Here is a 54,181-nt window from a genome sequence, read left to right on the forward strand (position 1 = left end):
TGGGACGATAGTCGTAGCCGCCGACATCCCAATGCACGCGGCCAGTGATGGCGACGCAGTTCGCTCCATCGGCGGTGCAGATGGTTGGCCGGTTGTTCGGCATCGTTACGACAACGCCGGATGCCGGTGCAGGGCCCTTGAGCGGGATCGCAGCACTAGCGTTGGCGACGACAGCCTTGGCCTCCGACCGCGCTTCGGCCTTTGCCTCTGCCCTTGCTTCGACTTTGGCCTTCGCCGTGGCGGCCGTGTTCGCGGCAGTCTGGCTCTGGAGCTTATCGAGCTTCTGCTCCAGCATCTTCAATTGCTGCTTCAGGAGCGCGATCTCCTGCTCGTTGTTGCCTGCCGACTCGGCATGAGCTTGCGATATCATGAGGGCACCGGCGATGCCCAGTGCCGTTGCAAATGCTTTCCTGAGCATTTCACATCCCCTGCTTTCCATGAGACGTCCACCCTCATTCAACAGCCCGAGCGCCAGGATCACATAAACTACGTCGGTCGCTCGGAGCCGTCGTCAATTCCTCCGACGCACACACCTGCAATAACGTTGCGCCGAGTGAGCTCAATGCCGTCGAAGAATTGTCGCACTACTTGACTATAAACTAGACCTTGTGGCCAAGAGCGCTAGACGCGATGCCGATCCTGTCGTGCGCCCCCGTGCTGATCGATGCGACCTTCGCAGGAATTCTCTGTCACATCAAGTATCTGTCGTCATGATTAAAGCGGCTACCGGCGCGATTGCCGACCCACTATAACGAAGGATGCAGAGCAGTTCGAAGAGGCTTGAACCCTCCGTTCAGCGCTCTCGCTCTTGCAGTCTGACATGTTCACTCTTGTGGGTTTGATAATCCCCGTGCTTGTCACGGCCCAGTTTTTCACCGCGAACGGGTTCCTTTACTGTCGCGCGCCTGAATGAATGCCCCTTCTCGAGGTGTTGGGCGATGCGCTCCTTTGCGGCTGCAATGATGCTCTCACGTGCGCGCTCGTCCTTTGGGAACGCGCGTGCTAGCAGCTTCTCGATGATGGCGACTTGCGACCGTGCCGCGACCAGATCGGGATCCCGGGCGGCCGTAGGTCGGTCGGTTACGCGAAATTTCTCCGCGGTCACACGCCAGCGGTTTCGCGGCACCTGCCGCCTTTCCGTTCGCGCACCTCCGGCTGCATCGATGACCTTGATAGTTTTGAGGACGCGCTCGACGCCCTCCCGGCGCAGTTGGATTTGGTCGCCGGGCCCTGCCTTGCTGTCGGCGATCGCCTTTTCCAGACCCACGCCCCACACTTTATGCCGCTGGCCGTTGTCGAGCTCGATGGCCACGTAGGCCGTTGTCTCGGCGTTGCTCCGATTGCCGTAGGGTGCCTGGCCGAAGTCGATCAAACGCCCCGAAATGCCTTTGTCGTAGTCGAGCCTTGCCGTGGGCGCGTCCTTGTCAACATTTGAACGAGTCTCGACCTCACGCGTGCGAGGGTATGTTCGATTCCGGACTTCTCTTCGGTCGGCCAGCGCCTGCCGATCGAGATCGGTCGGCTGATACCCCTGAACTTCGATTCCGCGCGCACCAGCCTCAAGCCAGGCCTCGCGTCGGAATTCCGCGGAGCCGCGGACGTGAAGTGCCTCCCATTTGCGATGTTGTGCCACGCTGACCATGTCCCGGATTACTTCCGCTGCGGCCAGCCGGGTGACCAGTCGATCTTCCGTGATTTTGAAGGCCAGATACTCGCCACGTTCGTCGGCATAGAAGCGCGTTTCCCCGCTATGCCGGTCTCCTCCGGTCTCATTTGAAATGACGTAATATTTGCGACTGATACGCTCGGGGAGCGCATTGTCATCAACTATCGCGGCGGACGACCTCGCAGCCGACTTTGACTTCGCTTGCGCCTGGTCGCCCGGTTCGTTTCTCCCCGGATCGCGCCCGGCGCGACGTTGCCGCTCCAGGCTGAATTCCTCGCCAGCGTCATGCTTGTCGTTCATGCTGCTCACCCTTCTGCCTGCGGCCGACCCGCCGCGGCGGCGGAATGACCTGAGCGTCGATGTAGTTCAGGGTCCAGGCCTTTAACTCGTCTTCGGAGAGCCCTTCGAGGTCCACGTCCACGTCCCCGAAATCGAAACTGGCACCGGCAGGAATGGTGGAGGGGTCGGCCACCTCCTCGTCGGTCGTCGGTCGCGACCGAAATACCATGCGGAGCTCAGCGACTTCGGACCGAAGCTCTTTGATCTCTGCCTCAATCAGCGCATTCGAACGGCCTTTGGCCATCTCCGAAACAGGCGGCGGGAGCAGACGTCGCAGGAAAGCCTTGTCTTCGTAATACACGATCTTGTCGGCGATGACGGGCGGCAGCCCCGAGGCTAGGATGAAGGCTTTGGACCTAGGCAAGAGTTTCAGTTCCTGCGGCAGCATCAGGGCGCGGCGATGCTCGGAGACGGTCTCGCTGGTCGCGCGCCTCGCCAGCCCTTTTGGTCCGCTCCGGCTGCGCGCCTTCACCGTGTCGTAGCCAATGCGCTCTGACAGCTCATTGGCGACATCCTGTTCCTTCGGCGCAAAAACGACCTCGATGGCGTGGTTGGTCATGAAGTTACGGGCGGCGTCCACGCCGTAAATTGCGCGAAGCTGAGCCGGACTTTGGACCACCGTGAGAAGGCGGATGCCGTATCCCGCGATGAAGGCGACCGATTTCGCAAGCACATTGACATTGCCGAGCGCCGGAAACTCATCGAGCAGGAGCAGCACCTTGCGATTGAGTGTGGAATTCTGCTCCGGCAGTTCGCGGGTATTGAGATCGACCACCTGCTGGAAAAACAGGTTGAGAAGCGGCCCCATACGGTCGAGATTGTCTGGCGTGACCCCGAGATAGATCGACATCGGCCGTTGCCGCAGCAGACGCAAATCGAAATCGTTGGTCGATGTCGCTGCATCGATGCGCGGGTTGAGCCAGAGACCCAGCCTTGCGGTAACGGTCTTGCGCACCGAGTTCATGGTGTTTTCGGAAGCGGCTAGAAAGTCATTTAACGCCGTTATGCAAAGCCGCGACAGTGGTGAAGAACCTGACTTGCGCGCGGCGATGAGTTTCTCGAAATGCGCCTTGAGGTCAGGGGCCGCGGACAATTGGTGCAGGATCTCGCCAATCGTGAAGGGCAGGCCAGGCGTTTCCGCGACATAGCCGCCAATCGCCACAAAAGCCGACCGTGCCGCCTCAAACCAGAACGGGTCGCCACGGCTTTCCGCCGGAAACAGCATCACGGCGATGCGCTGCAGATCGTCATAGAGATCGGCGGGATCGCTGCGCACATAACCTAGCGGATTATAGCGTGCCGTGCGGCCACTCTCCTCGAGAGGATCGAACAGATGAACTTCCTGCCCATGCGCTGCACGAAATCCCGCTGAGCGGTCCCAGTTCTCCTTTTTCACATCCAGCACGACAAGTGAATCCGGCCAATTGAGCAAGTTGGGAATGACATAGCCGACACCTTTGCCAGCGCGAGTTGGGGCGTAGACCAGGACATGCTCCGATCCGCCAAAGCAGAGCAGTTTGCCGTCCTTGCGGCCGAGCAGCACGCCCTCCTTCGATCGCAGGCCGGCTGCCTTGATCTCGCGCTCCGAGGCGAAACGGGCGCTGCCGTGAAGCGGCAGAGGACGCTGCCGGAGGATAGCGCCGAGCAGGCCAAAGACGACGATCACCCCCGCTAGGGTTGAGAGTGTCAGCCAGCGGTCAAAGCGTGGGTCAGTGCCGTATCGGAGCCAGCCCGTGGCGATCTCGGACCAATGGACGCCTCCGTCGTGATGCCTGAGCCCGAGCAGCAGCACGTTCGAGGCGACCAACAGAAACAGCCCGATGGCGCCGAGCGCAAGCGCAGCACCGAGCGCTAACCTAGTGGGCGTGGTCGCGTTTGCGAACGGGGTCATAATAGATTTCCGAGATGCGGTAGCGGCCATCGCGCTTCTGCATCTGGACGACGACGTCGACGAGAAGCAGCAGCAGCGAGCGGATATCGTCGCGATGAAGGTCGCGGCCCTCTGCGCTTTCCTTCACCAACAGGGTCAGTTGCTCGAAGGCCAGCCGGGCGCTGTCGGCGTGGACCGTTGTGATGGACCCTGGATGTCCGGAGTTCACGTTCCTCAAATAGAAGAACGCCGTCCCATCCCGAAGCTCCTGCAGCAGGATCCGATCTGGCCGCATCCGCAAGCACGACTCGAGCAGTTCGCGCGGTCCAATCTTGGCGACGCCCTGCCCGTCCTTGGCATAGAGCAGCCGCACGCAATTCTGATGAGGGATGACAAGCTCGGCGGTATCCTCAATCGTGATGAGCCGCTCGTGCGGCGGGATCGCCGCGATCAGCGCCTTGGACAGGGTGGTCTTGCCGGAACCGGTTGCGCCAGAAATGAGAATGTTGCGGCGAGCTCTCACGGCCAGCTCGAGGAACTCGCGCCATGCGCCGGCTTCCTTTAGGGCAAGTAGGCGATGCTCGTCAGGGCTGAGCTCATGACCGGGCACACGAATCTCGTCGAACAGTTTTGCCTGCTCGAAGGCGTCAAGCGTCATGGTCAGGGTCGAGGGCTTGCGGATCGTCAGACTTATCGTCCCGGCCGGCACAGCCGGCGGGACCACGATCTGACAGCGCTCCTCGCCGATCAGGGTCGTCGACACCACTGGATGCTCCGGACCGATGTCCTGGCGGGTGTGACCGGCGGCGGCAGTCGCCAGATGCGACAGATAAGCGTGCGTCAACGCCGGCGCGTCATGCCGGGTCCAACCGCCGGGCCCTTCCACGAGGATCTCGCCAGGGCGGTTGACGACGATTTCGGTCAGGCTCTTGTCCACCAGGTATGGCGCCAGCGGTTCGAGATAGCGCTCCAGGACAAGGCGGCCACCATCGCGTTCAATCAATGCCCCCTGGCTCATTTCGTCACCATAGCCGGGGCCACGATGCCACCACGGATGGTGCGGTCGAGAATCTCGGTCCGGGTCTCGATTCGCCGAAGTTGGTAGACCGACGAGAAATCCACGTCGCGTGCGACAAAGATATTGACGAGTTCTCCCTGATTCTTGTTCAGCGTCGGCGGGATGTTGATCGACTGCTCGACAGCGATAGCGGCGGCCGTATTCGTGGCCCCCGCGGTGTTGTTGATTTGGATGGAGCCGTCCTGCATCTGCTGACGGCCGATCGATGAGGCATCGCTGACGATCGAGAGCAGGAGCGCCGAGCCAAACCGCTCAAAGAAGTGGGTGTCAATGTCACCGTCGAAGCCGGCGCGGCCCAGCGCATCGGTGGCAGGCGAGGACAGGGCTGCAAGCACGCCGGTCGGCGTCTTGGCGCGGGTCCACAGAACGAACAGGCGCTTTGAACCGCGGCGCACATTGCCGCGATACTCGCCAACCACTTGCGTGCCTTTTTCCATCAAGACCACGTTGCCGGAATCAGACATCACGTCGCGTATGACGACGCAGGAGACGAAGCCGGCCACGTCCGAGGACATTGCGGTCTCCAGCACGCACGGGATCGAGGTGCCCTGGGTGACCAGCAGATTGCGGTTGGGAAGCCGCGCGGCGCGCACGCCCTCGATCGGCGTAGGTTTCAGCTTGTCGGCAAGGTCGTTGCGCGGCTCGCCCCGTCCAAACCCATAGGGATCGGCGATGACACTTCCGGTCACGCTATCGCGGGCGGGACGCCCGGAAGAAATCGGCCTGTTATACGCCAGCACTGGGGCGCGCCGGGCGCTCTCCAGCAGCTGGTCGGAGGCGGGCGCCGGCGCCGCTGGCGCAGCTGCGACCGGCGTGGCTGCAATCGAAGCCGTGATGATTGGCGCAGACGGCGGTTCCGGTGCGGGCTCGAACGCCGCCGCCGGCCGGATCATCAGCTTGCGAGCGGATTCGCTCACCGGCTTATCGCTCTTCCAGGTGCTCCAGATGATCAGAAAGGCAAAAGCGGTCAGCGCCAGCGCGCCGAAGCCGCGCTTGAGCATCGCCGTTCGACCATTGTCCCCTCCTCCCACGGGGGTAATGCCGCGGTCGCCGGCAATCGTCTCGTCATCATGCTCGGTCATGTCGCGCCCGCCTATCGTGACTTCAGGGTTGGAGGTGATTTCTTCGCCCGCCGCTCAATCGAGGGGCTGGTGGTTTTGGTGCCCGGATTGATCCCGACCGCGTCGAACGCCTCGTTGAAAATGCAGAGCACGTTGCCTCCTTTGCGCAGACGAAACTCCCGCGCCGTGGCATGAACGACGACGAGTTCGCCGCGGACGTCCTTCGGGACCAGGCTTTCCGAACCGTCGGAGTTGATCAGGTAGATTGCCGGGATTTCGCGGTTGCCCGCGAAGCGGAAGGTGGTCTCTTTGCCGTCGTCGAACACGGCTTCCGGTTCGAGATCGATCGAGCCCTGCGCCGAAAAGCGCCAGTTGCGCGCCCCATAGGCATGGTGCAAGTCGAAGGTCTGCTCGATCAGCGCCCCTTCCCGCTCGGCGCCGTGCGCGGCGGCTTCCATGCGACGGCGCTCCATCTCGTCACCTGGATAGGCGAAGCGGACAACAAAATAGCTGTCCGCCAGCGTGGTCTCGGCGATCGACAATTCGAACTGATAGGAACGCTTGCGGCCGTCAGGACGGGTGGTCACAACCTGCAGATTGGTCGGCGGATGCTTTTCCCGCGGCTTGAGGAATAGGATCGAACCTGCCGGTGCGACTTCCCATGCCACCGAGTCGCCGATCGCGACATGCGCGACCTCCTCGTCATCAGCAAACAAAATCTGGGTTGAAGCCCGGATGACGCCGTTGACCCGCACCACGTTGGCCGGATCGTAAGTGACCGTGCGCACGCGAGCGTCGTGTTGACCAGGTGCCGGCTGCTGCAGCGCCAGCACCGGCCCCGCGAATCCCAGCGAAAAGATCATCAAAAGGACGGAACGTTTCATGGCACAACCTCCGGATCGGCGCGATATTCCGAAACCAGGAAGCCGAGGGGATTGATGAGACGGTCGGCGGAGGACATGGGCGCACTGGCATAGGAGAACGTCAGGGTCGAGACCCAATGGGTGATGCGGGTTTCCTCGCCCTTGCGGCTCTCCTTCATGAACCGTACGGAGGCGACATTGTCGGCCAGGAGCGAGATCGCCTTGATGCGTACGGTGGCGACCCCGAAGCGGCCTTGAACGACCTGCGGGCTTTCGGGATTGGAGCCGCGGTACCACGCCGCGAAACGGGCTTGCTCGCCCGCCCCGGACAGCAAGGAAATGGTTCGGAAGTTAGCTTCAGCCTCCGGATAGCTGTACCCTTCGCGCGCACGCACGTAGCGGCCGATAAAATACTTGGTGACGGCTTCATCGTAGCGCGCCGGCGTCGATTTGAGCGCGGAGACCGTGTCAACGATGCCGGTGGCATTATCTACCCGGATGACGAACGGCTCGACTGTTTTGAGTGGCGCAAGTGCTGCCACCGCACCGACCGAGGCGGCCGCCAATACACAGGCACCCGTGGCGATCACCCATGCCGTTCGGCGCGAACGATAAGCCGACAGCAACAGATCCTGTTCCCACCGGCGCGCGTTGTCGAAATAGGTCTTCAGATCATCCTGCCGGACCATCTCACGCCTCCTTGCCGCAGGCGCGGTAAGAGGTTGCAATGTCCAACCGAGAGCTCGAATTGGCGGTATGGCTGGATGGCGCTGACGGCCCAATCTCGCCCTTGCGGATGATGGGTGCTGGCGGCGACGGTGGATTTGGTGGCTCGGGCGCGGCCAATGGCGTGCCGTTCTCCCAATCCCAAAGTGAACGATTGAGCGGTCGACGCGTCAGACCATCACAGGACGGCGGCCCCTTTGACCAGTTCGCGCACCCCCCAAGCTGCCATGCGATAACGCAAATGATGAATAGTCGACGCCACATCGTTCTGATGCCCCTGTCCTTCTTGTCGCCTGATGCGGTGATCTTTGCTTACGCTGTAGAGCCCTGGGATCGGACCCGCCGCATACTGCCGCCCTGCCGGCTGCCTCTGACTGCGGCGAGACCGCGGCTCGCCGACCAGCGGGCGCCGGCGTAGGCGCCGCCCGCTGCCGCCGTGGCATTGGTAATCAAGGGGCTTGTGACCAGCCGGCTCGCGAGCGATGCCCCTCCCCCGGCAAGACCGCCTGCGATGATCGGCAGTTGCAGCGCGATGTATCCGGACAGGCCGAGCACCGCGCTGATCGCAACTGCGGCCACCACCATCTCGCCGGCTGTGCCCGCATTGGCTGCGAACCTGTCGATGAAGCCGCTGACGGTGCTTAACATCAGTCCGACCAGCGCGACCACCAGCACCAGCAGGATTACGAAATTCGCGACCTGCCGAAGCCAGGCTTCCGTAAACGGCCGCGTCGCCTCAAATAGCCCCAGCGCAATGAAGATCGGTCCGAGCGCGATGACGACGCCAAGACCAACTTTCGCGTAAAGCAGGATGGCAAACTGCAAGAAGGAGCCGACCGCGACGAAGACCAGGAGAATGGCGGCAATCAGCGCCGGCGCGATGTTGGTCAGGCCGGCCTGTTTGTAGATTCTATTGGCGATATCGATTCCTTTGGACAAAAGCTGGTCGAATGGAACTCCGGAACTGGTGTTCAGTCCTGATCCCGCCAAGGCGTTGCCGATTTCCTTGGGCAAGGAGTCGAAGAACAGCCCGGTGACGTATTGCTGGAACGCGCTTGAGTTGGTCGCGAGCAGAACCACAACCACGATCCGCATCGCCCGCCAGGCGAATTCCATGATCGGTTCGGAAATGGCGCCGCGCATCACAGCAAAACCATAGAGGACCACATAGAGCATCACGGCCACGCGCAACGGGCCATCGATATACGACGCGAGATTCGAAACCGACGTAGATACGAATGCCGTAATCGGTTGCTCGAATTCCTTCAGGAAACTGTCAAAGACGTTTATGGCCATCGCGGCGGTCCTTACTTCAGGGCGTCTTCCATCTCTTGGATGGTAATTTTGTTTCGAGCCTCATTGGCATTGATGCAGTTCGGGGTGCTCGCGAACTCTCCCGGATTGTCGCCGCACACATTGAGCGCGATCGCAAGCTCGTCCCGATGGTCGAGATACCAGCCGACCGATTTTGTCTGCTGACTCTTGTCGGCCTCGTTGCAGCCCACAAGAGCTGCGGCTGTTCCGATCAGGATGATGGATGTCTTCAATTTCATTGCAGCGCCGCCTTCATCTCATCAATCAGTTGTTCTTGCTTCTCACGCTCCCGCTGCGCGTCCATGTCCGTGCGGGCCTGCTGGATCATCGCGAGGCCCTGCATCCGGAGCACATCGTTTTGCAGCAGCGCCTGTTCGGCCTGCAGCCGGGCTGACAAATCAAGAGTCTCCTTGACGTCGGTCGCAGTGCTGATGCGGGTTCTGAGTTCTTCAAGGGCGTCGATACGCTGCGAGGCAGTGTCGTACACCGCCTGACCCATGGAGTGCTTGGCGCCGGTCTGCCGCGCGATCCGGTCGAGCTCGCTCTGGTAATACGAATTGCCGCTGTTGCCAGCATAGGCGCGGTTCTGCGACAGGTAGTGGTCGATCGCGTCGGCAAAGTTGCCGCCACCCTGCCCCGCGACGAGACGTTCGATCTCTGAGAAATGTTGGGGCAGCGTTTTCCGGAACTGCGGTGCGTTCAAGAGCGCGCCGATCTCGTTGGCGTTGGTCCGCTTGTTGAAGCTGTCATAGAGCTGCTTAGCCTGGTTTAATTGGTCCTGAGCCACCTTGAGCTGCGACGTCAGGGTATCGACCTGTTTCTTCAGCTCCGTCAGTTGCTCAAATTGCCGCGCGAAGACATTGGGATCGAACACAATCTCCGCTCCTGCAGGTGATCCCATCAGAAGGATCGCCATCGATGCGGAGGCGAGCATCCTCGGTATGCCCTGAACTATCATCGTACGTTCCTCCGCTCCGCGTGAAATACCGGCAGCCACTGGGCCGGATCGTCGCCGACTTCGGTGCGAATGCGGTCGAGCAGTTCGACCGTTTCCGTCCGCCCCGACAGAACGGCGACTGCGTCGTCGAAGCCGCCGAGATCAAGTTCGGCCACCACTGAGTTGTGGCCCTGCTTGACCAGGAACCGCCGGCTTTCGGGCGCGAGCTCCTCCTTGATCAGGCGGAATTCAGTGTCCGTCAGATGGAAGCCGTCGACATAGTCCGATCGTGTCCCCCGCGCGTTCGGGAGGAAGATTTGCGTCGGGCATTGCTCGACAATGGTGTGTGCGATCGGCGAGGCGAGTGCATCCCGGGGCGACTGCGTGCCGAACACCATGACGCCATTCTGCTTGCGGATGGTTTTCAGTTTGTTGTTGGCGAGATCCCGAAATGCCTCGTCGCCGAGTGCCCTCCAGAACTCGTCGATGTCGATGATCAGGCGCCGGCCATCGATCAACCGCTCGACCCGATGGAATAGATACATCATCAGGGGCGTGCGAACGGCCGGATGATCCAGGAGATCAGTCATGTCGAAGCCGATGAACCGGGCCTCTAAGGCGATGGCATCCTGCTCGCCATCCAGCACCCAGCCGAAAGGCGCGCCACGGCACCATCTCTCCAACCGGGCACCAATGCCCTCGCGGTCCTGCTGGCCGAGAAAGGCTCGCAGCGCCCCGAACGAGCGTTCCGCTTGGCGGAGATGACCAAGAGCGCGCAATCCGGAATCGATCTGCTCCTCCTCGGTCACCGTCAGCGGCCGGTTTTCCGGCGTGACGAGTTTCCGGATAAGTGCGCCGAGAAAGGACAGATTCGCTGGCGTCAGCTCCAGCGCCTTGAGCGGCGCGCAGCCGGTCGCTACGCCGTTGTGGAGCGTCAGATAGGTGCCGCCGGCGGCGCGGACGAAAAGTTCCGCGCCACGGTCCTTGTCGAAGAAGACGTAAGTGGCGCCAAGCCGCTCGGCCTGCGAAAGCAGGAAGTTCTGTACGACGGTCTTGCCGGACCCGGACGGGCCGCAGATGAAGGTGTTGCCGAGGTCGCCGTGATGGAACGAGAAGTAGAACGGCGAGCCGGACGCAGTCTTGAGCATCGCAACCGCCGGTCCCCAATGGTTACCGGCAGCCCTCCCGGTGGGATAGGTGTGAAACGGGGAAAACGCCGCAAAGTTGCGGGAGCTGATCGCCCCAGTCCGTGCCCGATATTTGAACAGGCCAGGCAGCTGCGCCCAATAAGCCGCTTCAAGTCCAAGATCTTCGCGCGCGACCACGCTACCGGCATCCGCCAGTGCTCGCCGCGCTACGCTCATCTGTTCCTGTAGCTGGGAAGGCGTCTCCGCGTAAATCAGCAGCGAGAGGTGATGATCGCCGAGCGCGAACCTATTGGATTCGAGATCGTCGAGCGCGTCAGCGAGTTCGTCGATTTGCGAGGCCGCCGGATCCTGAGCCGACACCAGCTGGTTCTGCTTGCGCGTCAGGACCGTCTTGGCGTCAGCCTTGGACAAAAACGCGAAGGATTGCGTGAGGATGATCTCGAATGGCGCGGAAAGCAGCGCGTTCAACAGGCCAGGTCTGGTGGACGCCGGATATTCCTTGATCCCGAACATGCCAGCGAAGCGCGATCCGCCGGCACCCCGGATTTCGATGGCTTCGCGGCCGAAGATGACACGGTTTGAATAGAGCGCGGGGCCGATCGGTCCTTGCGGCAAAGCGACCGGCATCCACTCCCCGCTTGTGATGGCGTGGAGCAGTTCCATAGGTTCTGAAAACACGATCCCGTTGCGCTCGACTAATCCCATGGTCTGGGCACCGTAACGCTCCAGTGCCGCGACCATGTCCCGCCTGGCATCCTCGAGCCGCTTCAAGGCATCGCTGTCGACCTCGAGGGAATGCCCAGCGTTTCGGCCAAGCTGCTTGAAGAACGCCGCGGCCACGTCCGTGGTGGCACGACCGGGATGCCAGACCAGGGTCAGATAGAGATCGTTGCGAAAGAGCGCCTCGTTGCGGAGCCGGTTGCGATATTGCGCGTCGAGCGTGGCTGCAAATGTCGAGCGGAACGCACCGGCCGGGTAGTCCGACGTCCGGCGGCGCACCAGATGGGTCCATAGCGCCAGCCGTGGATCCGCCACGTTACGGAGGGTCAGGTTCAGCTTGGCGTGAAGGTCGTTCATATCCGCAGTCTCGGCGGTTTCGAACGAAGTGCCGTCAAGCCTGATCACCGTGAGCAGCGCTCGTGTCGTGAGACTGATCACCGTATCCGTGACATGCCGGCCGAACGGCAGGTACACGTCAGGCCCGATCTCTCGGGTCTTCAGCGCTGCGTTACGCATAGCCAAGGTCTCTTGTTCGATATCGCCGAACGAGCTTGAGCGGCGTGCAGGACGATCCGCCCCAAAATGACGCGTTGCGCGTGCGCCCTCGCGTCTCGATCCAGGCAAGCAGAATCCGGAACATGTTCGGGTCGTGGCGGCAGATGATGCGGCAAAGACCATGGATCGGAATCGCGATCAGGCCGTAGAGAATGCTGCCAGCCACCAGAAACAGGATGCAGGAGAACATCACATTGAGCGCCATGGCTTCCATGGTGACGCCGGCAATCATGGCCGGACGCGTGCAGGCCAAAAACAAGGTGTCCTCCGTGAGACGCGCGGCCTCGGTCATTAATGACCCCCAGTCAAGGTCGAAACCACCTCGGAGGCGCCGAACGTGATGGCCACACCGAGCACGACATAGGCGGCCTTGCGCAGATCGAGGTAACCGAACATCCAGGCGATGCCGACGATGATGACGGCCAGCGTCGCTAGCAGGCGGGCGACGTTGCCGGTCAGCATGTTGACGATGTTCTGCAGCACGCCTTCGATGTTCGCGGTCTGCGCAAACGCGGGCTCGACCAACGCGATGCTGAGAACGGCGCCCATGCAAAGCAGGGCAGCGGAGTGTTTAAGAAAAGTCATGGCACGGCTCCGAGTGGCACTGCAGCCGGACCCCAGCCCGGACCGCGGTTGAGTTGAGATCAAAAACGGCGATCCTCATCGTTCGTAAACAAAGGCTGACGTGCCTATTCCCGAGCGATAGACGTCCCAGGGCCGGCGCTCGCTGGTAGAGGCTGCGGGTGGATTGCTTGTCGTATCGCCGGTGGGGCGAGCGCGGCCGGTAGAAGCAATCGGCTCGATACGAGGCTCCGAGACTTGACCGGAAGCCTTCGGTGCGAAGCTCGCGACGACCTCGGCGACCGCCTGGTCGCGGTCTGCGCGTTTTAGGCTCGCCGCTTGCAGTCGTGTGTCGAACAATCTGCCAAGGCCGGCAATGTGCTGGCACGCATCGAAGGTGGTACTAGCCGTCAGTCCGGCCTTCCTTGTTTCCTCAGCATCAAGTTGAGCGAGCCCCGTTCGGACCTTCTGACCGGAGGCGATGGCCTCGGTCGCGAGCTGGATGGCTTCGTCACGATCAGTGGCCTGAATCGGAATCGGTTTGCGCCCCTGAATGGTGATGAGCAGCGGTTCGAACGAGCTCGCCTGCCGCACGATTGCCGTCAGCGGCCGGACCATTGCCGTCGGGGCACATCGCTCGGCCAGAGCTGCGAATGCAGCTGGATCCATGGTTGAGAGCCTTCTTGTCAGGAGCTGAGACGTTAGATCTAGGCTGCGATCGCCAGGCTTGATGGCGCGTCAATTGCACACCCCGAAATCTGCCCGGCCGCTCGGATCGTGCCGAGAGCCTCTTCGGTGATCGGCAACAATCCAGCGACGGCATTGGTCGAGCCGATTTGGCGAGGCATGCCAAGGCGATCGAGATGCCATCCTGCTCGGCGCAGGATGCGTTCCATGCGCACGTCAGTAACCGTTGCGATGGCCTGAAGATTGTGCTGCTGCCCCCATTCGATCATGGCTGCAAACAGCAGGAACGTCGCTTTGCGCAGACCATTCTCTACTGTCGCCGCCGCACTTTTGGTGTCAACGCAGAAGCGCGAGCTCTCCCAAATTCTGGCCGCCCTCGGCGCCGCGTTACCATCGAGCAACACCGGGAACGTATCGGCCAGCATGTTGCGTCCGGTGGTGGGCAGCAGGCGAACACAGCCCACAACGTCGTTCTGCTCGAGCGCCATGAGATAAGTTGGCTTGAAGGTGTCGTACTGATCGATCTCCATTCCGTTGCAGACAGAGACGTCCCAGTCGAGCCGTTCCTTGAACACACGCCCTCGCAGGCGGTGCATTCCCATTGCCAGTTCAGAATCCTGCAGCAGCGCCGCACGCGTGCGAACAATGACCTTCATTCTTAACCTCAAACTTACGAATCACAGCTTCGAGATCAAGAAAGCAGTCGCGGTCACGGCGTTGCGCTGTCAGTTCTGACAGGGCGCTATGGGTTCTGTTGGTCCCGAACCGCATTCGCAAGGCGCGGTCATCCGCGCGCACTTTGGAAGCTGTATAAGTTCCGTGATGCGCAGGTCTGACAGCGCAGGGAATGAAATTCCTTAGCCTCCACCACGTGGAGAAAATATTTTGTTGGGTGGCTGCAGTCAGAGGTTGTTCTCCTCCGTCGTATGTTCGCGTTGCTGCTGTAGGTTTGATAGGCGATATCCAATTGTTCGTGCCGCAAAGCTGCCGCAACGTCGCAATAAATGCCTGCACGTGGAGCGCGAATCATCAGGATATGCGCGTTGTGGGAACTAAGAAAAGACTGAAGTGGCGCAATGAAAGACGTCAAAAGAGCATGCGATGAATTCGTCGATTGTCTGCACGCTGCTCATACGGAAGATGATTTTCGGCGTGTTGCGGAACGAGCTGCGCATGCCCTGGGATTCCGGTGGTTTGCCTATTTTGGTCAGCGCGCCAATGGCCCCATTCTGATCTCATCCTATCCGAAGAGCTGGACCAGCCACTATTTTCGCGAAGGCTATCACAACATCGATCCCGTTCTTCAGGAGCCGCGAAACACGAGCCGTGTGTTCCTGTGGGATGGACGTGAGGCGCGAAGCGCAAAGTCGGCGAAAGAGCGCCGCCTGTTCGATGATGCGCTCAGCTTCAAAATAAGGACCGGCCTGACCATTCGCATTCCCTCAAGCCAAAATCGGTTCGCGGCGTTCACGCTGGCGGTGGATGAGCGCAGCCTTGGACTCGATCGCTTCGTCGAGAGCTCGCAAGATATGTTGCAAATGGTGGGGCTCACCTACCATGCCCATGTGAGCGCTGCCGGAATTGGACGGACGCCTCGGTATGCTCAGCAGGTCTACACCTTGACCCAGCGTGAAAGGCAATGCTTGGGGTGGATCTCCGAGGGCAAGACGATGCAGGATATTGCCCAGCTCCTCGGTGTTCGCCCGCGGGGTGTAAAATTTCATCTGGACAATGCCCGGCGGAATCTTGCTGCATTAACCCTCCCGCACGCTGTGGCTCTCGCTCTTCGGCAAGGATTGCTCCCGTAATGCGCAAAACAGCCGTCCAACTTGTAAGATGTGCCCAAAATCGACCGATCAATCGGGATGGGAGACTGGGCGGTTGCACTCAGGGCGCGGGATCCTTTGGCACATAACCACGGCGCCTTTTGCGGACGAGCCACGCCTCCAGCGCTTCGACGGCCTGGACCCTCCCGGCAAACAGATCCATCCGCCGGCGGCCGCGGTGGCCGAGACGCCCCCATTCGCGCACCAACGCCGTATCACCGAACAGAGTCGGTTCGATCGTGAGTACATAGAACCTGGCCATATTGCAGGCCGGATCGGACCGTTGGAGCACGAGGTATGGCACTGTGAGTTCTGACATGCGTAAGAATCGCAACTGTCGAAACCAGCGTCCAATTAATTTATCGAATCGATCAGGCCTCTCGATTCAGAAGTTTAATAGGGGTGATGAAAGCCATTGAGGTGTTCAGCGACCGGTCTCCAAAACTATAGGGTGTTGTGCGCCTCTGACTGCGAAGAAAGTGGGCCGTCGCCCTGCGGGTCGGGCTGGAGGCTGCGCTGAAGCCCCGCGAGCGGGTCTTCCCCCCTTACGGGCTGCCATCCCTGACGCGAAACGGCCCGAGTCCCCGAACAAGACAGCTGCTGAGTCATCGAAAGCTACGGCATATTCGCGTCGGACCTTTCGCAGAGCAACCTCCAGGTGGGCAAATCCACTTTCGCTCCCGACAAAAGGACGGCGGCAGTTCTCGCTCTCAATCAGACTAACACTGCGTCCGCTGGACGAAAGATGTGCGCCCTGGCTCGCCATGCTTTTCGGTGATGGACCAACCCCGCTCGCTAATGGGCTTTCCTTGGTTCTGGCACGGCCTTCCACGATCGACCCACAAGGGGTTCGCTACGCAAGCGTGCGACCTCTCCGGCTTCGCCTACGAGGTGACCGCAGCCGCCCCCGAACACGTCGGCGCCTGTCGAGCGGGGATGGTCCCCGCCGCAAGACGGATGCCTTTCAATGTCGCACAATCTCACCCTCGCTCAGAACCACGCCTTCGATCTTGACCGCACGCTGATGGTGCCGGTCATCCTTTTCCAGGCTGAGAGCGAGTTCGGCGTGATGGTCTCCAGCGAATACGACGGCGACCAGGACCCCATCGTCCATGAATACGACCCCTGGTGCCCGGCTCATTGAGCCGGGTGACCGGTTGCCGCTGGCGCCATGCCGGCTGCAAGGGAAGCTTCGCCGCGCCAGCTATCTGACAAATTCGACAGCTTGTCCGCGCGCCCTTGCGCCCGGCAGGCTTCGCGGCCGGTCGGAAGTGTGCCGCAAGGCCAGGAACAAGTGAGACCAATAGAAGAAGGGGCCCGGTCGTTGCCTGCGCAGCGACGGTGCAAGCAATGAACAAGAGAGCAATCGAGGAGCTGCGCGAAAAAGTTGGCTGCGCAGCTCTGCTGGAGAAAGACGGCTGGAAGGTCGACCTCAAAGAAAGTACCCGGCGTGCGATCAAGTACCGCCGCGACGCCAACATCATCATCGTTATCCACCAGGGCCGTGGCTGGTTCGATCCCTTGTCGCCGGCTAAAGGGGACGTGTTTTCGCTTGCCGAACACCTCGGCGCCGACGGTTTCGTCGAGGCGTATAACCGTGTTGCGGATGTGGTTGGATTCGTCCCCTGCGCACCAGCGTGGCAGCGGCCGGCAAGGACCAAGGCCCTCGCGTCCGTTGCAGAACGGTGGAAACGTCGTTTCAGACCGCGCCCCGGCTCCCCAGCCTGGCGCTATCTGACCTGTGAGCGGCGACTGCCGGCGGGCATCGTGAAGCACGCAGTCGCGAGCGGCCGGTTGCGAGAGGGCCCTCAAGGCAGCATTTGGGCGGCGCATAGTGATTCTGCTGGAGCACTCACAGGCTGGGAGGAACGTGGACCGACATGGCGGGGCTTCGCCACGGACGGCAGCAAGGAGCTTTTTCGTTTCGGGTCGAAGGAGGCTGAGCGGATCTGCATCACCGAGGCGGCGATCGATGCCATGAGTCTCGCCGCGATCGAGGTCCTGCGCTCTGACACCCTTTATGTCAGCACCGGCGGCGGTTGGTCGCCCGCGACCGATGGGGCCATCCGCGGCTTGGCCAAGCGCACCAACGCTTGGCTCGTGGCAGCAACCGACAACAATCGGCAGGGTGAGGTCTATGCCGACCGTATTCGTGCCATCGCCGCCGAAGCAAGTGCGCTGTACGCCAGATTGCGGCCGTGTGCCGGCGACTGGAATGAGGATTTAAGGGCCTGACGGCCACCTGATGCGGCTCGCGAGGGCGGCGCGCAGGCTGCGTGGCTGCACCGCGAAGGTCTCCGCATGAGTGGGTCTCTGAAGCCTCGGTGTTGAGCAAAGGAAAAAGCAGATCGAACGATGAGGGAGAGAAGATGAAATGAGGCGCTGCCGCACGCCCGGCCGCCGCGTCAAGGGTGAAGCTTCGCCCGCGTTCCGCGGCCCTTGACCCGCCGGACCTGCGATGCGGCCGGCGAGGAGGTGTGATGAAGGACTGAAGTGACGAAGGGATCAGGCGGATGGCTCGCGCTGTCAGTCCGATCAGGCCAAGAGGAGCCGCCCATGCACACCTCCCCCAGCATCCGCAAAGTCTTCGAGGGCGTGACGCGCCACGAGATGCACCGCTTTCAACCGCCATCGTGGCGACCCCGCGACGGCCGAAGAAGGCCAGCATCTCTTCGCCGGTGAGTGGTTTGAGATCAACGAGCGGGAGCACGACTACATCCTCGAGATCCTGCCGCCGCTGTTCATGCGCGCCGACATGTTCGCGATGCGCGAATTCATGAACGGCAGCGTCACCAGCATCTTCTTCGCGCTCATCATAGACGGCAGGCGACGTTGGTTCCACGGCTATTGCGACTTGTCGGCCCCGGTTCGCCCGAGCCGATGAAGGCAGAGATCATTAAGCGCGAATCGCGGCCGGTCCGCGCCATGACGCGCGACGAGCGGCTTGAGCACATCTGGTCGAGCACGCATGACGATTATCGCGGCTATGCCGGCGAGCGCTGGCCCGCGCCGATGCGCGGTCGCCGCACCGTGCTTGTCTGCGCCCCTCCGCGGGGCACGGTCCTGAAGCTTCTCGACGACCTCTGCGAGGCGGAGATCGCGGCCAAGCTGCCGGTGCAGCTCCGCCATCTGCCGGAGACGGTCGCGGCCTAGCCTGACCCTTCCCTTCCCGACCCCGAGCAGCCCGGCCACGCGCCGGGCTTCGCGTTTCCACATCCGGCTGTCGCGCCGGCCCTCCCGTCAATCCAGCAACGCCATGCCGTCCGTCGCGGCTCGCGGCGGCGGACGGCCGCGCGTGGAGGAGGCGCGCCGCCAGACGCAGCGCCAGCTCGACATGATCGACCGGCAGATCATCCGACGCATGACGACGCTGATCCCGCAGCTCGGTCGCAAGCGCTCGGGATACCGCCGCGGCATGCCGCCCGACCCGAGTGCGTTCCTCGAACGTCACCGTTCGAAGCTTGCGGCGATCACCGCAGAGCGCCAGCCGGAGATCGATGCGCTCTCGCGTAAGCTCGCCCGGCAGGATGCCGCAATCGATACGCTGCAGGCTCGATGCGCGTCTAAGTCTGGCCCCGCTCGTGACGACCCGGAATGCACATCGCGCGGACGAATGTCGCACTCCGGTCGTCTGGGGAAGCAGCATGGCACCGCGGCATAGCAGGACCAACCGACCTTGCGGCTCGCTCAGGCGAACGTCTCGATCATGGCGCTGCGGCGGCGGTCTGCCAGGGCGAACCTTTCGGGTATCGCCGCCCGGCCCGTACTCTGTCGCCTCTCCCCTCGGGTTTGCTGCGGTCTACGCCCCCGGCGGTCCGCTTCAAGGCCAAGTCGCAAGCAACCGGAGACCGCCGATCTCGGCAAGGCCCGGCCGCGTCCGGCGCAGGGCCCAGTAGCGTGGCCCCGCTTGTCCGCAACCGAACCTCGCTCGCCTGGCGGTGCCCGGACCTTGAAGCGGCCCTCATCCCGGCGGCGCCGGGCGACCGCACCCGAGGGGAGAGCCGGCAGGGGCCGGACCGAACCCGACGGCGAAACCAGAAAAGGACTTCACCATGACCAAGACCGCTCGCGCACCCCGCACCAACGCCCGCGTCATCCCGCTTCGCCGCGGCACCACCATCGAAATGATCCGGCTCGTTTGCCCGGACGCAGCCCAGGCCACCCGCATCGCCGAGAGCTTCGGCCTCCCCGTCCTCGACGGTGACGCCATCTGCGACCTGCATCAGCGGCTCATCAGCGAGACCGCCGACGCGCTCGGCGAAGGCCTCAACGAACGCGCCATGCAGATCCACCTGCAGCGAATCGTCGGCTCCTATGTCGGCTCAGCCCACGGCGCCGGGCAGTTCTACAGCCGCGCCGTCACCGAAGCGCGCGAGGCGACGGCAAAGCTCGCCAACGACACGCGCGACGAGGACCTCGACGGACCTGTCGGGTTCGAATCCGCGGCCCAGCGCAAGCGCGAATTCGCCGCCGAGGTCGCCGTTCAGGCACACGCACTGCGCATGGCGGCCGAAGGCGCCGCCGCAGCCTACGAGCACGTCGTCGGCGAGAGCTGGAAGCCGTTCGAGCGCCAGCCCGACCAGCCGGCCGAAACCGTCAGCCGCAAGGCGGCCGAGGTTCAGATGGCGGCGTTCGGGTGACGCCGCCGGCGGGGCTTCGGCCCCGCCATTCTCTTTCACGATCGGATATCGGCCGGTCCCTGCGGGCCGGCCTTTTTCATGTCGCACATCGCGACGGCGCAAACGAGCAAAGAGAAATGACCCGGGATCGAGCGCACGTCGCGGCCCGTACCGGCTTTCGGTCGATGCTCCGGCCGGCGCGGCAGCGCAACGGCTTTGCCGTCCTCCACTGCGTTCCGGTCCGGCGTCTCTCCCCTCACCCCGACCACCAGCGTCACCGGATGCGCGACCGCGCAGGCCTTCGCAGCGGACCGCCGTGACGGGCCGCGACAGGCGCGGCCTCCAACGGAGGTTAGAATCATGACTGGGAAGGAAACCAAACCCTGCGCCGACATCTATGCGCGGATCACCGATCGCATCGTCGCAGACCTGCAGCGCGGTGTGCATCCGTGGGTCAAGCCGTGGAATGCGGCCAACGCGGCTGGGCGCATCACGCGCCCGCTGCGTCACAACGGCATGCCCTACCAGGGCATTAACGTCGTGCTGCTGTGGTCGGAAGCGGTCGCGCGCGGCTTCACGTCATCGATCTGGATGACGTTCAAGCAATCACTCGAGCTCGGCGGCCATATCCGCAAGGGCGAGAGCGGAACGATGGTGGTCTACGCCAACAAGATCACCAAGACCGAGACCGACGAGCATGGCGACGAGGTCGAACGGACCGTTCCGTTCCTGCGCGCCTATACCGTGTTTTGCGTCGATCAGATCGACGACCTGCCGGATCACTATTACGGGCGCCCGGCGCCGACCATCGCGCCGGCGCAGCGCATCGCGCATGTGGACGCCTTCTTCGCCAACACCGGCGCGACCATCCGGCATGGCGGTGACAAGGCTTTCTTCGCACCATCGCTCGACATCATCCAGGTGCCGCTGTTCGAAAGTTTTCGTGACGCCGAGAGCTACGCCGCCACGCTCGCGCATGAATGCGTGCATTGGACTGCGCCAGCGCATCGCGTCAATCGCGATCTCAGCCGCTACGCAAAGGATCGCAGCGAGCGCGCCCGTGAAGAGCTGGTTGCGGAACTTGGCGCGTGCTTCCTCAGCGCGGACCTTGGTATCGTGCCCGAACTCGACCCGCGTGCCGATCATGCGAGTTACCTTGCATCGTGGTTGGAGGTGCTGGCCAACGACAGGCGTTTTATCTACAGCGCGGCCGCCCACGCGCAACGCGCGGTGACTTACCTGCACGGTCTTCAGCCCGAGCCGGCCGAGATCGACCAAGCGGCATGAGGCGCAACGATCCGTGTCTCGGCCGCTTGCGCTCATCGTTCACCTTTCTAGACAATGACGAAGGCCTCATCTCACGGCGGGGCCGCTCTTTTGTGCGGCGTCATGCCTGTGCCGGCGACTGGAGAGGCGGCGCTTCCCATCCCGACGGCATAGGCGAGATGCGCCGGGCGGGTTCTTCTGGCTTCCGAGATGCCCGTCTGTTTCTGGGCGAGCGTCTTTCCGAAGCCGCAGAAGGCTGGTGTCATCACGATACGATAGTCCGGGGTTGTTATTGCGTCCGCTGGACTGGCGGAAAGCTTACGCGACGCGCGCGAGTGCCTTTCACCGATGCGCCGTCGTCGTGCGGTGTGGCTTGCCTGTCGCTCAGCCGTATCCTCATCGTTCGGCCTGTCGCGGCCAATGCGTCCTCGATTTGGCATGTCTAACCGAAGGCCGTCGTCGCTGCGCTCCGCCTCGATCAAAAGACCGCAACGGCCGTTCTCGGCTTTCTTCCCCTGGTCGCTGCGCGCCCATTCCTCGCGAGACAAGAAAGCCTCCCCCTGGCCGCCCTCTACTGCGTGGCGGCCCTTCGGGTGCGGTCCGATCGCCTCCGGTCAACGACAGCCATCGAGGTCGCGATGGTCGCGGCCCGAGAACGAAAGAGGACACGAACATGGCTACCATCGGCAACTTCACCGTCAACGGCAACGGCTTCGTCGGCACCGTCAAGACCCTCGCTCTAGGCACCGTCAAGACCAAGATCGTTCCGGCCGAACGCACTTCAGACAAGGCCCCAGACTACCGCATCTTCGCGGGCGCGAACATCGAGTTCGGCGCCATGTGGAAGAAGAAGTCCCAGGACACGGGCCGCGAGTACCACTCGGTCAAGCTGGACGACCCGAGCTTCCCGGCTCCGATCTACGCGACGCTGGTCGAGGTCGACGGCGAGGAAGGCCACTCGCTCATCTGGTCTCGCCCGAGTCGCGACTGAGACGCCGCGCAGGTGGCCCCGCCGCGAGGCGGGGCCTTCACCCGTAGGCGGAAAGGAGAAACGATTTTGAACGCGCGCGTAAAGTCGACAAGCGCTGCCTCATCGTGCCGCCTATCCCTTCATGGATAGCTGATGGGGAGGCCGGAAGGGCCTCGTCGGCAGTCACACCGCATCACCTGCGGCGCGTGGCGACGGCCCGCCTACGCTCATCCAAATAGCCGGGCCAGCGCATTCGATTGCTCGGCGAATTTTCGGGCGTTGGTCTTCCGAAGCCTTTCCAGGTTTTGCAGCTTCCATCGCACGCCGGGAAGCTGCTCCAAGTGCGGCACGCCCAGTAGCGACCATTCAGGCTCTGCGGCGACCAGCGACAGCAGGAAGCGGCGCTCATCGGCGTTCAGACCTTGCTGCAGTTCGCGCATCATTCGCTCGCGCGCTGCCAAGAGCGCGTCGAGTTCAACGGGCTCGGTGGTCATGCCCGCGAAATTGTGTTCGAACTCCTGGCGGAGATCCCGCAGCGATGGAAACAGGACCTCGTGCACCGGCCGGTTATGGCTCGCGAGATAGACGACGAAAGCGCGGCGAATGCCGGCCGTGATTCCCTCGTGCAGGAAAAGCTGCATGACGTCGAACAAATCGCGGGGATGCTGCCGGTCCATCGCCGCAACCAGTTTGCCGCCATACACGTCTTCGAACGACGCCACCGGGATTTCGAGATCCGCCTGCAGCGTGTCGCGCGCAGCCGCTGTCAGCGACGCCGTGTGCACCGGATGGACGGTGCCGCGCATGACGAAGTTGACCTCGATCTTGACCTCAATGCCGCCTCGCCGCACCATCAGCTTGGTCTCGCCGGATTCCGTCGCGGCCGGCGCATGGGTCAGAAAGCCCTGCTTCTGCAGGCGCGCTGCCGACTGACGGATGGCCTCGTTGATGCGCCGCAGCGCCTGCTCGCGCGGCAGTGTGTGGTCGGGAAACACCAGATCGAGATCGACCGAGAGCCGCGGCATGTCGCGCACGAACAGGTTGATCGCCGTGCCGCCCTTGAGTGCGAACGTATCGTCGACGAGCACCAGCGGCGCCACGCGCGTCAGCAACCGCGCGCTGTCGAGGTAGACCTGGTTCATGGCTTCAGCACCAGGAGCCCGTCACCGGAGCGGGACACCCAGGCCCTGTCGCTGCCTTTGGGCAGTTGAGACGGATCGAGCTTGCTGGCCCAGGGCTGAGAGAGTTCGCGGCCAAGCTGCAGGCACAGACGCACGGTCTTGACGCTGGTGCAGCGCTTGAGCAGGTCTCGCAGCAGATCGGCACGCAGGCCGTAAGTGCTTTCGACCAGCTCGCGCGCTTCTTGCAGCGGCTGCCGGACGCCGACTTCGCTCAGCACCTCCAGCAATGCGCGTTCCGGCGCCGAGACGAGCGGGCAGCCCTTGCGGCTCTCGAAGGGCCGGACATGAAGCAGCGCTCCGGGTTCTTCCTTGAAGAGTCGCTTGCGGTGGTACTCGGCCGGGAAGCGCTGGGTGAACCACTCCGGAAGGCGTCCCGCTTTCCAGCCGTACAGATGGAGGACGGGCCGCTGGGGGACGTACTGGCGGATGCCGTGCCAGTCGAAGGCCGACTTGCCGCCGACATGCAATCCTTCGAAGCTCCGCTGCAGCAGGACGAGGCTCGGGTGCAAAGTGGGCGGATCGTTTGGCCGGCAATAAACGCCGCGTGCCAACCGTTGCAACCAGCCGGCACGGACATAGTGGACGGCAAGGTCGGCCGATATCCCGAGGGCGGCGAGGTCATCGGAAGTCAGCGGCGCTCCCGGCGCCAAGCGGGTATAGAGCCTTTTTAATTTGTCTCGGTGAGTCGTAGCCATGCTACGATAATAAGAATAATGTCAAAGTTCCGCAAGCTTGAATTGGAAGCCAAAGTCGTAGTCAGGCTACGATAACCCGGATTAAGCTAAGAGAACCCCAAGACCGGCCAGGAACTCGTCAGCTGCGGTTGCGCTATGCTCCGCGATACCCGCCAGGTACCATGTGGTGCGCAATTCGGGTCTACTGACCGGAGCACGAACGCCTACTCTCCGCTGACAAGAAACCTTGCCGGCGAATACACCCCATGCAGAAGTCACCGCCCGATCCTCAATGTCGCCGATGCCGCGCCGACCGCGCCAATTCTGACCGGCTATGACGAGCAGCACCTCGTCACCTATCTCTGTCTGCTCGACGCCGCAGCCGATGGCGCCGACTGGAAAGAGGTCGCGCGGACCGTGCTGCATATTGACGTCGCGCGCGAGCCGGCCTTGGGAAACCCATCTCGCCCGTGCCCGCTGGATGACCGAGCATGGCTACCGGCATTTGCTGCGGGGCGGGGCACTGCACTGAGGGCGCCTACAGAATCCCCCAAGCCCGATATCGTCCCCTGCCGGTCACCTCTCGCAGGCCAAGCTCGCCGACCAGGTCCTGAGCGGCGCGCGGCGTGATCTTCAGCTCCTTCGCGATCGTACCGGCCGAGGCGATCGGCCGGGTCAGCATATAGTCGAGCAGCGCCGGCAGTTTTGACGTGGCGCGGCGACCGGCGAGTTTTCGGGCGAGCAGGGTTCGCTGGTTAAGCCAGCGGTCGTGGTCCTTGAGACCGGCCGCCGCGGCAGCAGTGATGGCCTCGAGCTGCACGGCGAGTCGCGCCGCCGCGTCGCGCGGCCGCCGGCGTTCGCGGGGGATGGCCTTCAGCCCGTCATGCAGGCAGGGCAGATGCCAGCGGGTCTTGGCCCGCGCGCGCAACACGCTGGCTGCCAGCAGCCGGCCGAGCCAGGGCGTGTGCTGCAGCGGGGAGATGGCGTCCCAAGCCTCGGTCGCAAGCGCGGCCGCGAGCGTCGGCGGCAATATGCGGGTCTGCTCGACCACGGCGCGCCAGTCGTCGAGACGCGCGTCCTCATCCCAGTCGGGGTCGTAGACCAGCGGGTCCCGCTCGGACTCGGTGCGGCTCCCGCCGGCGAGTGTCCGCTCCGCCTTGGCATTCGCGGCGTCGACCGCGGCGAAGGCGGCGGCGAGGTGCGGGTCGGACTCGGTGCCGCCAAGCCGCGTGTCGAGATCAGCGTCGTCCTGGTCTCCGCTATCATCGCCGCCGACGAAGTTTCGCTCCCCTTCCTTTCGGATGCCTCTCGCCTCCCACTCGCCCTGCCCGCTGCGGCCGCGCAGGCTGTCGAGCCCCGCTGGCGACGGCGCCCAATCGGACTTCGCGTTCGCGATGCGGCGCCGGGTCCGTAGCACGGCGTGGGCGCGCGTGAGTTCGTGGGTCGGTGCGCGGATGTCCATGCCAGCGTCGTGGAGAACCAGATCTTCGAGGTGGACCAGCTCGCCTTCCAGCCACAGACTGGCGCACGCGTCAGTATAATGTGTGCGCGCAATCCAGCCGTCGCGGATCGGGCTCTTGGCCAAGCGTTCGTCGAGCCGGGCAAGCGCGTCCTCCGCGATGGCGAGCGGCTCGGCGAGCTGAGCCCAAGGCAGTGGATCGGGGATTCGGTAACTGTCTTGCAAGGTCTTGATAACCTTAACACGAATCGGTCAAACAGAAGCTATCACGCGAATAGCTTCCGTCATAGCGACAGGCTGGTTCCCCCTGGGGCTCGCCGTCAATAACCACTGCAGGCCGTTAAAGCGTATCAGCGATCCGAGAGCCGCAGCCACGTAAACTCCCCTGCCCTGGCCCGGACAAGCCCCTTCCTTTCCGCGCGCCGCGGCCGCCCCAGCCGGCTCGCTTAGGCGGCTTCGATATCGGTTTGCGGAAAGTCACCGCCCTTGGACATCAAGGGCTGCCCCAGATGCCGGGCGCAAGCGTAGGCAAAACAGTCCCCGAAATTGAGGTTCGCCGGATGCCGGCCCTTGCCGAATCGGTCGAAGGCGTCGAGCGCGAGCCTTGCCGTTTCAAACGGCACCGCGACTACGGCGATCTCCATCAGAGCCAGATACTGTTCGACCGCTTCGGCGGCGGCGCTGACCGAAAGATCTAGCACGCCCGCGACCGCGACCGCCGCCTCCCATACCGCCAACGGGGACGTCAGACGCGCTCCGGTCTGCTGCAGGCGAGCCAAAAGCTCGCGTGCCTCCTCCTCGTCGGTCAGGAGCGCGGTCAAAGCCGACGCGTCGATGAACATCAGGTGTCCTCATACAAACTGTCGCGGAACGCCTTGTGGGCGGGCTGTCCCTTGGCGACGTCGCCTCTCGCACGTAGATCCCGGCAGAACTGGACGCCAAGGTCGACCAAAGACGGCTTGCCCTGCTCGCGCTCGAGCTCATGGGCGAGCGCCACGTGCACTGCTTCGGTGAGGCCGAGTTTTTTTAGCGAGGCCACCTTGCGAGCGAGCGCGTCGGTCTCAGGGTTCTTGATGTGGAAGGCCATGGCGCGCTCCTCTAGACCACGTAGTGTATACCGATATATCATCGCGGATACACTGACGGAAGGGCCGGCCTCGTCGTTTGCGCCCCTGAGACGCCGCGGCCTTCGTGGCGTGTGAAGGCAACTTTTATGGTTAGTTGTCTATGAACACCTGCCCTCTCCGTCTCCCGGATGCTGCTACCCTCAGGTCTGTCCTCGCAGATCCTTTGGCCTGGGGCTAATAACGACCATTCCGCCCTCGCCCGCTCCTTCCTTGCTTTGAATTCTGCGCGGCGCGGATCGACGTCGACTACAGATGCCATACCGATCGTGACTCGACTGGTGCGACGCGCCTTGGCGAATTGAAGCGAGGGATGACCGCAGGGCACAAATTGTTGTCAGCTGACAACATCCATCCTTGGTAGGCCCCTGTTGTCAGCTGACTCGCCCGGCGGGTCGCTGCTGTCTGCCAACCATTATCCAGGCGTCCGCGGTCAGATCGGCTTCGTTCGAGAGACACGCAGCTCGATATCCACGCCAGCACCCATCGGGAGATCGTATACGTTCGACGGCCTTGCCGCTCGCCAAAAGGAGCGCCCCCACGCCGGAGGCCTTCCGATCAGCCTCCCATTAGACCGGGCATTCAACCGCGAGCTCGGCCTGAACTTCGCCCAAGGTCCTGAATGCGTTCGCCTGCTTGGCCCCTCACGCCGGTCCATTGTTGCGCTGGTCGATTCGAGGCAACAGGAGGTTCCCGCGTGGCGATACGCGACGGGCTTTGGACGAAACCCGTCGATATCTGGGAGCCCGGGCGATCTCCGCGAGCATTGCCGCGAATGGATCTGAAGGCCCGGCGTCGAGCCTCCCGGCTCAACGTTGATCCGCACCACGGCATGCCGGCCGAGGTGACGGCCCGTTGCCGGATCGCACGCGCCCGGATGAAGCGATGATTGATGAGTTGCGGCACTCCAGCATCGCTGGAAAGGGGAGGAGGTCCGTTGCAGCGCCACGCCCTGAGGTCGATTGTCGCGGCTAGAGATCCGTCGGTGTGGCCACACGGCAGTACAAGAGAAGGAGCCAGCGTGGATGACTTGGGATGTGTCTGGTCGGTCGCGACCTGTTCGTCCGGCCGGCCGGTGGATCCCCCGCGACAGTGCGGCTCTTCTGATTGGCCTCTTTTGGGGCGAGCGGCGGCGCAGCGAAGTGACACGCCGGCCCCCCGATCGAGACCGGGAAGGTGCGGCGCGCCGCCGATCCAAGCGAGACGACATCGTCGCTTTACGCTGTCTCGCCATTCCAGCTCGGGCGTCTGAGGCCATTGTCGTGAACGAGGCGGGGAGGGGGCTTCTCGCACGACCGTGGCGCCAAGCGTCGGGCGACTGGCAGGCGGGAGGCGACGCTCTAGAATTTGCAGTACATGGCCTGACATCAGAGCACTCAACGGAGGCTACGCACCGGGGTGTGTCCCGTCGCCCGGGCTCCAGTCGTGGCAGCACCGTTCAACGCAGCGGTTGGCGAGCTACAAAATGACGCTCTGGGGACTCGTGAAGGCGAGCCGACTCACGCCATAGTCGAGGGTCATCCCGTTCGCTCTGAAGCCGTTGTTGTCAGCTGACAACAGCAGGGCCGTGCACCAAAAAAGGGGCCTGCGTGCCGTTCGGCACGTTAATAAGTCGTTAACCCTTTAATTCTTGCTCAAATCACAGAATCGTGGCCATCTCTCAAGACGGAGAGTAGGCGTCTGACGAGAAGAAACCGTCTTGAGAAGGCAAATGGCGATCTTAGCGGAAGATTCGGTTACCATGAGCGAGACTGCGTCTGCGCGGATCACTCGGCACGCGGGCATTCTTTCCGGCCAGCTTCGCTCGCTCGCGACAACTCTTTTCCCGCCCTCAGCGAGCAAGTCGCTCCGGTCGTTCACCTCTGGAGAGGTTGCGCGAATTGCGGGCGTGTCCGATGGGTATCTTCGGCAGCTCTCTCTCGACGGACTTGGACCGACCCCAGCGACAGGAACCGGGGGGCGACGGTCTTACACTCTGGGGCAGGTTCATGAGCTGCGCGAGTATTTAGCCACTGCGCGGCCGCGCGAAGCAATGGAATTCCTTCCGCGCCGGCGCCCAGGCGACAAGCTCCAAATCATCACCGTCGCAAACTTCAAAGGCGGCTCCGCCAAGACGACGACGGCATTGTATCTGTCGCAATACCTCGCCCTTGCCGGCTTTCGGGTCCTCGCGATTGACCTCGATCCGCAAGCTTCGCTTTCTGCAATGTTCGGGTACCAACCCGAGTTTGACATTGGGGCGAACGAAACCCTGTACGGGGCCATCCGATATGACGAACACCGCCGGCCCCTGCGCGAGATTGTCCGGCCGACCTATTTTGACGGGATAGGGCTCGTTCCAGGCAATCTCGAGCTTATGGAGTTTGAGCACACTACGCCTCGAGCAATGGTCGAGCGGCGAGAACGCGGACACGACCTGTTCTTTCGCCGCGTCGCCAGTGCCATCGACCAGGTTGCAGACGAATACGACGTCGTTGTCATCGACTGCCCACCCCAACTTGGTTATCTGACCATGGGCGCGCTAAACGCGGCGACCGCTATGCTCGTGACCATCCATCCGCAGATGGTCGATGTCGCATCCATGAGCCAATTTCTCCTCATGACGTCGGACCTCATGTCCGTCATCGAAGAAGCTGGCGGGCGACTCGATCACGATTTCATCCGGTACGTCATCACGCGTCACGATCCCAATGACGTGCCTGAAGCTCAAATTGTGGCCCTGCTCCGTACCCTCTTTGGTTCGGATGTGCTGCAGGCGACGGTGTGGAAATCGACCGCCATCGCCAATGCTGGTCTCACCAAGCAATCACTTTATGAGCTGGAGCGCGGCGCCGTGGGGCGGGGCGCCTACGATCGAGCGTTGGAGTCGGTCGACGCGGTCAATGCCGAAATCGCGCAACTTCTTAAGAAGGTGTGGGGTCGATGAGCAAACGTACTGACACTATCAAGAGCCTTTTCACGGCCCCGCAATCAAGTGCGTTGTCAGCTGACAACATGCCCGCTGCCTTGCCGCGGGTCTCGTCGGGCTCGGTTCGCTCGTTGAAAGACTCTTTCTCTGAGGTCGAGAAAGAGAACGAGGAGCTTCGCGAAAGAATTGCATCCGGGGCTGTGATACTTGAAATCGACCCCTCGCTCGTCGATCCGTCGCCGCTGGCCGACCGTTTTCGCGATCAGGATGATAGCTCGTTCGAAGCGCTCAAACAGTCGATCGCACAGCGTGGCCAAGAGGTGCCCATTCTCGTTCGGGAGCATCCTGAAGCGAAAGGGCGCTATCAGAGCGCCTATGGTCATCGCCGCGTCCGCGCCACGCGCGAACTAGGTATTTCCGTCAAAGCGATTCTGCGATCGTTGTCAGATGAAGCGCTTGTCGTGGCGCAAGGACTCGAGAACGCACCGCGCGAAGATTTGAGTTTCATCGAGCGCGCCAGCTTCGCGATGCATATCGAGGATGCCGGGCATAGCCGCTCAGTCGTGCAAGATGCGTTGTCGGTCGATCGGGCGGAGGCCTCGAAACTTCTCGCCGTGGCTCGATCGGTTCCCGCCGAGGTCATTCAAGCAATCGGGAAAGCTCCGAAAGTTGGCCGCGGCCGCTGGCAGTCATTCGCTGAATTGATCAAGGATTCCGCGGCACTCAAACGTGTCAGAGCGGCGATCGCCGAATCTAAATTTGCAGAGCGCGAAACCGACGCACGATTTCTTGCAGCATTCTCCGCAGCAACCCGTCCATCTCGCGGGGAGCCCCGGAAAGAGCCGGACGAGAAGCCGGTCTTTTCCGTGTCCGGGGATAAGATTGCGCACGTGCGTCAGGCCGAGCGCGAATTGAAGCTTACCATCGACAAGAATGTCTCGACGACATTCGCGGCATTTCTTGTGGACCAACTCCCGGCCCTGTTCGACGCCTTTTCCAAGACGCGCAGTGGTCAGGAAAGTACCGAGACCTGACGGTCTCGTCCCGTAAACACGAACCAGGAGCAGACAAGGCAAAAGAAAAAGGCCCCCGAAACGGAGTTCCGGAAGCCCTTCTCTTCAAGTTTGGCGACTGACAGAGAATCACTTTCGCGAATCGCAGTCAAGAGTTTCTACGCGATTTTATCGTTGTTTCGGCGAGCGGATTTTCTTTGCCCAACTGAGGCAAAGACATGCAGTCACACTCTCCAACGACGCCCTTTGGGCGGCGATCGTTGACGCTTGCCCATGTGGCAAGCCAGATGGTCGCAACGGAACGTCCACCCGAAAAGCTCGTGCACAAATGGAAGATCTTCCACGCCATCTGCACGGCACGGCCGCGCCTTGGGGTGTCGGAGCGCGCGCTCTCGGTGTTGAACGCGCTCCTAACTTTCCATCCCGAGACCGCGCTGACAGGAGAGGATGACCTGATCGTCTTCCCCTCGAACCATCAGCTCGCGCGGCGAGCGCACGGCATGCCGGCATCGACGCTGCGCCGTCACCTCGCTGTGCTGGTCGACGCGGGGCTAATCGTTCGGCGCGACAGTCCAAATGGCAAGCGATATGCGCGGAAGGACGATGCTGGCGAAATCGAGCTCGCGTTCGGCTTCGATCTGTCACCGCTCGTTGTGCGATCGGAAGAGTTCGAGAGCCTGGCGGCCGATATTGAAGCCGAGGCCCGCGCACTCAAGCTCGTGCGTGAGCGGATTACACTGTGCAGGCGCGACATCGCGAAGATGATTGCAACTGGCATCGAGGAAGCCGTCCCGACGCGAAGGGGAGGGCAGGGGCCTGCCGATTGGCAGGTCGTGCACGCTGCCTTCCGCGCGATCGTCGATCAGATTCCGCGCACGGCGACGCGCCAGCAGCTCGAGCCGATCGCCGACGAATTGTCTCAGCTCGCCGACGACGTACTCAATCTTCTGGAAACACATATTAAATCCAGGAATCCGGGCGCCAATGAGTCCCATTCTGAGCGCCACATACAGAATTCAAATACAGATACCCTCATTGATCTTGAACCTGTCTTCCGAGAAGGCAGGGCGGCGGGAGCTGAGCCCAAACCTCAACCCTCGCGAGTCGGGGAGGGGGCGTATCCGTTAGGAATGGTCCTGAGTGCCTGCCCGGACATCGTCGATTATGCGAAGTGCGGAGTTTCGAACTGGCGCGATTTCCTGGCCACAGCGGCCGTTGTACGATCGATGCTGGGGATCAGTCCGAGCGCCTGGGAGGAGGCGCAAAAGATTATGGGCGAGGTGCCCGCAGCCATCGTCGTCGCGTGTATCCTGCAGCGGGGGTCGGCGATCAATTCCGCCGGCGGTTATCTGCGCGGTCTGACGCGAAAAGCCGAGGTCGGCGAATTTTCGCTTGGCCCGATCCTGATGGCACAGATCAATTCTCGCCGGCGAGGCAAGCAGCGGGCGTGAGGCGATGAGGCGGCGTTCCCAGAACCTTGCCGTTTTCGTTTAATCGAAGATGCGCGTGCTGACCCGGCTACTGTGCTGTGTCGACACAAAGCCGTTCGGAGAGATCGTCATGGCAAAACACGCTGCAATCGTCCTCACGCCGTTTTTCCAGCCTCGTGATGAAGGCGCCGCGGAGCAACGGATGTACGTGGCGGGGTTCGCGGACGAGGCGGGCGAGGCCTGGGGGACGCTGATTCCGTTGAATGCGGAGATGGTCGAGCACGCCGTTCTGGGACAACAGACATTGACCGTCTGGTGCAACTCCGACGGACGCATCTAGCCGCAGCCGAGCAGCGACAGTCTTTTTGAAGATCTTCTGGAGAAAGGTCAATTGAAGGAAACGCCCCCCATGAGCTCGTCGCCGAAGCCATCGAGCAGGGCAAGAATGAACCCAATGATGACATCCTCGATATGTTCGAGACCCTGCATGAGCGGCTGGTGCAGGCGCAGGGCATGGTCGCTGACGAGATCGCGCGGCGCCGGCGATGACTCTTCGCGGTGCGTGCGCGGTTTCATGCTCCGGGGTGAGCTCGTGCTAACGCGAGCACCGCGACGGCGGGCGGCCGATACCCGGACCGGTTGATGAAAACATAGAAAACCGATGACCGGGCCGCGCTCCGACTACGCTTAAGCTTCGCCGGAGCCGGAAAACAGCACCGTCGGTGGCGTCGCGCGCGGCGGCGGGAGAGTCCGACCGCCCGGGGCTCCCGGTCTGCTCTTGAGATCGTATCGCTGGGCTAGGTCGAGTAGCCGCCGCTTGGTGAACGGGTCCGCGTTCTCCGCCAGATCGCGCGCCCGCTGCGCGAAGCTCCTATAAAATTCTTCCACGACGCCAACCCCCGCAACATCACTGAAAATCGGATTTCAACGTGAGACGCGCTCCGCGTCAAGCGGCCTGGTGCATGCGGACCATTTTCGGCGATTTACTTGTGCTCGCGGCGCAGGGGGAACTAAGCTGGTCCCGGCAGGCAAAAATCATGACTCCGCTCTACCTCAGCCGGAAGCTGTGCCCGAAGTGCGGTAAGCCGATGACGGCCGTGCCCGACGACGTCGCGCCCGGCCGGCCGCGCTACGTCTGCGTGGTCTGCGAGGACGATCCGCTGCGCGATCCCGCCGCCCGGAAGTGGGCGGAAAGCCCGCTGCGACCACCGGCCAAATAACGTTCGAGTTGAATCGAGTCCGGGTCGGATTGCTGCAGAGGCCGCTTTTGCTCACAACCCTCTCCGACGATGTGGCGTGGCAACCCGAACGACCAGCTTCGTTCCATCGCGCGTGCCGGCGGAATCGTCCCGGACTCGGAGGCCGGCATGCCCAGCGACGGTAGCATCTGTTTTACGCCTCGCGGGGCGCTCGGTCGCATGGATGCGGTGGGCGGGTTGCATCCACATGGCGAGTACGTTGCCAGCCTCGTTATCGATCTTGCGCTGGCAACTTCGACGGCTACGCCGAAATGCTGACGGTGACGATCTCCATTGCGGGTGATGCGCGCCGCTTGCCGCGCCCATTGCCTGAGATCCGAATGGCCGAACGGATCGGGGCCGCCTGTCTTCATTCCATGTGGTTTAGCGACGGCGCACCCATCAGCATCCTCGATAGAGGCTGGTCTGACCGAAGGCCGATCCCGCTTCGCGGGCTCTCGATCTTGTCCCTGCAACGTCCGTCCTCGACTTTCTTCCCCTGGCGCTGCGCACCATTCCTCGCGGTCCAAGAAAGTCGCTGCCGGCCGCCCTCCATTTCATTTCGGCCCTTTGGGTGCAGGTCGATCGCCTCCGATCTCACGACCGCCATCGAGGTCGCGATAGGCGCGGCCCGAAAAAACCAAGGGAATGAGACAATGGCTACCATCGGCACCTTCACCTCCACGGGCAATGGCTTCTCCGGCGCGATCAAGACGCTCAACCTCAACGTCAAGGCCAAGCTGATCCGCGTCGACACCCCTTCCGACAAGGGACCGCACTTCCGCATCTACTCCGGCAACGTCGAGTTGGGCGCCGCCTGGCAGAAGACCGCCAAGGACACCGAGCGCGACTACCTCTCCGTCAAGCTGGACGATCCGAGCTTCCCGGCTCCGATCTACGCCACCCTGATCGAGGTCGAAGGTGCGGATGGCCTCCAGCTGATCTGGTCCCGGCCGAACCGGGACTGAAGCTTCAGGAAGCCGGCTCCGCCGCAAGGCGGGGCCCGCTTCCCTTCTACCGGAGATGCGATCATGACCGTCGACACCATTGAAGAACTGCGCGCCGAACTGCGCGAATGCGTGTTCACGCCGGCGGAGCGCAAGGCGCTCGAACTCGAACTGGCCGAACTCATCCGCCGACGTAACGAAACACTCGCTGCCGAGGAGCGGGCATAAGCCCGCTACTCTTGCATCTTACGGTGCACGCGTCGTAACGGTCCGCTCCTCCGTTGAGACCGTCCTTGATGGCTTTGGCAGGCGTAAAAGTCAGCTTCCTGGAAGCTGCGATCGCAATCGTTGCACCGGTCATGGATTGCGGCGCTCACAAGCGGGGCTATCCTTGACCTTGAACTTGCCGAACCCCAGGTAGGCTCGTCTCGGCTCCGCTCACGGCCGCATCAGCGATCGCCTTGAAAACGCCAGCGACGATGGTTTTCGCTTGAGCCTTTTGTCAGGTCGTTCTCGGCTGCGATCTCATTGGCAGTTGTCATCGGACGAGCTCCGTCTTGTTTGGATTTTGCTCGTCTGAGACCAAGGCCGTGGAACAGATAGAGCCGCTTCACAGGCAGAGCCGCAATCCTCGAAAATTGTCAGACTAAGACGGTTTTTCGTCCGCGACAGCGTAACCGCGTCTCCGCTTGGCACGCTCCAGGCGGACGAATGCTTTGTTCGCATCCGCACTACCATCGAAGGTCTGCACCATGGTCTTGCCACTCGTGCCGATCCGGCCCCAATTGCGGATCAGCGACATTTCGCTGAACAAGGTGGGCCGCGTGGATAGCGCATAAACCGTCGCATGTTGCGCGCGGCATCGATGCGGCGCAGATGAAGCGGCTATGGTTCGGGTTTTGGCACAAACAGATTCTCGCTTCCGACGGAAGTGGCGTCCAATGAGTTTTATGAATCGACCGGGCAGATCGATTCATTTTATCAATAGGTCCATCGGGCCGGAAGATGCCACAACCCCCGTCTTATTTGCCTGATTGAATCTCTCCTCGATGAAGACTTCGCCATCGGGGCGCGCGTCGTAATGCCTAACTTGCAATTGCACCAGCCCTGAACACAACAGCGGCCCACAAGAGGTCGGCTCCTGATTCAAAAGTTCCTGCGGCTCTTACAGCCCTGCATACCTGGGGAGCCCCTTCGGGGACGGCTCTACTCGCGCCGCCGCGGCGACGCTCCCGGAGCCCACGAGGTCTCCGCGCCTTCGCGTGACGATCCTCTCGCGACCTGTTGCGGAGCGACCAGCAGCGAGCCCAATCCCAGTTCGCGCCCAGAATTTCCCTCGATGACTATGGGCTGACCTGACTCTTCTGGCAGGGGATTCCCCGGACGAATTCCGGGATCGTTCTGGTGACCGGATTCGCTGTTGGTTCAAACCAACATCCGCTACGACATGATTGGACGAGGAAATGCCGCCTGCGCCGTTGGACCCATTTCGGACCTTAAGATGAAGACCATCGTCATCAACAATCAAAAGGGCGGGGTCGGCAAGACGACGCTTGCGGTGCATTTGGCCTGGTTCATGGCGGAAGCGGATCTCCGCGTTCTCGTGATCGACGTTGATGCGCAGAGCAATGCATCGGATACGTTGAGACACTACGCAGGTTCAACGTTAGCCGCGGATCTGTTCAAGCCGGGGACACAGGTCGTACCTCGGGAAGACGAAGGCCTAACGCTCGCGCCGGCCGATAGTTCGTTGACCGATCTCGATCGCAGCAGTGCGGTCGCCATAACGACCCTGCAAGAGAACCTCGCTCTCGCGTCGGATCAGTTCGATGCCTGCGTCATCGACACGCCGCCATCACTTGGACTTCGCAGTGTCGGCTGCTTGGTTGCGGCCTCGCATGTGCTGGCCCCTATTTATCTGGAGGACTATTCGATCAAAGGCGTCAAAGGTCTGATGCAGACCGTGATCGGCGTGCAGAGGCGCTATGGCCGCCAGGATACCAAGTTCCTCGGGTTGCTGCCTTCGAACTTCAACACGAAATCGCCCCGTCAAAGGACCCATCTTGAGCAACTCTTGCGCGAGGCGGGAAAATATGTGTTCCCGGGCCAGATCGTTGCAAGGGACGGCTACGCCGAGGCCGTTGCGGAACGCCTGCCGGTCTGGAAGCTGAAGCGCCGCTCTGCGCAGGAGGCTGGTCGGGAAATCCGCGATGTTCTCGCCAAGATCGTCGCGCAGATGGACGAGCTGGCCCATGGCGCTTGATCTCAGCTTTAAGCAGCTCATCGACGCAGCGGAAGGTGGTGCCGCCACCATCGGACGGCCGACTTGCATCGCCATCGACCGTATTGACGAAGATCCGGACCAGCCTCGTCGCAGTTTCGACGAACAGAAGCTGGAAGAGCTTGCGGAATCGGTCCGTCAGCATGGTGTGCTGCAGCCGATCGTGCTGAGGCAAGCGACGGAGCAAGGCCGATACGTGATCGTCATGGGTGCGAGGCGGTATCGCGCTGCTAAGCGCGCCGGTCTCCGTGACATCCCGGCTTTCATTCATGCCGTTGGTTCTGCGGATCGTTATGCTCAGATGATCGAGAATATCCAGCGCGACGACCTCAATGCCCCCGAAATCGCGGCGTTCATCGCGGGTCGCTTGGAGCATGGTGATAACCAGGCCGACATTTCGCGCAAGCTCGGCAAGCCCAGGGACTGGGTATCTCGCTACGCGTCGGTCCAGTGCATGCCGGAATTCCTCCGGTCGAAGCTTACCGGCTCATCAATCCGTGCTGTGTATGAACTCTACCAGGCTTGGCGTGAGCAGCCCAGCGCCATCGAGACTCTATGCGCAGCACAGGAAAGCTTCACCGACGCCAACGCCCGACAATTGGCTCGCAAAGTTCGGACGGAAGTCCGGGGCTCCCCTGCTGATGGCGAAGGGCCGCCCGGAGCTCAACCCGCACGAAGCCAGACCGCACCGCAAGTGGAATCGCGACCTAAAGAGAGAGACCGTTTGCCGGCGATCGCGGAAAAGTCTCCCAGCTCTGCGGTCGATCGGAACGCGCGAATGAGCCCATCATTGACGATCAGAGTGCGTCACCAAGATCGCACTGGCTGTCTTCTGGTCGATCGACTCGCATCTCAAGGCTCTCGCTATGCCGTACTGCTGATTGATGGCGCAGAAGAGGCGGAAGAGGTTCCAGCATCAACGGTCACTCTCGAAGAGATCCTTTTCGCATGAAGCTTGTCTTTGACAGCCTCCTCAGAAACACTGCTGCGGTTGGTGCGCCGGCGGAGCGGATTTCCCATCCGAAGGATGGCGCGTTAGCGCAGCAGCCGGAGGCCGAACGCGCCCCCCACAGCGCTGTAGAGAGGCCGGAGGCTGCTGGAAAGCCGCGGTCCACATATTCGGTCCCAATATTGCCGATCGGCACGCGCGGCGTTCGTGGAAAAGGATTAGGGGCGACGGCTGGGCCATTGCTGGAGGAATTCTCCGCGTCAATCGTCGGTTGGAGTGGACCTCACCTGCTGCAACTCCCGAGCCTTGACTGCCGAGCCTGTTGGTTTGAACCAACGTGGAGGGGGTGGAGAGATTCGCACTTTCTAGTGCAGGATAGGCTTCGCGCCGGCGATGTATTACATCGCGATCGGGATTGGACTGCATGGCTCTGATCTCGCTTCGCGTTTCCGACGAAGTCGCGGCGCAGTTCGCCGCTTTTGCAGCCACCCAGGGCGGCAAGTCCGCGCTGCTGCGGCGTCTCATTGCTGACGCACTTGCCGCGCCAGCGCCCCGCATCTTGGCGTTGCCGGTTGGACGGCCGGAGAAGGTGACGGTGCGGTTTCGCGAGAGCGAGATGCGGCAGCTCGCGGAAGTCTCACATCAGCGCGGCATGACCCGCACCGGCTGGATTGTTGCGCTGGTGCGCTCGCGATTGGGGTCACCAGTGCAGCATTCCCCCGATGAGCATGCTGCGCTCCGCGCGATCGTTCGCGAGCTCAACCGGATCGGCGGCAACATCAACCAGATCGCGCGTGCCGCAAACACGAGTGTATTGCAAGGCAGGGCGGTTGAGCCCGATCTGTCCGCAATTCAGGAGGCCAAATTGGTCATTGAAGCAGAGCTCGCGAAACTTCGTAATGCGCTGCACGGCAACGCCGACTATTGGGATGGACGGCGATGACTCGGCGCCATTCGCCGCGGCCGACCGACCTAGCTTCCGAACTTCCGCCGATCTCGTATGTCTGGGAAACTCCCAATCGGCGCCCACGGCGGGCCGAGTGGGATATCCCCGATCCGGCCGCTCCCAGCCGCCTTACGCCGGCGATGCGTGCAAAGCTCGAACGCATCGTGCGCCGCGCACCAGAGGTGATGGTCAAGATCACCGGCCGCACTAAAGACGCGGTGCATCTCAAGTCACACCTTGCATATATCACGCGAAACGGCGAGCTCGATGCGGAAACAGAGCAGGGCGCGACGCTGACGGGTCGTACCGGATTGAAGGACCTGCAGCAACGCTGGGAGGATGATGCAGGTCTCGACGACAAGCGCCGCCGTGATGGATCGCTTTCGATCAACATCATTCTGTCGATGCCGGCTGGCAATGATGCCGTCGCCGTCAAGGATTCAGCTCGGGCATTTGCCATCGAGACGTTCGGCAATAATCATGACTACGTCTTCGTTCAGCACCTCGACAACAAGCATCCCCACGTACACTTGACCGTTCGGTCCCTGGGCCATGACGGCAAGCGCCTCAACCCTCGCAAGGAGGATCTTCAGGCCTGGCGCGAACGGTTTGCCGGCGAGCTCCGGCTTCGCGGGATCGCGGCGGAGGCAACGCCGCGGCGAACCCGCGGACGGGTTCGAAAGGCCGATCGCGGGGTGGTCCTCGCTTTGCGCAAGCGAAAGATCACACCCGATGTCGATCGGCTCGCCCGAAAGGAGGTGCTTTCGGAGTTGAGGGGCGGCAGGACTGCCAAACCATCCTTGGGACGAACAGATTAAGTCACGTCAGGACGCGATCCGGCGGCGATATCTCGACTATGCCGCGGAGCTGCACCGCTCTGGAGCGGCAGCAGATCACGAGTTGGCTTGCCAAGTTCGGCAATTCGTCGACGATATGCCCGCTGTCGTAACCCGCCGGCATACGTTGAAGCACGAACTTTCGGAGCTGGCCACTAGTCGGCGTCGAGACGCGAAGCAGGATTTTGATGCAGAGCGGCACGGCGAAACACAAGGCAACGAGCGGACCAGATAAGCTCGCGCAGGAGCCATAATCCTGGCGGGGGTGGTTCGATTCCGCCCCTGGGCACCATCGCTCTTCTAAGAGCCTGATATCCAAAGCTATTCAGCAAACTCAACGGCTTACCGGCTCCTCAGTGGTACAGAAGGTGTTTTTCCTTTGGCATTGAAAAGGAGAGAGCGCGCTTCAGGCATTCGAAGAAGGGCGCGACGCAACGGAGCCGTCACGATTCGTCGACTCGCGCTTAGGGCTGAAGACGTCGTCAGCTAGTGTTTTCCTCACGCCACGGAGCATGAGTTGTGCGACTAGTCTGTGCAAGTGCAACAATCTCAGCCTGATGATGAGCTAACTGCACCTAGGGGCGCGTACTTCATAAAATCTGCTGCTAAGAGTAGACGCGCGTGATGTCCGCTTGTTCTCCAACAGCGGCGCGAAAGCGAACGTTGTCGGACTTCCGAGAAAGGCCAAAACAGGACAAACTCGCAACATCACGAAACAGAGATTCGGATTGCTTGCGTCTAATCGGCGCCCCATCTCCGATGGATCGCGAAGGGTCCGAAGATGGAACGTGCAGCACTTGTCGCAGGAGCAACCGGCATAGTGGGCAACAATCTTGCCCGACATCTCCTGGAGCGCGGGTGGTCAGTGTACGGGCTCGCACGCAGGCCAGGAATTGATATCCCCGGTATGTTGCCGATCGCCGCTGATCTATTGGATCCGGTGTCCCTTGGATCGGCGCTGCGCGATCTGCGTCCCACGCATGTTTTCTTCACCACGCGGCTTGGACAGAAAACTGAGAGGGAGAATATCCTGATCAACTCTGCGATGGTGCGCAACTTGCTGGATGCATTGTCATCCGCCGCGTCGGTCAGGCACGTCGCACTCGTAACTGGCCTCAAGCACTATCTCGGGCCGTTCGAATCCTATGGTCAAAGCAGCTTGATCGCCACGCCGCTTCGAGAGGACCAGCCGCGGCTCGATGCCGAGAATTTCTACTATGCCCAGGAAGATGAGGTGTTCGCGGCGGCCAAACGAGACGGCTTCGCCTGGAGCATTCACCGGCCACATACGATCATAGGCTATGCTGTCGGGAATGCCATGAACATGGGCACAACGCTCGCTGCGTATGCTACGATCTGCCGCGAAATCCGACGGCCTTTTCTGTTTCCTGGCTCTGCAATTCAGTGGAACGCACTAACCGATATGACGGACGCCAGACTGCTGGCCAGACATCTGGAATGGGCGGCCATGACAGATGCTGCCCGCAATCAGGCTTTCAATGTTGTCAACGGGGACGTATTCCGTTGGAAGTGGATGTGGGGACGCTTGGCGGGTTGGTTCGGACTACAGCCAGCAGCATTTCCGAACGAGCGCAATCCGCTTGAGCGACAGATGAGCGACGCCCGCCCGATCTGGTCCGACATCGCCCGGAAGCATCATTTGGCAGAACCGGATCTCAACCGGCTTGCGTCTGCGTGGCACACCGATGGAGACCTCGGTCGGCCGATCGAGGTTGTCACCGACATGGGCAAGAGTCGTCGGCTGGGGTTCCTTGACTATCAGTCGACGGACGAGAGTTTCTTCGACCTGTTCATGACTCTGCGAGAGAAGCGAATCATACCGTGAGCGAGGCGGCTCGCTCGAGTGTGTTCGAACCGCAAACTCCGCTTTGGGTCATGAACGACAGGAGAGCATAGTAAATCCACTCATAGCGACCAGTTGAGCCTGCCAGCCGAGCCACGATTCAAGCCACCCGCCGCAGAAGCAACAAGAGCCTTCCCCGGCTGCGGAGCTAGGGCGCATTCATCGCCGATATCAACGAAGTCTCACCGATCTGCCGCTGGTTGGAGCGGATCAAGTAGTGGTCGTGCCGCTGGACTTCCGCTGCGTCGCCGTATGTGCGGCCGCGTATTTCCAACGAGCGCTTCGATGTGGGGATCGTGCCAGCGTGAGCAGATGGAATGGCTTGATCTGCTGGTGCATCACCCTGTGTGGCTCTGGGTGGCGCCCCGCCGTAAGTGTTGATCATCGAAAGTAGATTCAGGTTTTGCGTGAAGGAAGCGGCCACGATCGCCGCTCCTGACTCGGAACTAATTTTTTCAGGCCTACGATGCGCTAGTTAGCTACAACCTTCCTCTAAAAAAACGACGCTGTAGCCGCGCTGCCTTGCACACGCCCCGTGAGCTCTATTCAGGATCGTGCTGTAACAATTTCACTTCTCCTTGGGTGCATGCCAATCATTAATGGCGCTTTAAGCTAGGCTCTGGGAGAAGGCGGCTATGGGAGGTCGGAAGCGAACAACTGGCAGCACCTTGCAAGAAGCCGTTTTGGCAGCCGCAATTATGGCCTTTATTTCTGGCCCGGCGACAGCAGAGGCGCCAGTCAAGCTGGGGATTTTGACAGACATGTCCTCGCTATATGCCGACAATGGTGGGGAAGGCTCGATCATAGCCGCCGAGATGGCTGTTGAGGACTCCGGGAACACGGTGCTCGGCCGTAGCATTCAAATCGTCGCCGCGGATCACCAGAACAAGGTTGACGTGGGTTCCGCGATCACGCGGAGGTGGCTGGAGAACGAAAACGTTGAAGTGATCGTCGATGTGCCAAATTCTGCGGTTGCGTTGGCGGTGCAGGGGATCACGCGCGAGAGAAAGAAGATCTTTCTGGCGACGGGAGCCGCGACATCCCGCCTGACTGGCGATGAATGCTCAAATACGGGAATTCACTGGACCTACGACACGTACGCCTTGGCTCATGGAGCGACAAAAGCGATCTCACAGCTCGGTACTAAAACCTGGTTCTTTCTATCTGCGGACTATTCTCTCGGATCTCAGCTCGAGTTGGAGAGCCGCAAGGTGATTGAATCGACTGGCGGAAGGATTCTCGGTGCCGTCAAGCATCCTCTCGGTACAACGGACCTTTCGTCCTTTCTGCTGCAAGCGAAGGCGTCTAACGCAGACGTCATTGCGCTCGCAGATGCAGGTGGCGACTTCATAAACGCTGTAAAGCAAGCCCATGAGTTCGGCATATTGGGTTCGCAAAGACTTGCCGGGCTGATCGTCTTCATTGCAGACGTCCACAACCTCGGTCTGCAGAGCGCTCAAGGCCTTTTGTTGAGTTCGGCCTTCTATTGGGACATGACCGAAGAGGCGCGGGCTTGGTCCAAGCGTTTCATCGCCCGCACACACAAGGTACCCACGATGATCCATGCTGGCACTTACGGTGCCGTCATGCACTACCTAAAGGCCGCTGGCGCTGCAGGGATTCTGGACGGTCCCGCGGTTGCGGCGAAGATGCGTGAGATGCCAGTTAATGACCTAATGACAAAAGGCGGGACGATCCGGCGAGACGGTCGGCTCGTGCGAGACATGTATTTGTTTCAGGTAAAATCGCCCGAACAATCCAAATACTCGTTCGACTATTACAAGCTCCTGGCCACCATTCCGAAGGAAGAGGCATTCCGCCCAATGGACGAGGGAGGATGCCCGTTGGTACATAATTGACTTGAAGACACTCGGGGGAAGATCGAGCGTGTCATTCGGGCGAGGCCGTGATTTTCAAAACGAGTGTGCTGCGGCGTATCATCAGTGATATCCTTGAGGTCGCCCGTCTGCGCCGAAGCGGCTCAAAGCTGCGGCGCAAGCTGAACTGATGCCGTATTCCACAATTGTGGTCAGCTTCCAAGCACTTCAATGAACGGGCTGCATCTGGCTGTTGAAATCGTTTCAGTTCCAGCCGTACTCAGCAGGCAGTAAAACGAACCGCCGTTGTGAATAAACTCTCCAGCTCCTTTGGCAGACGGCGCTGGAAGTTTCGATGCTTGCTCTGATGGTCGGCGGCTAACTCGAGCCAACGAAGACTCGTAACACTCTACATGCGATACGATCAACTTCTCTTCGAACCTGCTTCACGGGCGCACCATCTACCCATCTGCAAAACTTCAGGAAGCGAACATGACGAAGGTCCTGGTTCTCTACTATTCGGCTTATGGACACATCGAAACTCTGGCGAATGCTGTCGCCGAGGGGGCACGCGAGGCGGGGGTCACGGTAGACATCAAGCGCGTCCCAGAATTGGTGTCGCCCAACCTTGCAAAGGCGTCGAATTACAAGCTCGATCAAGCTGCGCCTGTAGCGAAGATCGAGGATCTGGCGGACTATGACGCGATCGTCGTCGGCACTGGCACCCGCTTTGGCCGCATGACGTCGCAGATGGCGAATTTTCTCGACCAAGCGGGTGGTCTCTGGGCTCGAGGTGCGCTCCACGGAAAGGTTGGCGGCGCTTTCACCTCGACCGCAACCCAGCATGGGGGGCAGGAGACCACTTTGTTCTCCATCATCACCAACCTGTTGCACTTCGGAATGACGGTTGTCGGCCTGAATTATGGGTTTGTGGGTCAGAATAAGCTCGACGAAGTCACTGGTGGTTCACCTTACGGCGCTAGTACAATCGCTGGTGGGGACGGCAGCCGAAAGCCGTCTCAAAACGAGGTCTCCGGCGCACGTTATCAAGGACGTGCGATAGCGGAGATCACGATGAAGCTGCATGCCTAGTTTGAGAGGTCGAGCGTACGAGTTGGTGCACTGGCGCTCGCCCTCGCGGCAGCGGGCCGACCTGCTAGTGTGCTCACTGAAGCCGGCGAGCCGGTGTTGCTTTCACCTGGTGCAGGTCCACCGGCGCCTCGAGCGCGCCCGGAGTGCCGTAGCAGGTGGCCAAATGAAGTATGTCATCAACCGACCTGTGGATCGACTATGCCAGTCTTGCTCCTGCCGCTCTGTATCGCTCTTGTTGCCAACATTGCTGTGGCACAGGTGAAAACTCAAGACAGAAGCCCGAGCGACTCCACGTACAGTACTGGACGGACTGTGTTGCCGGACAACAAGGGGCAGCTGCAGCCGCAGGGATGGACCGGGCCAAACTCGACAGGTTCAGGCGGGGCGCCGGCTTCAAGTCCGCAGGGAGGGACACCGCCGGATATGCAGCCCGCACCTGGCGGCTCATCCAAGACCATTGTCGCCCCCTCGGCTCCTAATTGATCGGCTAAACCTTCCACCGCGTTGCTGGTGGCATTGTACTTGCTTGATCAGCAATCGATAGTCGCCAAGCGAGGTCTGCGTCATGGCAGTTGGTGGTCGAATTGTCTCGTTCATCGTATCTTGCAAAGGTGAGATGACGAAAACGAGCGTCGTCGAATGCTGCGGCCGACGCGCGATACCCGGGGGGGCGCATCGAGAGTGGCCCATGCCCAATTCCGCATCTGAACGACCATCTTGTCACGGCGGCGCCCCGAAGCCTTCGGGTCAGCGTCTGGATTTCCATGATGTCGAGGCGACGGCACAACTTACCGAGGGGACAGGAACCGGGAGATTTGGCTCGGCCCTTAGGATGCCCAGCAAGAACCCTTTGGGCGGACATCGCGGGAATAATGGTGTAGCGGTCAGGGCGCGGAATATCCGTGTCCGTCGAAGGCCGGTTACCCTTACGAATTGCCAGCTGCTATGTCGGAGCGATAGTGATCAACCATCGAACTGGGGTACAAGAGCTGTCTTCCTTGACCGATCTGACCATGCCTCTCACCGTTGCGCGGCCGAAGGTGAGGGTGGCAACTAGTCCTCGATACTGGGCGTAGCGGCTACGTCGGGCCTCGATAGGGTCATTGGTTTCGATCTGCTGCACGTGGTCCGCCAATCCGTTCATGAACGACAAGTCGTGATGATGTCTGCCGTACAATAAGAGCATACAGTTAACGAATGGCGGGGCCCCAGTGGATTGGTTGATTTAGAAGTAGCCTATTCTCTTCCCTCATCTGGAATTGACTATTCAGTGTAGGGCCTTCGGATCGCTGCCCGTTCCGTGGCTTTTATCGGTGACCGAGAGTCCTGCACGCTCCCGCCCCAATACCCGCGATGAACATTGTCGGGCGCTGTTGGGGGGGCAAAGCGGCGGTCCTGCGGTACGCATCGGGCGGGCGCCGTCTTGTTTGACACGCCGTAATTCGCCAAGCGTGTGACCTTAAGTCTAGCTTTAAGGTCATCAGGTGATGCGGGTTGAGCTTTTGGGTGGGCTGGAGCGTCGGCGGCGCTGGTCGCAGGATGACAAGGCGCGGATTGTCGAGGAGACATTGGCGCCGGGTGCAAAGGTGGTTGCGGTTGCGCGTCGCAACCGAGTAGCGGCCAGCCTGGTGTTTACCTGGCGTCGACAAGCGCGGACATCCGAGCAGGTCGTACCATCTTTTGCGCCGGTGCAGATTGCCGCCACGGAAGCGGAGGAGACTCCGAAGCTTTTACCTGCGGGTGATAGCCGAGGGCGGTCTGTGGTGGCTGCGCGTATTGGATTGATCGAGATCGAGCTTGGCAACTGGCGACGCATCCGAGTGGACGCGCACGTCGTTCCAGAAGCGCTGGCGCGTGTCCTCGAGGTGCTTGAGCGCCGATGATTACCATACCGGGTAATGTGCGGGTGTGGCTTGCGACCGGCCACACCGATATGCGCCGCGGCTTCCCGAGCCTTGCGCGGCTGGTCCAAGAGAGTTTGAAGCGTGATCCGCATGCCGGTGATCTCTACGGTTTTAGGGGCCGCCGCGGCGACCTGATCAAGATCATCTGGCATGATGGCCAAGGCGCATGTCTGTTCACGAAACGGCTGGAGCGCGGCCGCTTTTTGTGACCATCGCGGGCGGACGGCGCTGTGACGATCAGCCTTGCACAGCTATCCTATCTCCCTCTCCGGAATTGATTGGCGGATGCCGCAAGTAACCTGGTGGGAACTGGTATCGTCAGTTCAGTTCCTGACGTGCGACTAACCTGTGAACATTTCAATCTCCGAAGCTAACCACTATGAAAACCCGGGCGACGGTTCGCCCTACACTTAACACGTGCAAGCCTATCGCGTAACGCCCTTTCGGTGTCGTGCCAGCGTTCGATCTCGCGCTTCGTTGTGCTGTACCGCGTCGTGACCGGCTTCTTGTTCGCAACCTTCTCGCATTCAGGCAATCAAATTGAGGGGAAGTCGGCGGTGACGCGAGTTGGGTCTCTAATCTTTGGTCTTGGCGCGCGTCGTGGTAGACTTGGCCCGTCAGACCAGGAGAACAGCCATGACCGCCGAGTTCGATGAAGACCGCTTCAATATGGCTATCCGTAAATTTCTGAAGCATGTCGGGGTTACATCGCAGCGTGAAATTGAGAACCTCGTGCGTAGCGGGGCAGTGGAAGGTGGCGAGCTCAAACTACGAATGACCTTGTCCGCTGAGGGAACGCCGCTGAAACATATAATTGAGGAAATAATCGCACTTTGACGATATTCCGGGCGCCCGTGATTGCCATTCGCTTGGCAGGCGCTGGCGCCAGGTTCTGAAGAGCAAAAGTCGAGCTGATTTGATTTATGTGCGCGATGGGTGGCTGATCACCGCGGCGGGTGTGACTGCGGGAACAGATTTGGGTTTGGCGCTGGTCGGGCAGCGGCATGGCGGGGAAACGACACTCAAAGTCGCCAAGCGACTGGTCGTATCGCAGCAATCAGCGACGAGCCGGCAAATCTTGACTGCGCGCGCGCTGGTCAATGGCGGCGTTCTCGACATCATAATCGAACAGCCATCCGCGGAATGCGGCGGAGTTTGCAACTTCGCGATCGCGTTGTTCGAGGTCTTCATATTTCGAATCGAAACGCAGTCCGTTTTTTCGTGCCTCCGCCTGAATGACGTCAGTCCGGACACGGCGCATTTTTTCGTACTGCGGCAAGATGGCCGGCACCTCGACCGGATCTCGTCCCTCAAGAAGGACAGCCAGAGCGATGCCGTCTTCAATCGCCTGATTGCCGCCCTGCCCTAGATGCGGAAGCATGGCGTGGGCAGCGTCACCCAATAGCGCGAGCCGCCCATTGGTCCACGATTGCAGCGGCTTGCGGTCATACAAACCCCACCAAAAGCAGCTCTCCACCGCTTCCAGCAGTCTCACGACCGGCGCGTCCCATCCGATGAAGGACGACGCGAACTCGTCGCGGTCTCCAATCGCGGACCAGGATTCGGCCTTGGCGTCGGCGCTGGGGATGAAGCCGACATAGTTCAGCAGCCGGCCAGCGCGGACCGGAAATACAATAAAGTGCTTTCCGCCCCCCATCCAAACCTGATGGGCTGCCTCTCGCCATCCCGGAAGTTTGTCGCTGGCAATCAAACCGCGATAGGAGCGGACGCCGGAATATTCCGGTAGTGTCGGCTCGACCACATACTTCTGTAAGGCAGAATGTATGCCGTCTGCAGCGATCACGAGGTCGGCTTCGACGGTTTCCCCATTTGCGAATTTCAGTCGCGCTGCGGTCGCGCTCTGCTCGAAGCCGATGCAACGATAGCCGGTGCGGACGGCTTCTCCCGGGAAGCTTGCCGCGAGCACATTCAGCAAATCGGCTCTGTGCATGCCATACATGCCATTCCAGCCGCTGGAGTCGGTCGTGACGACAGCGCCGACCCTGGTGCCATCGGAGCGGCAGTATTGTGATGCATCGCCGATCTTGGCACCGACCTTGCCCAGAGCAGGTCCCAGCCCCATTCGCTCGAGTTGCCGCAGCGCGTTCGGAAAGATCGACAGGCCAGCACCGATCTCGCCCAGCGCATCGGATTGCTCGAAAACCATGACGTCGATGCCCCTTCGACGCAGGGCGCATGCCGCGGAAAGACCGCCTATTCCTCCACCAACGATGGCAGCCCGAAGCTTCATTTGAACCTCCGCGTTCCCGAGGCCGCACTACCTTGCGACATTTTTCAAATCGACGATGCGGCTGATCTGCTCGATGCGCGCTCGCTGCCGTTCGATGGCCGCGGAAAACTCACCGGACGTGCCGCCGAGGACTTGCGCGCCACTTGCCTCAATTCGAGAGCGGAGCAAGGGATCGGCGGCCACCGCCTTTACGTCCGCAGAAATCCGGTCGCGCAACGCCGGCGGCATGTCGCGCCAGCCGAACAGGCCTGCCAGACCCTCGATTTCCATTTCAGGAAACCCGGATTCAGTGACAGTCGGCACGTCGGGCAAGCTTGGTTGGCGTTCGGGACTTGTGACGGCCAGTATCCGCGCCTTGCCCGCAAGGACAGGAGCTCTCACCGACAGCAGGGCGTGGGAAAGAATTTGCACGCGTCCCTCGGCAAAATCCGCCTGCTGGGCCGAGGCATCCCGATAGGGGATGTAGATCTGCTTGAGCCCGTGCCGCGCCAGCATTGCCGCGAACACGAAGTGTGGCAGGCTCGGACCCGAACTCCACGACAATTCACCGGGCTTCGCTCGGGCCAGTTCTGCCAGCTCCTGCAGCGAGCGCACTGGGAGGCGGTCGTGAACCGCGATGACCAGGATCGAACTAGCTGTCGAGGCGATCGGTACCATGTCTTGGGACGGATCGTAGGGAAGCGAGTCCTTCAATAGCGGGCTCACGGTGACGATCGAGGCGGTCCCATAGAGAAGGGTGTGATCGTCCCTGGCGTTTGCAAACGCGCCGCCTCCGACGACGGCATCGGCGCCGGGCCGGTTCTCGACGATGACCGGCTTGCCCCAACGCCTGGTGAAACCGTCGGCATAGAGACGCGCGCTTGCATCGTTGGCGGAGCCTGCGGCAAACGGGACAATGATCTTCACATTGCGCACTGGCCAGGCGTCGTCTCCATGACAGGTGGATACAGTCGCCCAGGTGGCCCCGGCAAGAAGCATCGCGACGCGGACGACATTTCGAAGGTTTCGCAACCCCATTGGCTTCTCCTGACTGAGCCGTGAAGGAGAATTTCGAAAAGTGTCTTCAAACACGATGCTGCCACGACTTGGATGGCACCGCGTTCGCGACTAAGCCGCTCCCAGTAGACCATGGCCGGGGGGCACTGTACTGAAATTATGATGAAGTTTGGCGGAGATTCCGGCTCCCACGGAGCTCATCACCCTTCCGGAGCCGGGCCGCTTGTTTTTAGTCTACTGGCCCTTGCGCGGCGAAGCTGCAGTAAGTCGGCACCCATTTCTGAAATTCTGCAACCACCGCGAGTCTCGCTGCAACCCGTGCGCTGAGCACACTTACTCAGTCAGAACAGAGTTATCGACGTCGAAGACGGATACGGAAAAGCTTGCGTCACCAATTCTCCAGCCGACACTTCTGCCAAGCCGTCAAGACCGGAGCACTTGCAGACGGCAAGGTAACATGATCATCAAGGTCGGGCGACGGGTTACACCTAGCCCGTGTGATCGGTACAATTAGCCGCGCAGTTCGAGAGCTTGTCCACCGCTGAGCGGAGGCACCTCGCGATCTAGGCCGAATAAAATCCATCACCGTATCCACAGACCTGCACAGGACGGAATCCTCGCCGCGACTCCACAGACCTGCACAGGACGGAATCCTCGCCGCGACAGATCGTCGAAGGCCTGCTGGTATCCCGCACTAACTAGGCCGTGCCGTGCTTGCCATTCGCCCACCTGGTCCTCTTGCCAAATTGCAGCGTAGCGAGCGATCCCTGTGTCACTGTACCCGCTCACGGAAACCAGTGGAAACCTGCGGCGTTCTGCTCATCAAAGGCCTTCTGATACTCGCTCGCCGTTAGGCCGTGCCGACCCACCCATTCGAGGCCAGGGCGCCGTTCCCAGATCGCCGCGAAACGCACGTCGACATTGACCCGGAAACCGCAAACCTGGCACGGGCGCGAAACCGTCGGCGGCCATCTGGTCAAAAGCCTGCTGGTATTGGCTGCGCGACATCCCGTGCCGCGCTTGCCAATCAGAGGATGCCCCCTGTTCCCATATGGCGGCATATCGGGGCTGGCCGCTTGCGATTTACTTCGCCGTCGCGGGCTGCCTGACCCGGATGGTGATCTTCTCCGACACAATGGGCGGCTCGAACGGATAGTGCTTGGCATCGCCCAGCACGAGTTGAAGCGTGTGCGTCCCGGGCGGAAGCTCGAGCAGCGTTTCGGTCTGCCCTGCCCCGAAATGCAGATGCGACTTGTCCTGCAGGATCGGCTCCTTGGGATCGATGGGGTCGTTGACGTCGATCAGCAAATGATGGTGACCGGCGTTCTGGTACTCGTCGCCGGCATGGGTCACTCCCATGTTGCGCAAGCCGAACCGGACCCAGAATCCACCTCGGACCTTCTGCCCGTCATGCGGGGTGATGAAATAGAGCTTTGCGTCCTTTGGCGCTGCCCTGCCTTGCGAAAAGGCCACCCCGGGGAGCAATGCGAGCGCCGCCGCCAGTGCGACGCAACGAAGGATCTGCATCAAAGCAACTCCACCACTTAAGGACTAAGCGCCACGCGGAATCCGTGCGTCGGGTAACGAACATTGGTGTCGTAGCCATCCCGGTTGGACGGCCGCACATATCTCGCAGTCCTCGACCCACTGATCCACACCGCCGCCCATGTCGTGGAGCCCGAACGGATTTGGCTTGAAGCTGCCGACCTTCGCCGGTTGCTCGGCCGCGAGATCACCGCAATCCTTGCAGCCGGCCATGCCCGGCTGCAGCTTGTCGCCCCACCAATATTTGGTCTGCGTTCCGCCCCGCGCGGCATATTCCCATTCGGCTTCGCTCGGAAGCCGATAAGTCTTCTTCGTCGCCTGAGCGAGATAGGCCGCATATTGCCGCGCGTCGGTCCAGCTCACATTGCTGACCGGCGCATCGTCCTTGCCGATGGCCGTAAAGCCGCACGCCTTTGCAGCGGCGCACACGTTCCATTCCTGCACCGTCACCGGGTATTTGCCGATCGAGAACGGCTTGACCGTCACCTGATGGACAGGACGCTCGGTCGGGTCGTCGTTGCTTCCCATCGCAAAGCTGCCGCCGCGAATGGAGACCATCTCGGGTTCGCGGACGGGAATGGCCGATTGACTTGGCACCGGAGCGGGCGAGGGAGGCGACGAAGCCAACGAGGGAGAAGGCTGCGGCGTCTGCGGCGCCGCTTCGCGCGGCGGAGGCTGCGGGCTTGGCGATGCGGCAGAAGAAGTCTTAGGAGAAGCGGTGGGCAGGGCGGCCTGCTCGCTCACCTTGCCCGGCGCCTGCGTCAGCAGGTACCACAGCACGCCGGTGGCAATGACCAGCAGCGTGAGGCTCAGGAGAAAGATCAAGATATTCTCGCGCCCGGCCTTGGTCTTGCCGACCGCATCTGCATCCGGCAGCACGCGATAGACGCGCACGGGATCGGTGATGTTCTTGACCTTGCGGTCCCCGAGCGACTCGTAGCCGCACACCACCTTGTGCTTGATCTGCTCGTAGATCGCCCCCGAGATGTAGACCTGACCAGGCTCCGCGATGCCCTCGATGCGTGAGGCGATGTTGACGCCGTCCCCGTAGATATCGTCCGACTCCACGATGACGTCGCCCAGATTGACGCCAATCCGGTATTCGATCCTCGTATCCCTCGGAAGCGAGGCGTTGCGCCCGATTAGGTTCTGCTGGATGACGATGCTGCATCGCACGGCCTCGACCGGACTGTCGAAGATCGCGATGAAGCCATCGCCCGTCGTTTTCACCAGACTTCCATGATGCTCGATGATGCTGGGCTGGATGAGGTCCCGCTCGATCCGCTTGACGCGAACGTGCGTGCCCTCTTCGTCGGCCTGCATCAAGCGACTGTAGGAAGCGATGTCACCGACAATGATCGCTGCCAGACGGCGAGGCCCGACGCCGCGGGAAGGGGGTTCACCGTTGTTCCCGGATCGGAAGTTGCGAATTTCGCCCATAGCGGGACCCACAAAACTGGCGAACCCGACCGCATCATACGATCCCCAAAAGGATCGAATTCCAGAAAATATCACGTCGATGAACGCAGACAATATCGAAGCACTCGTCTGTATCGCGTTGCCGATCGAAATGCCATCCCAGATTACCTGCCGGTCGTCGGACGCAGTCTCGCCGCCGATGACTGTCGTGCGTAGGTATTGGGGCCACGATCATGTGGGGCGGCGTGAGAGCATGTCGGCGGCGAAGAGACGATAGTGCTGCTTAGCAGCCGGTCCCAGAACATTCCGATACCTTTCGGCATTGCATGGATTGCGCAGGTTCTAGTTCACTTTGAAGGAAGTCGCCCCCATACTGGCCATACGGGCGAAGTCCTCAAGACGACGAGGCTGCCTGGGAGCGGCCCTTCGGCTTGCCCGTGACGTTGAGCACGAGCTACGGCCGGGTGAAAGTTGAACACTTTGCGTCGTCAGTGAGACGGGACCAGTGTTCATCGTGACGATGACGACAAAGCGCTGAGGATCATTGGCGCCGGAGCATGATCTGCGTGCTCATGCCAACCCCACCAGGCGCAATTGTGAGACCCCCGCCGCCGCGGTGCGATGACTGCGGCATCCGACAAAAGTGGCGCCGTTCACCGGGTTCGCGAGCGGAGGAACGCTCTTGTAGGCGGAGTTGCCTATCAGGAGCGCGATCCGGCGTTCGGCGTGAACTGAGCCGCAAGTTTGCACAGCTAGAAGAACAGTGCCAACCAGCGCATCACGCCCATCTTCGCCTCATGATAAGGCTTCATCACTGCCCAGGAGCAGCAATGGTCACAGTCTCTTCCATGATCTTCGCTACGCTACCGTCTCGGACCACGATTGCGGTATAGTAGCCGTGTAGGAATTGGTCGCCGAGCTTGGCCTGCCACTCGCCAGCATTGAACACGAAGTTGCCGAAAGACCGCGACACGTTGCGCTCGACCGAGTAGTCGTGCAGGTCCAAGTTGACGACATCCTGCAGATTACGCCGAATCGCCTCTCGGCCCACGAACATACCGCTTGGCGTCACTCTAATGGCGTCGTCGGTGAACGTTGCAGCCATCCCATCGACTTCTTTGCGATTGTATGCCGCGGCAAAATCTTTCTGCAGATCGGCATATTGATCGTCGGTAGCCTGCTGAGCGGCAGCACCATAGCAGGCCGACGTCAATAAGAATGCGGCAAGTACTATCGTACGCACCATCGAGTTCGCCTTCATCAGAACGTGCGGTCAGAACCACTCGCCCGGCATGTACTTGTCGGCAATAATAATGCTCACAGACACGAGCAAGCCGCCAAAACAGAATAGCGATACCGACAAGAACGTCTCGAAGTCAGCAATCGTCTCGACCGACGCCTTGGGAAAAATAAGGGTAGCCAATGCCGCCATGTTGCCGTCCAATTTGTTCTATTGCGGCTGAGCCAAACTCGCGCTCAGCCCATCACGGCGCGGAAGTCAGCGCCTATTTTACAGCATCAATCCGTAGCATCTCGTCAAGACGAGCCTGGCAGTACTCTTCATAGAGTGCGTTGATGATCGTCCGCATGACGTGAGGTCCCCTATCCACCTGATGAAGGCTAGTGCCGTTCTGTTTCAGGATCGCTTCGTGGGACCTGCCATATGGTTTCGGGCTGACGGCCTTCGCGCATCTTGCAGCGCACAGATTTCGCGGACAAAGCGTGTCACAATCAAACTGCTACGGCGCGAAATCCTTACTTGCGTTAGTAATCCAAGCACATTCGTGGCCGCCGGGGCCTGATGCAGCTTATCGCTGCTTCTTCAATGCGTCGGAGTGCCCGAGCTATGCGGTCACTTGGGCAGAAAGCTTGAGGTGATCGGCTTGAAGGCTTCCTGCGCAAAAGTCCTGTAAAGCTCGCCGATCTTGGTCGCTTCAGCGAAGAACGTCTCTTGTGCAGACTTGGCGTATTCGGTTGTCAATTCGGTGAACTTGTCGGGGGACTTCACGGCTGCAAGCTTCTCGAAATAGGCCTTGCTGGCCTCGAACGACGATTTCGCGAAATCGGTCTGGGCGGTTGTAATAGCGGTAAGATGCTGCTG

General features: G+C 61.2%; 56 protein-coding genes and 9 pseudogenes (1 of these 65 cut by a window edge). 27 read left to right on the forward strand and 38 right to left on the reverse strand.

Going from position 1 to position 54,181, the window contains the following annotated elements:
* The 15 genes and pseudogenes from AC0L27_RS34885 to AC0L27_RS34955 all read right to left on the reverse strand — a co-directional run.
* Window positions 1-418 (reverse strand): annotated as a pseudogene (locus AC0L27_RS34885) (porin); the annotation flags it as partial.
* A gap of 375 nt (window positions 419-793) precedes the next feature.
* Complete coding sequence (locus tag AC0L27_RS34890) at window positions 794-1,966, reverse strand: LPD7 domain-containing protein (protein ID WP_473322257.1); 1,173 nt, start codon at window positions 1,964-1,966, stop codon at window positions 794-796.
* Window positions 1,950-3,797 carry a type IV secretory system conjugative DNA transfer family protein gene (locus AC0L27_RS34895; protein WP_473322259.1) on the reverse strand — a complete coding sequence of 616 codons (1,848 nt, stop codon included), beginning with the start codon at window positions 3,795-3,797 and terminating at the stop codon, window positions 1,950-1,952. Before AC0L27_RS34895 ends, AC0L27_RS34890 begins: the two co-directional genes overlap by 17 nt.
* 64 nt (window positions 3,798-3,861) lie before the next feature.
* Complete coding sequence (gene virB11 / locus AC0L27_RS34900; protein WP_473322260.1) at window positions 3,862-4,893, reverse strand: P-type DNA transfer ATPase VirB11; 1,032 nt, start codon at window positions 4,891-4,893, stop codon at window positions 3,862-3,864.
* Complete coding sequence (gene virB10 / locus AC0L27_RS34905; protein WP_473322261.1) at window positions 4,890-6,035, reverse strand: type IV secretion system protein VirB10; 1,146 nt, start codon at window positions 6,033-6,035, stop codon at window positions 4,890-4,892. The genes virB11 and virB10 overlap by 4 nt, the downstream gene beginning before the upstream one ends.
* A gap of 11 nt (window positions 6,036-6,046) precedes the next feature.
* On the reverse strand, window positions 6,047-6,898 hold the full coding sequence (virB9, locus tag AC0L27_RS34910; protein WP_473322264.1) for a P-type conjugative transfer protein VirB9: 852 nt from the start codon (window positions 6,896-6,898) through the stop codon (window positions 6,047-6,049).
* Window positions 6,895-7,566: a VirB8 family type IV secretion system protein gene (locus AC0L27_RS34915; RefSeq protein ID WP_473322266.1), complete on the reverse strand. Its 672-nt coding sequence runs from the start codon at window positions 7,564-7,566 to the stop codon at window positions 6,895-6,897. The genes virB9 and AC0L27_RS34915 overlap by 4 nt, the downstream gene beginning before the upstream one ends.
* A gap of 349 nt (window positions 7,567-7,915) precedes the next feature.
* Window positions 7,916-8,899, reverse strand: coding sequence for a TrbL/VirB6 family protein (locus AC0L27_RS34920; protein WP_473322267.1), 984 nt, complete (start codon window positions 8,897-8,899; stop codon window positions 7,916-7,918).
* Between the two features lie 11 nt (window positions 8,900-8,910).
* Entirely contained in the window at window positions 8,911-9,156 is a 246-nt protein-coding gene (locus AC0L27_RS34925; protein WP_377830916.1) for an EexN family lipoprotein, read from the reverse strand.
* On the reverse strand, window positions 9,153-9,851 hold the full coding sequence (locus tag AC0L27_RS34930) for a TrbJ/VirB5 family protein (RefSeq protein ID WP_473322269.1): 699 nt from the start codon (window positions 9,849-9,851) through the stop codon (window positions 9,153-9,155). Before AC0L27_RS34930 ends, AC0L27_RS34925 begins: the two co-directional genes overlap by 4 nt.
* Window positions 9,852-9,871: 20 nt before the next feature.
* A complete protein-coding gene (locus tag AC0L27_RS34935) occupies window positions 9,872-12,238 on the reverse strand; it encodes a VirB4 family type IV secretion/conjugal transfer ATPase (protein ID WP_473322272.1) in 2,367 nt (788 codons plus the stop codon).
* On the reverse strand, window positions 12,231-12,569 hold the full coding sequence (locus AC0L27_RS34940; RefSeq protein WP_473322273.1) for a VirB3 family type IV secretion system protein: 339 nt from the start codon (window positions 12,567-12,569) through the stop codon (window positions 12,231-12,233). The genes AC0L27_RS34935 and AC0L27_RS34940 overlap by 8 nt, the downstream gene beginning before the upstream one ends.
* Window positions 12,569-12,862: a TrbC/VirB2 family protein gene (locus AC0L27_RS34945; protein ID WP_473322274.1), complete on the reverse strand. Its 294-nt coding sequence runs from the start codon at window positions 12,860-12,862 to the stop codon at window positions 12,569-12,571. Before AC0L27_RS34945 ends, AC0L27_RS34940 begins: the two co-directional genes overlap by 1 nt.
* Before the next feature lie 75 nt (window positions 12,863-12,937).
* The gene (locus AC0L27_RS34950; protein ID WP_473322276.1) at window positions 12,938-13,507 is read right to left on the reverse strand and encodes a lysozyme family protein; all 570 of its coding nucleotides are present in this window, start codon (window positions 13,505-13,507) and stop codon (window positions 12,938-12,940) included.
* 38 nt (window positions 13,508-13,545) lie between these two features.
* On the reverse strand, window positions 13,546-14,181 hold the full coding sequence (locus AC0L27_RS34955; protein ID WP_473322277.1) for an acyl-homoserine-lactone synthase: 636 nt from the start codon (window positions 14,179-14,181) through the stop codon (window positions 13,546-13,548).
* Window positions 14,182-14,601: 420 nt separating this feature from the next.
* Here AC0L27_RS34955 and AC0L27_RS34960 point away from each other — a divergent pair, with 420 nt between their 5' ends.
* On the forward strand, window positions 14,602-15,333 hold the full coding sequence (locus tag AC0L27_RS34960) for an autoinducer binding domain-containing protein (RefSeq protein ID WP_473322279.1): 732 nt from the start codon (window positions 14,602-14,604) through the stop codon (window positions 15,331-15,333).
* 79 nt (window positions 15,334-15,412) lie between these two features.
* Here the strand turns inward: AC0L27_RS34960 and AC0L27_RS34965 are convergent, their stop codons facing one another.
* Window positions 15,413-15,670, reverse strand: a complete 258-nt coding sequence (locus AC0L27_RS34965; protein ID WP_377830905.1) for a WGR domain-containing protein — start codon at window positions 15,668-15,670, stop codon at window positions 15,413-15,415.
* 648 nt (window positions 15,671-16,318) lie between these two features.
* On the opposite strand from AC0L27_RS34965, the gene AC0L27_RS34970 reads away from it, so the two are divergent.
* The 5 genes and pseudogenes from AC0L27_RS34970 (at window position 16,319) to AC0L27_RS34990 (ending at window position 19,991) form a co-directional block, all read left to right on the forward strand.
* Complete coding sequence (locus AC0L27_RS34970; protein ID WP_473322281.1) at window positions 16,319-16,495, forward strand: hypothetical protein; 177 nt, start codon at window positions 16,319-16,321, stop codon at window positions 16,493-16,495.
* A gap of 206 nt (window positions 16,496-16,701) precedes the next feature.
* Complete coding sequence (locus tag AC0L27_RS34975; RefSeq protein WP_473322282.1) at window positions 16,702-17,586, forward strand: DUF3991 domain-containing protein; 885 nt, start codon at window positions 16,702-16,704, stop codon at window positions 17,584-17,586.
* Between the two features lie 321 nt (window positions 17,587-17,907).
* Window positions 17,908-18,504: pseudogene (locus tag AC0L27_RS34980) on the forward strand (DUF1419 domain-containing protein).
* Window positions 18,505-18,607: 103 nt separating this feature from the next.
* A complete protein-coding gene (locus AC0L27_RS34985; protein WP_473322283.1) occupies window positions 18,608-19,012 on the forward strand; it encodes a hypothetical protein in 405 nt (134 codons plus the stop codon).
* Between the two features lie 391 nt (window positions 19,013-19,403).
* Window positions 19,404-19,991, forward strand: coding sequence for a hypothetical protein (locus AC0L27_RS34990; protein WP_473322285.1), 588 nt, complete (start codon window positions 19,404-19,406; stop codon window positions 19,989-19,991).
* Window positions 19,992-20,026: 35 nt separating this feature from the next.
* Here AC0L27_RS34990 and AC0L27_RS34995 read toward each other — a convergent pair whose 3' ends face one another.
* On the reverse strand, window positions 20,027-20,248 hold the full coding sequence (locus tag AC0L27_RS34995) for a hypothetical protein (protein ID WP_473322287.1): 222 nt from the start codon (window positions 20,246-20,248) through the stop codon (window positions 20,027-20,029).
* A gap of 82 nt (window positions 20,249-20,330) precedes the next feature.
* On the opposite strand from AC0L27_RS34995, the gene AC0L27_RS35000 reads away from it, so the two are divergent.
* A complete protein-coding gene (locus AC0L27_RS35000; protein WP_473322290.1) occupies window positions 20,331-21,257 on the forward strand; it encodes an ArdC family protein in 927 nt (308 codons plus the stop codon).
* Window positions 21,258-21,328: 71 nt separating this feature from the next.
* Here AC0L27_RS35000 and AC0L27_RS35005 read toward each other — a convergent pair whose 3' ends face one another.
* A complete protein-coding gene (locus AC0L27_RS35005) occupies window positions 21,329-21,784 on the reverse strand; it encodes a hypothetical protein (RefSeq protein WP_473322292.1) in 456 nt (151 codons plus the stop codon).
* Between the two features lie 125 nt (window positions 21,785-21,909).
* Between AC0L27_RS35005 and AC0L27_RS35010 the strand changes: the two genes are divergently transcribed.
* On the forward strand, window positions 21,910-22,227 hold the full coding sequence (locus AC0L27_RS35010) for a DUF736 domain-containing protein (protein WP_060913221.1): 318 nt from the start codon (window positions 21,910-21,912) through the stop codon (window positions 22,225-22,227).
* Window positions 22,228-22,433: 206 nt separating this feature from the next.
* Here the strand turns inward: AC0L27_RS35010 and AC0L27_RS35015 are convergent, their stop codons facing one another.
* A complete protein-coding gene (locus AC0L27_RS35015) occupies window positions 22,434-23,348 on the reverse strand; it encodes a nucleotidyl transferase AbiEii/AbiGii toxin family protein (RefSeq protein WP_473322294.1) in 915 nt (304 codons plus the stop codon).
* Window positions 23,345-24,082 (reverse strand): type IV toxin-antitoxin system AbiEi family antitoxin domain-containing protein, encoded by a 738-nt coding sequence (locus AC0L27_RS35020; protein ID WP_473322295.1) that lies wholly within the window; start codon window positions 24,080-24,082, stop codon window positions 23,345-23,347. The genes AC0L27_RS35015 and AC0L27_RS35020 overlap by 4 nt, the downstream gene beginning before the upstream one ends.
* A 245-nt stretch (window positions 24,083-24,327) precedes the next feature.
* Between AC0L27_RS35020 and AC0L27_RS35025 the strand changes: the two are divergent.
* Window positions 24,328-24,593 (forward strand): annotated as a pseudogene (locus tag AC0L27_RS35025) (DNA -binding domain-containing protein).
* Between the two features lie 6 nt (window positions 24,594-24,599).
* Here AC0L27_RS35025 and AC0L27_RS35030 read toward each other — a convergent pair.
* From AC0L27_RS35030 to AC0L27_RS35040, 3 genes are all read right to left on the reverse strand, one after another.
* A complete protein-coding gene (locus tag AC0L27_RS35030) occupies window positions 24,600-25,745 on the reverse strand; it encodes an RHE_PE00001 family protein (protein WP_473322297.1) in 1,146 nt (381 codons plus the stop codon).
* A 221-nt stretch (window positions 25,746-25,966) separates the two neighbouring features.
* Complete coding sequence (locus AC0L27_RS35035; protein ID WP_473322299.1) at window positions 25,967-26,362, reverse strand: type II toxin-antitoxin system VapC family toxin; 396 nt, start codon at window positions 26,360-26,362, stop codon at window positions 25,967-25,969.
* Window positions 26,362-26,607: a type II toxin-antitoxin system VapB family antitoxin gene (locus AC0L27_RS35040; protein WP_473322301.1), complete on the reverse strand. Its 246-nt coding sequence runs from the start codon at window positions 26,605-26,607 to the stop codon at window positions 26,362-26,364. The genes AC0L27_RS35035 and AC0L27_RS35040 overlap by 1 nt, the downstream gene beginning before the upstream one ends.
* Before the next feature lie 1,748 nt (window positions 26,608-28,355).
* On the opposite strand from AC0L27_RS35040, the gene repA reads away from it, so the two are divergent.
* The 4 genes from repA to AC0L27_RS35060 all read left to right on the forward strand — a co-directional run bounded on the left by repA (window position 28,356) and on the right by AC0L27_RS35060 (window position 32,335).
* Window positions 28,356-29,570, forward strand: coding sequence for a plasmid partitioning protein RepA (repA, locus tag AC0L27_RS35045; protein WP_473322304.1), 1,215 nt, complete (start codon window positions 28,356-28,358; stop codon window positions 29,568-29,570).
* Window positions 29,567-30,586 (forward strand): plasmid partitioning protein RepB, encoded by a 1,020-nt coding sequence (gene repB / locus AC0L27_RS35050; RefSeq protein WP_473322306.1) that lies wholly within the window; start codon window positions 29,567-29,569, stop codon window positions 30,584-30,586. The genes repA and repB overlap by 4 nt, the downstream gene beginning before the upstream one ends.
* A gap of 197 nt (window positions 30,587-30,783) precedes the next feature.
* Complete coding sequence (gene repC / locus AC0L27_RS35055; protein WP_473322308.1) at window positions 30,784-32,016, forward strand: plasmid replication protein RepC; 1,233 nt, start codon at window positions 30,784-30,786, stop codon at window positions 32,014-32,016.
* Window positions 32,017-32,125: 109 nt separating this feature from the next.
* Window positions 32,126-32,335, forward strand: coding sequence for a hypothetical protein (locus tag AC0L27_RS35060; RefSeq protein WP_473322310.1), 210 nt, complete (start codon window positions 32,126-32,128; stop codon window positions 32,333-32,335).
* A 47-nt stretch (window positions 32,336-32,382) separates the two neighbouring features.
* On the opposite strand, the gene AC0L27_RS35065 is transcribed toward AC0L27_RS35060, so the two are convergent.
* Entirely contained in the window at window positions 32,383-32,571 is a 189-nt protein-coding gene (locus AC0L27_RS35065; protein ID WP_473322311.1) for a hypothetical protein, read from the reverse strand.
* Window positions 32,572-32,682: 111 nt separating this feature from the next.
* The gene (locus AC0L27_RS35070) at window positions 32,683-32,883 is read right to left on the reverse strand and encodes a hypothetical protein (protein WP_473322313.1); all 201 of its coding nucleotides are present in this window, start codon (window positions 32,881-32,883) and stop codon (window positions 32,683-32,685) included.
* Window positions 32,884-33,032: 149 nt separating this feature from the next.
* Here AC0L27_RS35070 and AC0L27_RS35075 point away from each other — a divergent pair, with 149 nt between their 5' ends.
* From AC0L27_RS35075 to AC0L27_RS35085, 3 genes are all read left to right on the forward strand, one after another.
* Window positions 33,033-33,215: a hypothetical protein gene (locus tag AC0L27_RS35075; RefSeq protein ID WP_473322315.1), complete on the forward strand. Its 183-nt coding sequence runs from the start codon at window positions 33,033-33,035 to the stop codon at window positions 33,213-33,215.
* Between the two features lie 674 nt (window positions 33,216-33,889).
* Entirely contained in the window at window positions 33,890-34,201 is a 312-nt protein-coding gene (locus tag AC0L27_RS35080) for a DUF736 domain-containing protein (RefSeq protein WP_473322318.1), read from the forward strand.
* 63 nt (window positions 34,202-34,264) lie between these two features.
* Entirely contained in the window at window positions 34,265-34,408 is a 144-nt protein-coding gene (locus tag AC0L27_RS35085) for a hypothetical protein (protein WP_473322319.1), read from the forward strand.
* A 49-nt stretch (window positions 34,409-34,457) separates the two neighbouring features.
* Here the strand turns inward: AC0L27_RS35085 and AC0L27_RS35090 are convergent.
* Together AC0L27_RS35090 and AC0L27_RS35095 are read right to left on the reverse strand one after the other, a co-directional pair.
* Window positions 34,458-34,722, reverse strand: a pseudogene (locus AC0L27_RS35090) (HU family DNA-binding protein); the annotation flags it as partial.
* A 104-nt stretch (window positions 34,723-34,826) separates the two neighbouring features.
* Window positions 34,827-35,029: pseudogene (locus tag AC0L27_RS35095) on the reverse strand (WGR domain-containing protein).
* Between the two features lie 652 nt (window positions 35,030-35,681).
* On the opposite strand from AC0L27_RS35095, the gene AC0L27_RS35100 reads away from it, so the two are divergent.
* The 5 genes from AC0L27_RS35100 to AC0L27_RS35120 all read left to right on the forward strand — a co-directional run bounded on the left by AC0L27_RS35100 (window position 35,682) and on the right by AC0L27_RS35120 (window position 41,038).
* Window positions 35,682-36,443, forward strand: coding sequence for a ParA family protein (locus tag AC0L27_RS35100; RefSeq protein ID WP_473322321.1), 762 nt, complete (start codon window positions 35,682-35,684; stop codon window positions 36,441-36,443).
* Entirely contained in the window at window positions 36,433-37,413 is a 981-nt protein-coding gene (locus AC0L27_RS35105; RefSeq protein WP_473322322.1) for a ParB/RepB/Spo0J family partition protein, read from the forward strand. The genes AC0L27_RS35100 and AC0L27_RS35105 overlap by 11 nt, the downstream gene beginning before the upstream one ends.
* Window positions 37,414-37,834: 421 nt before the next feature.
* Window positions 37,835-38,353: a plasmid mobilization protein gene (locus tag AC0L27_RS35110; RefSeq protein ID WP_473322324.1), complete on the forward strand. Its 519-nt coding sequence runs from the start codon at window positions 37,835-37,837 to the stop codon at window positions 38,351-38,353.
* Between the two features lie 143 nt (window positions 38,354-38,496).
* Window positions 38,497-39,174 (forward strand): relaxase/mobilization nuclease domain-containing protein, encoded by a 678-nt coding sequence (locus AC0L27_RS35115; protein WP_473322325.1) that lies wholly within the window; start codon window positions 38,497-38,499, stop codon window positions 39,172-39,174.
* A 799-nt stretch (window positions 39,175-39,973) separates the two neighbouring features.
* Window positions 39,974-41,038, forward strand: a complete 1,065-nt coding sequence (locus AC0L27_RS35120; RefSeq protein WP_473322327.1) for an SDR family oxidoreductase — start codon at window positions 39,974-39,976, stop codon at window positions 41,036-41,038.
* 166 nt (window positions 41,039-41,204) lie between these two features.
* On the opposite strand, the gene AC0L27_RS35125 is transcribed toward AC0L27_RS35120, so the two are convergent.
* Window positions 41,205-41,480: a hypothetical protein gene (locus tag AC0L27_RS35125; protein ID WP_473322329.1), complete on the reverse strand. Its 276-nt coding sequence runs from the start codon at window positions 41,478-41,480 to the stop codon at window positions 41,205-41,207.
* Between the two features lie 211 nt (window positions 41,481-41,691).
* Between AC0L27_RS35125 and AC0L27_RS35130 the strand changes: the two genes are divergently transcribed.
* From AC0L27_RS35130 to AC0L27_RS35155, 6 genes and pseudogenes are all read left to right on the forward strand, one after another.
* Complete coding sequence (locus tag AC0L27_RS35130) at window positions 41,692-42,915, forward strand: ABC transporter substrate-binding protein (protein WP_473322332.1); 1,224 nt, start codon at window positions 41,692-41,694, stop codon at window positions 42,913-42,915.
* Window positions 42,916-43,365: 450 nt separating this feature from the next.
* Window positions 43,366-43,965, forward strand: a complete 600-nt coding sequence (wrbA, locus tag AC0L27_RS35135; RefSeq protein ID WP_473322334.1) for an NAD(P)H:quinone oxidoreductase — start codon at window positions 43,366-43,368, stop codon at window positions 43,963-43,965.
* Window positions 43,966-45,452: 1,487 nt separating this feature from the next.
* Window positions 45,453-45,848, forward strand: a complete 396-nt coding sequence (tnpA, locus tag AC0L27_RS35140) for an IS66-like element accessory protein TnpA (protein ID WP_473322335.1) — start codon at window positions 45,453-45,455, stop codon at window positions 45,846-45,848.
* Window positions 45,845-46,078 (forward strand): IS66 family insertion sequence element accessory protein TnpB, encoded by a 234-nt coding sequence (tnpB, locus tag AC0L27_RS35145; protein WP_473322336.1) that lies wholly within the window; start codon window positions 45,845-45,847, stop codon window positions 46,076-46,078. The genes tnpA and tnpB overlap by 4 nt, the downstream gene beginning before the upstream one ends.
* Before the next feature lie 427 nt (window positions 46,079-46,505).
* Window positions 46,506-46,706 carry a DUF6494 family protein gene (locus AC0L27_RS35150; protein ID WP_473322338.1) on the forward strand — a complete coding sequence of 67 codons (201 nt, stop codon included), beginning with the start codon at window positions 46,506-46,508 and terminating at the stop codon, window positions 46,704-46,706.
* Window positions 46,707-46,770: 64 nt separating this feature from the next.
* A pseudogene (locus AC0L27_RS35155) lies at window positions 46,771-46,926 on the forward strand (AraC family transcriptional regulator); the annotation flags it as partial.
* Here AC0L27_RS35155 and AC0L27_RS35160 read toward each other — a convergent pair.
* From AC0L27_RS35160 to AC0L27_RS35205, 10 genes and pseudogenes are all read right to left on the reverse strand, one after another.
* The gene (locus AC0L27_RS35160; RefSeq protein ID WP_473322340.1) at window positions 46,927-48,120 is read right to left on the reverse strand and encodes an FAD-dependent monooxygenase; all 1,194 of its coding nucleotides are present in this window, start codon (window positions 48,118-48,120) and stop codon (window positions 46,927-46,929) included.
* Window positions 48,121-48,147: 27 nt separating this feature from the next.
* Entirely contained in the window at window positions 48,148-49,137 is a 990-nt protein-coding gene (locus AC0L27_RS35165; protein WP_473322341.1) for a Bug family tripartite tricarboxylate transporter substrate binding protein, read from the reverse strand.
* Between the two features lie 561 nt (window positions 49,138-49,698).
* Window positions 49,699-49,845, reverse strand: coding sequence for a hypothetical protein (locus AC0L27_RS35170; RefSeq protein WP_473322355.1), 147 nt, complete (start codon window positions 49,843-49,845; stop codon window positions 49,699-49,701).
* Window positions 49,846-49,863: 18 nt separating this feature from the next.
* Window positions 49,864-50,096, reverse strand: a pseudogene (locus AC0L27_RS35175) (hypothetical protein); the annotation flags it as partial.
* Window positions 50,074-50,199 (reverse strand): annotated as a pseudogene (locus tag AC0L27_RS35180) (hypothetical protein); the annotation flags it as partial. The pseudogenes AC0L27_RS35175 and AC0L27_RS35180, both read right to left, overlap by 23 nt.
* Window positions 50,200-50,643 (reverse strand): DUF4399 domain-containing protein, encoded by a 444-nt coding sequence (locus AC0L27_RS35185; RefSeq protein WP_473322343.1) that lies wholly within the window; start codon window positions 50,641-50,643, stop codon window positions 50,200-50,202. It abuts the pseudogene before it with no gap.
* A 17-nt stretch (window positions 50,644-50,660) separates the two neighbouring features.
* Window positions 50,661-52,101, reverse strand: a pseudogene (locus AC0L27_RS35190) (SUMF1/EgtB/PvdO family nonheme iron enzyme).
* 790 nt (window positions 52,102-52,891) lie between these two features.
* Window positions 52,892-53,326 carry a YybH family protein gene (locus AC0L27_RS35195; RefSeq protein WP_473322344.1) on the reverse strand — a complete coding sequence of 145 codons (435 nt, stop codon included), beginning with the start codon at window positions 53,324-53,326 and terminating at the stop codon, window positions 52,892-52,894.
* A 27-nt stretch (window positions 53,327-53,353) separates the two neighbouring features.
* Window positions 53,354-53,512 (reverse strand): hypothetical protein, encoded by a 159-nt coding sequence (locus AC0L27_RS35200; RefSeq protein ID WP_473322345.1) that lies wholly within the window; start codon window positions 53,510-53,512, stop codon window positions 53,354-53,356.
* Between the two features lie 420 nt (window positions 53,513-53,932).
* Window positions 53,933-54,181: the 3' portion of a phasin family protein gene (locus AC0L27_RS35205; RefSeq protein ID WP_473322347.1), read on the reverse strand. Its footprint extends 21 nt past the window's final position; only the last 249 of its 270 coding nucleotides appear in the window; its start codon lies beyond the right edge, outside the window; its stop codon occupies window positions 53,933-53,935.

The organism is Bradyrhizobium sp. Ken51 (genome assembly GCF_055807435.1).

What these genes read in the sequence shown, in the direction of transcription:
- AC0L27_RS34925 (WP_377830916.1), bottom strand. Translation starts at nt 9,156, where the DNA reads ATGAAATTGAAGACATCCATCATCCTGATCGGAACAGCCGCAGCTCTT.
- AC0L27_RS35060 (WP_473322310.1), top strand. Translation starts at nt 32,126, where the DNA reads ATGGCAAAACACGCTGCAATCGTCCTCACGCCGTTTTTCCAGCCTCGT.
- AC0L27_RS34985 (WP_473322283.1), top strand. Translation starts at nt 18,608, where the DNA reads ATGCCGTCCGTCGCGGCTCGCGGCGGCGGACGGCCGCGCGTGGAGGAG.
- AC0L27_RS35000 (WP_473322290.1), top strand. Translation starts at nt 20,331, where the DNA reads ATGACTGGGAAGGAAACCAAACCCTGCGCCGACATCTATGCGCGGATC.
- AC0L27_RS34960 (WP_473322279.1), top strand. Translation starts at nt 14,602, where the DNA reads ATGAAAGACGTCAAAAGAGCATGCGATGAATTCGTCGATTGTCTGCAC.
- AC0L27_RS35185 (WP_473322343.1), bottom strand. Translation starts at nt 50,643, where the DNA reads ATGCAGATCCTTCGTTGCGTCGCACTGGCGGCGGCGCTCGCATTGCTC.
- AC0L27_RS34975 (WP_473322282.1), top strand. Translation starts at nt 16,702, where the DNA reads ATGAACAAGAGAGCAATCGAGGAGCTGCGCGAAAAAGTTGGCTGCGCA.
- AC0L27_RS34935 (WP_473322272.1), bottom strand. Translation starts at nt 12,238, where the DNA reads ATGCGTAACGCAGCGCTGAAGACCCGAGAGATCGGGCCTGACGTGTAC.
- AC0L27_RS34915 (WP_473322266.1), bottom strand. Translation starts at nt 7,566, where the DNA reads ATGGTCCGGCAGGATGATCTGAAGACCTATTTCGACAACGCGCGCCGG.
- AC0L27_RS35015 (WP_473322294.1), bottom strand. Translation starts at nt 23,348, where the DNA reads ATGAACCAGGTCTACCTCGACAGCGCGCGGTTGCTGACGCGCGTGGCG.
- repC (WP_473322308.1), top strand. Translation starts at nt 30,784, where the DNA reads ATGCAGTCACACTCTCCAACGACGCCCTTTGGGCGGCGATCGTTGACG.
- AC0L27_RS34990 (WP_473322285.1), top strand. Translation starts at nt 19,404, where the DNA reads ATGACCAAGACCGCTCGCGCACCCCGCACCAACGCCCGCGTCATCCCG.
- AC0L27_RS34950 (WP_473322276.1), bottom strand. Translation starts at nt 13,507, where the DNA reads ATGGATCCAGCTGCATTCGCAGCTCTGGCCGAGCGATGTGCCCCGACG.
- virB11 (WP_473322260.1), bottom strand. Translation starts at nt 4,893, where the DNA reads ATGAGCCAGGGGGCATTGATTGAACGCGATGGTGGCCGCCTTGTCCTG.
- AC0L27_RS35040 (WP_473322301.1), bottom strand. Translation starts at nt 26,607, where the DNA reads ATGGCCTTCCACATCAAGAACCCTGAGACCGACGCGCTCGCTCGCAAG.
- AC0L27_RS34945 (WP_473322274.1), bottom strand. Translation starts at nt 12,862, where the DNA reads ATGACTTTTCTTAAACACTCCGCTGCCCTGCTTTGCATGGGCGCCGTT.
- AC0L27_RS35065 (WP_473322311.1), bottom strand. Translation starts at nt 32,571, where the DNA reads ATGAAACCGCGCACGCACCGCGAAGAGTCATCGCCGGCGCCGCGCGAT.
- AC0L27_RS34955 (WP_473322277.1), bottom strand. Translation starts at nt 14,181, where the DNA reads ATGAAGGTCATTGTTCGCACGCGTGCGGCGCTGCTGCAGGATTCTGAA.
- tnpB (WP_473322336.1), top strand. Translation starts at nt 45,845, where the DNA reads ATGATTACCATACCGGGTAATGTGCGGGTGTGGCTTGCGACCGGCCAC.
- repA (WP_473322304.1), top strand. Translation starts at nt 28,356, where the DNA reads ATGGCGATCTTAGCGGAAGATTCGGTTACCATGAGCGAGACTGCGTCT.
- AC0L27_RS34920 (WP_473322267.1), bottom strand. Translation starts at nt 8,899, where the DNA reads ATGGCCATAAACGTCTTTGACAGTTTCCTGAAGGAATTCGAGCAACCG.
- AC0L27_RS34970 (WP_473322281.1), top strand. Translation starts at nt 16,319, where the DNA reads ATGTCGCACAATCTCACCCTCGCTCAGAACCACGCCTTCGATCTTGAC.
- AC0L27_RS35130 (WP_473322332.1), top strand. Translation starts at nt 41,692, where the DNA reads ATGGGAGGTCGGAAGCGAACAACTGGCAGCACCTTGCAAGAAGCCGTT.
- AC0L27_RS35120 (WP_473322327.1), top strand. Translation starts at nt 39,974, where the DNA reads ATGGAACGTGCAGCACTTGTCGCAGGAGCAACCGGCATAGTGGGCAAC.
- AC0L27_RS35085 (WP_473322319.1), top strand. Translation starts at nt 34,265, where the DNA reads ATGACCGTCGACACCATTGAAGAACTGCGCGCCGAACTGCGCGAATGC.
- AC0L27_RS35160 (WP_473322340.1), bottom strand. Translation starts at nt 48,120, where the DNA reads ATGAAGCTTCGGGCTGCCATCGTTGGTGGAGGAATAGGCGGTCTTTCC.
- AC0L27_RS34965 (WP_377830905.1), bottom strand. Translation starts at nt 15,670, where the DNA reads ATGTCAGAACTCACAGTGCCATACCTCGTGCTCCAACGGTCCGATCCG.
- AC0L27_RS35100 (WP_473322321.1), top strand. Translation starts at nt 35,682, where the DNA reads ATGAAGACCATCGTCATCAACAATCAAAAGGGCGGGGTCGGCAAGACG.
- AC0L27_RS35195 (WP_473322344.1), bottom strand. Translation starts at nt 53,326, where the DNA reads ATGGTGCGTACGATAGTACTTGCCGCATTCTTATTGACGTCGGCCTGC.
- repB (WP_473322306.1), top strand. Translation starts at nt 29,567, where the DNA reads ATGAGCAAACGTACTGACACTATCAAGAGCCTTTTCACGGCCCCGCAA.
- AC0L27_RS35115 (WP_473322325.1), top strand. Translation starts at nt 38,497, where the DNA reads ATGCGTGCAAAGCTCGAACGCATCGTGCGCCGCGCACCAGAGGTGATG.
- AC0L27_RS35110 (WP_473322324.1), top strand. Translation starts at nt 37,835, where the DNA reads ATGGCTCTGATCTCGCTTCGCGTTTCCGACGAAGTCGCGGCGCAGTTC.
- AC0L27_RS35105 (WP_473322322.1), top strand. Translation starts at nt 36,433, where the DNA reads ATGGCGCTTGATCTCAGCTTTAAGCAGCTCATCGACGCAGCGGAAGGT.
- AC0L27_RS35020 (WP_473322295.1), bottom strand. Translation starts at nt 24,082, where the DNA reads ATGGCTACGACTCACCGAGACAAATTAAAAAGGCTCTATACCCGCTTG.
- AC0L27_RS35010 (WP_060913221.1), top strand. Translation starts at nt 21,910, where the DNA reads ATGGCTACCATCGGCAACTTCACCGTCAACGGCAACGGCTTCGTCGGC.
- virB10 (WP_473322261.1), bottom strand. Translation starts at nt 6,035, where the DNA reads ATGACCGAGCATGATGACGAGACGATTGCCGGCGACCGCGGCATTACC.
- AC0L27_RS34930 (WP_473322269.1), bottom strand. Translation starts at nt 9,851, where the DNA reads ATGCTCGCCTCCGCATCGATGGCGATCCTTCTGATGGGATCACCTGCA.
- AC0L27_RS35080 (WP_473322318.1), top strand. Translation starts at nt 33,890, where the DNA reads ATGGCTACCATCGGCACCTTCACCTCCACGGGCAATGGCTTCTCCGGC.
- AC0L27_RS35075 (WP_473322315.1), top strand. Translation starts at nt 33,033, where the DNA reads ATGACTCCGCTCTACCTCAGCCGGAAGCTGTGCCCGAAGTGCGGTAAG.
- AC0L27_RS34940 (WP_473322273.1), bottom strand. Translation starts at nt 12,569, where the DNA reads ATGACCGAGGCCGCGCGTCTCACGGAGGACACCTTGTTTTTGGCCTGC.
- tnpA (WP_473322335.1), top strand. Translation starts at nt 45,453, where the DNA reads ATGCGGGTTGAGCTTTTGGGTGGGCTGGAGCGTCGGCGGCGCTGGTCG.
- AC0L27_RS34890 (WP_473322257.1), bottom strand. Translation starts at nt 1,966, where the DNA reads ATGAACGACAAGCATGACGCTGGCGAGGAATTCAGCCTGGAGCGGCAA.
- wrbA (WP_473322334.1), top strand. Translation starts at nt 43,366, where the DNA reads ATGACGAAGGTCCTGGTTCTCTACTATTCGGCTTATGGACACATCGAA.
- virB9 (WP_473322264.1), bottom strand. Translation starts at nt 6,898, where the DNA reads ATGAAACGTTCCGTCCTTTTGATGATCTTTTCGCTGGGATTCGCGGGG.
- AC0L27_RS35035 (WP_473322299.1), bottom strand. Translation starts at nt 26,362, where the DNA reads ATGTTCATCGACGCGTCGGCTTTGACCGCGCTCCTGACCGACGAGGAG.
- AC0L27_RS35150 (WP_473322338.1), top strand. Translation starts at nt 46,506, where the DNA reads ATGACCGCCGAGTTCGATGAAGACCGCTTCAATATGGCTATCCGTAAA.
- AC0L27_RS35200 (WP_473322345.1), bottom strand. Translation starts at nt 53,512, where the DNA reads ATGGCGGCATTGGCTACCCTTATTTTTCCCAAGGCGTCGGTCGAGACG.
- AC0L27_RS35165 (WP_473322341.1), bottom strand. Translation starts at nt 49,137, where the DNA reads ATGGGGTTGCGAAACCTTCGAAATGTCGTCCGCGTCGCGATGCTTCTT.